The following is a 56,177-nucleotide window of genomic DNA, read 5'->3' on the forward strand; positions in this document are numbered from 1 at the left end:
TTGTCGAAATCGCCACGCCAGCGCTTCCCGGTGAAGTAACAGACACCAACAATCGCGCTGTCGCAACCGTGGACGGCGTGCGCGAGAACCTGCGCGTGCTGCTCGTTTCCGGTGAGCCGCACAATGGTGAACGCACATGGCGCAACCTGCTGAAATCCGATGCCGCCGTCGATCTCGTTCACTTCACCATTTTGCGCCCGCCGGAAAAGCAGGACGGCACTCCGATCAACGAATTGTCGCTGATCGCTTTCCCGACCCGCGAACTCTTCGTGGACAAGGTCAACGAGTTCGACCTCATTATTCTCGACCGCTATCAGCACCGCGATGTGCTGCCGCTCCTCTATTACGATTACATTGCGCAATATGTGGAGAATGGCGGTGCCTTGCTGGTCGCAGCCGGCCCGGAATATGCAGGCGAAATGTCGATTGCCCGCACGCCGCTTTATAGCGCCCTGCCCGCCATGCCGACTGGTGCCGTGACGGAAAAGGCGTTCTATCCACGCCTCACGACGATCGGCAAACGCCACCCCGTCACGCGCGGGCTTGATGGCAGCGAACAGGAGCCGCCGCACTGGAGCCGCTGGTTCCGCACCATCGACATCACCGCGCCGCAGGGCGAAACAGTGATGAGTGGCGCGGACAACAAGCCGTTGCTGGTTCTCAACCGCGTCGGAAAAGGCCGCGTCGGCATGTTCCTCTCCGATCAGGGCTGGCTTTGGGCGCGCGGCTTCGAAGGCGGCGGCCCTTATGCTTCGCTCTATCGCCGTATCGCCCATTGGCTGATGCAGGAGCCGGAACTGGAGGAAGAGGCGCTGACCGCCTCAGGCAATGGCCGCACCCTTTCCATCCGCCGCCAGACCATGGGCGACAATCCGGGTGTTGCAACCGTCTCGACCCCATCCGGCAAGGAATTGCAGGTCAATCTTGCGCCCAGCAAGCCAGGCCTGTTTGAAGGTTCGCAGCAAACGGACGAGATCGGCATCTTCCGGGTGAAAAACGGCGATCTGGAAGCACTGGCCCATGTCGGGCCGATCGATGCGCCGGAATTTGCGGACAGTATCTCCACAACGGATCGTTTGAAGCCGCTCGCTGAAGCGGCCGGTGGCTCGGTCCATCGCGTGCATGCAAGTGCCGATAGTTCGGTCCGGGTTCCCACGATTACCGCAATCAGCGGCAACCGTAGCGCCAGCGGCAACGACTGGATTGGCCTGCGTGAAACCTCGGATACGCAGCTGAAAAGCGTCAATCGCCTGCCGTTGTTCTCCGGCTTCCTGGCGCTCGGCCTGCTGCTCTTCGTCTTCGGCAGCATGTGGTATCGCGAAGGGCGGTAAACCGCCCCTCGCTTTCCCCTCATTTAACTATTTTGCCCGGTTGGCGTGGCGCACGATGCCGCTGACACCGTTCAGCGCACCGGTTGCGAGTTCGCAGGCAAGCATCCGGCGCGGATCGACCGATGCTGGCATGACCATGGAGCCAGCAGGCACCATCTTGAAACCGAACGGACCGTAGTAGGGCTCGTCGCCGACGAGAATAACCAGCTTGTGACCGGCCTTCTTCGCCGCTTCCAGCGACATGCGCATCAGCTTGCCGCCAATGCCCCGCTTCTTCCACTCAGGCCGCACAGCAAGTGGTCCAAGCAGGAGTGCGGGCGTCTTGCCGACGATAACCGGCGTCTGCCGTACTGAGCCAACGACGATGCCGCCCATCAGCGCAACGAAGGAAAGGTCGAGGGCGTGCGGACCACCTTCACGGATAAAATGCGCGGCCCGGGTAAACCGGCCGGGTCCGAAGGCTTCGGCATTGATGGCTTCGATTTCAATGTCGTGCGCCGGGCATTCCTGCGCGTAGGTCAGTTCAAGCTGCTGCATGGGCTTAGATCGCAATAGGAGAAGTCGGGGACCATCAGGTCAATGGAATGCATTCCGCGCTTGGGCGCGGTTCAAGTTTCATCGTCGGATGAAAAGCATTTCCATTAATCGTTCTCCTTGGCGGTCGGCGTTTGAATGACCGCAATTTGGAAGTTGCATTACACCAAAATGGACAGAGGTAAAACTATTTTTTTCAAAATGGCGGCTTAGACTGATCTTTTTGGAACCGTTACGCACTGTTCACGGCTTGCAATGCTGCAAAATGGCGGTTCTCGCCCTATTCTCTTTGCAAAAGGAGAAATCACATGGGACTTCTGGTCGATGGCAAGTGGCACGATGTCTGGTACGACACCGAGAGCACGAAAGGCCGCTTTGAACGTTCGAAATCACAATTCCGCAACTGGGTAACGGCAGACGGCAGCGCCGGTCCGACGGGCGAAGGCGGCTTCAAGGCTGAGCCTGGGCGCTACCATCTCTACGTTTCATATGCCTGTCCGTGGGCGCATCGCACGCTGATCTTCCGTGCCCTGAAGGGACTTGAAGATGTCATCTCGGTATCGGTCGTGGACTACCTGATGGCGGAAGAAGGCTGGACCTTCTACGGCACGACCGGCAGCACCGGCGATGCACTTTACGGTGCAAAGCGTTTGCATGAAATCTACACTCGCGCCGATCCAAACTATTCCGGCCGCGTCACGGTGCCGGTGCTCTGGGACAAAGAGCAACAGACAATCGTGTCCAACGAGTCAGCGGAAATCATCCGCATGCTCAACACCGCTTTCAACGATTTCGGTGACGCTTCGCTCGACTTTTATCCGGAAGCGTTGCGCGGTGAAATCGATGCCCTCAACGATTTCATCTACCCCAATATCAACAACGGGGTTTATCGCGCCGGTTTCGCCACCACGCAGGAGGCCTATGAGGAAGCGTTCGGGCAATTGTTCGCGGCACTCGATTCGCTTGAGGATCGGCTTTCGCGCCAGCGTTATCTGACCGGCGACCGCCTGACAGAAGCGGACTGGCGGCTGTTCACGACGCTCTTGCGTTTCGATCCGGTCTATGTTGGCCATTTCAAGTGCAATCTGCGCCGTATTGCCGATTACCCGAACCTTTGGAATTACACGCGTGAACTCTATCAGGTGCCGGGCGTGGCCTCGACCGTGAACATGGAGCACATCAAGGGCCACTATTATCGCAGCCACAAGAACATCAATCCGACGGGCATTGTGCCGCTCGGACCGGAGATCAACTTCTCTGCGCCGCATGACCGGGGTCGGTTTCCGAAAGCCTGACCAAACGGGACTGCGTTTTTCCTGCAACACTATTGTTAGAACATCAGCACTCTCTCAAATCTCTTGCGCCCCTTTGATTTCGATCAATGGGGCGTTTCGTTGCGCGGTCCAGATTGCACACATCACTACCCCCCAAGGCTAACAAGACTGACAAGACCGAACACGACTTAAGGAGAGAGAAGATGAACCGCTTCACGAGGGGATTGCTGGCCGCAACCGCGCTGACCTTTGCCGCGCCGGCAGCATTTGCTGCGGACGCCGTGGTAGCACAGCCTGCATCTGAAATTCAGGCCATTCCGGAAGCCCTGTCGCCATGGCAGATCCGTGTGCGCGCACTCGGCGTCATCCCCCAGAATTCCGGCTATGTGAACGGCATTTCGGGTTCTGATCTCGACTATTCGAAGTCGATCACACCTGAACTCGACATCACCTATTACTTCACCGATAATTTCGCTGCCGAACTCATTCTCGGCACGACCTATGCCAATATCAATGGCGCCGGTTCAATCGACGGATTGGGCAAGATCGGCAAGGCATGGATTCTGCCTCCGACCCTCACCATGCAATATCACTTCACCAATTTCGGCGCCTTCAAGCCTTATGTCGGCGCGGGCGTGAACTACACCATGTTCTACAATCAGGATGCGACTGGCGTTGAATATCTCAAGGTCAAGAATGCATTCGGCGGCGCGCTGCAGATTGGCTTCGACTACATGCTCAACGAGCATTGGGGCGTGAACTTCGACGTCAAGAAGCTGTTCCTGGAGCCCAAGTTCGATGCCACCCTGATCGGCGGCACGGAAGTCAGCGGCAAGGCCAAGCTCAATCCATGGCTGATCGGTACGGGTGTTACCTACCGCTTCTAAAATTACGCATGTCACGGTGAAGGCGCAGCCAATGTGCCTTCACCAAAGCGGAAGCGGTTCCAGATCGTGAAGCGCTTCCTGCAGACGCCGCTTGGTTGACGGCGTCGTCCCTTCCGGCAAATCGTCCAGAGGAAAGAAACCGCATTCTGCGATTTCCCGGTCCGGCAAACGCGGGGCCGTCTGTTCGAATTTCCTGCATACATAAAGCGCCACGTGGTCGCGCGGCGACGCATGCGCATTCTTGTAAAGCGCAAAAAGCTGCGGTGGGCCTTTCAGAACGATGTTGGCCTCCTCGCGCAGTTCCTTTTCCAGCGCCTGCCCGAAGGTCTCGCCGCGTTCGACGCCTCCGCCCGGCAATTGCCATCCGGGGACATAGGTATGCTTCACAAGAAAAACGGAATTCTTCTTTTCATCGAAGACAATAGCCCTGACGCCCAGCGTCATCGGACGTCGCATTAGAAAATAAGTATGAAATATGAAATGACGAAAGCGCATACCGTCTCTCCGCGAGGCAATATACCTCTATCCAAAACAGCAATGACATCAACAAAAAGTCGCTAAACAGGTTTCGGTTTCACGCATTATCCAGTAAATGGGCCTTATGTTTCGTCTCGCCCATATCTCCGATATACACCTTTCGCCTCTGCCGCGCGTGCGATATCGCGAATTGGCATCGAAGCGTATCACCGGCTATATCAACTGGCTGCGCAATCGCAAAAATGCGATGCACGGAACCGTGCTGGACACTCTCATTGATGATATGCAGGCGCAAACGCCGGATCATATCGCGGTGACGGGCGATCTCGTCAATCTGGCGCTCAATCTCGAAATCGATATTGCCCACGACTGGTTGTCCAAACTGGGTAGTCCGGACGATGTATCGGTCGTTCCCGGTAATCATGATGCCTATGTTCCGGGCGCGCTCGACAAGTCGTGCCGGAAATGGGAACCGTGGATGCGCGGCGACGGCATCGACAACAAAGACAATCGCCCGCAATTTCCCTATATGCGCGTGCGCGGACCCATTGCGCTGATCGGCGTTTCGTCAGCGCGTGCGACGGCCCCCTTCATGGCGAGCGGCGACTTCCGGTCTGAACAAGGAAAACGTCTGGCCGCAATGCTGGATGAAGCTGGCGCTCGTGGGCTCTTCCGTATTGTGATGATCCATCATCCGCCGATCTATGGTGCAACGCCTGCCCATAAACGCCTCTATGGTATTCGCCGTTTCCAGAAGATCATACGCAAACACGGTGCAGAGCTGGTTCTTCACGGCCATACGCATCTTATCACGCATTACGAGATCGACGGGCCGAACGGCAAGATTCCCGTTATCAGCGTGCCGTCTGCAAGCCAGAATTTCGGCGGCCATAAACCGGCTGCCCGCTATAATATATTCAATATCGATAAGCGGTCTGACGGCAGCTGGTCATGCCTCATGGAAGAGCACGGCGTTTCCGATGCCAGCGAGAAAATAACCAAGCTCAACGAGCGCGTGCTTTATTAACTCCAAAACAAAAACGGCGCCGAAGCGCCGTTTCTTGTCCGATTTTGGCTGATTCCCTAAAGTTGACGCAGTTTTCGCCGGGAACGGCAGCTCCAACTGATTTCTAAGAATTGCGGAACGTGATGTTGCACCCCTTCTGTCCTGCAGCTCGTTCCAGAGCCTGCATCTCGCCCTTTAGACGAGCAACTTCCGCAGCCTTGACACCATTTCCCTCATTGAACAGCAATACTGGCCAGAACAACACCAGACCGACGCCTGTTTTGATTGCATCATTTTTTGCTGCCGAGTTTTGACGCCCAACCGCCGTCGCCGCGCTGGCAGAAAGACGAACACCTTCTTCTTTGAGAGCACGACAGGAAAGAGAACCATAAGCCGCTGATGATGCGTAACTTGGTTCAATTTTATTTGCCTGCGACGCACATCCGGAAATAACGGTTAAAGAAACAACACATAGTAAAAAACGATTCATTGAACACCAATTAGTTTTAAATAATACACTAATCGATCTAAATGAAACGTTATCACATTTCAAAGGCTAATAATTGGAGGCTATTTTCGTGAACCGCCTCAACAATTGATAATTACCACAAGATAGGAAAAAGGCGGCACGATGTGCCGCCTTTCACTAGCGTTATGCTATTGAAACTACTTACCAATCACCCGGTTGACAGCTGAGACAATAGCTTCCAGCGACGCGCTGACGATATTGTCGTTGATACCGGCGCCGAACAGCTTGCCGCCCGGATGAGCCATTTCGACATAGGAGATGGCCGAAGCATCCGAACCCTGCTGTAGCGAATGTTCGGAATAGTCAACGACCGACATCTTCACGCCGAGATATTTCGACAGCGCGTCGACAAAGCCGTCAATCGGTCCCGTTCCCTTGCCCTCGATATTCTTGGTCACGCCGTTATCGGTGATTTCGGCGGTCAGGATACGACGGCCCTTCTGTTCCGGATCGGGCATGGTGTGATGATCGACGAACTTGATGCGGGCATTGGGCTGCGTCACATAGAGCTGCTGGAACGCCTCGTGAATGCGCTTCGACGGCAGTTCCTTGCCTTCTTCATCGGTAATGTTCTGGATGATCTCGCGGAACTCGACCTGCAGGTTGCGCGGCAGGTTCAAGCCATAATCCGCCTGCAGGATATAGGCGATACCGCCCTTGCCCGACTGCGAATTGATGCGAATGATCGCTTCATAGGAACGGCCCACATCCTGCGGGTCGATCGGCAGATAGGGCACTTCCCAGATCGGCGAATTGGCCGAACGGCGCGCCTTCATGCCCTTGTTGATCGCATCCTGATGCGAGCCGGAGAAAGCCGTATAGACCAGCTCGCCGACATAAGGATGACGCTCGGCAATCTTCAACTGGTTCGAATATTCATAGACTTCCTTCATCCGGTTGATGTCGGTGCAGTCCAGCTCAGGGTTCACACCCTGCGTATACATGTTGAGCGCCAGCGTCACCACATCGACATTGCCGGTGCGTTCGCCATTGCCGAACAACGTGCCTTCAACGCGGTCGGCACCAGCCATCAAGCCCAGTTCGGTTGCAGCAATGCCCGTGCCACGGTCATTATGCGGGTGCAGCGAGACAATCAGGTTCTCACGATTGTCGAGGTTGCGGCACATCCATTCGATCTGGTCGGCATAGATGTTCGGCGTGTTCATCTCGACGGTCGAAGGCAGGTTGACGATCAGCTTGTTGTCTGCGGTCGGCTTCACGATCTCGATGACCGCATTGCAGATTTCCAGCGCCACATCCAGCTCAGTGCCGGTAAAGCTTTCGGGCGAATACTGGAAGCGATAACCGCCCCCCGCTTTCGCAGCCATATCCATGATCATCTTTGCAGCGTCGGTCGCGATCTGCTTGATACCGCCAACATCCTTGGCGAAGACCACGCGGCGCTGCAATTCACTGGTGGAATTGTAGAAATGGATGATCGGCGACTTGGCGCCTTCAAGCGCTTCGAAAGTGCGCGTGATCAGTTCTGGGCGGCACTGGACCAGAACCTGCAAATCCACTTCGTCGGGAACATTGCCCTGTTCGATGGCCCAGCGGCAGAAATCGAAATCCGTCTGCGAAGCGGACGGAAAACCGATTTCGATTTCCGGGAAACCCATATCGACCAGCAGGCGGAACATGCGCTCCTTGCGGTCATGGCCCATGGGGTCGATCAAGGCCTGATTGCCATCACGCAGATCGACCGAACACCAGATCGGTGCCTTTTCGATACGCTTGGACGGCCAGGTGCGGTCATCGAGCTGCGGAACCGGGAAAGGCGAATATTTGCTGCCTGCAGTAGGCATGCCTTTGCGCTCGGAAATGGATTTCGATTGCGGCGTGGCGACGGACTGATTCATTTTCGTTTCCTCCCGGCTTTCGACGGCATTCAAGCCCGTCAAGCGCGGATACTACTGATCGATTATAAGGGTTTTCTGGAAAGGAGCACAGGCCTGCGACCGGAGATCGACCGCCGGACGCTCCTTTCAGCGAGCCCGGCGATCGCCGCTAAGGCCGAGGGTAAGAAGCGAGTTTAGAACGCAAACATCAACGCGCGCGCCGAAGGCGGCTGCGGAATGTTCCAAGGATGTTGCGTTTCTGATCGTCATGGAAAAGCTTTTACACGCGCGATTTGTACTGTGCAAGACAGTATTTCATTCAGGCGAAGGGCACCGCGCTGGTTCCCGGCGGCAGCTTTGCCTCATCCTCCGGCTCGACGTGGATCACCACGCGCGCGCTGTCGATCTGCTTCTTCAGGGCATCTTCGATACGGTCGCAAATCACATGGGCATCGCCGACGCTCATTTCCGCCGCAACGACCAGATGAAACTCGATGAAGGTTACACGGCCAGCGATACGGGTCTTCAGGTCATGAACTTCGATAGCGCCGCCCGCATTGGCCGAAATCACATCGCGAATGCGCATTTCCTCGGTCGGCTCGACGCCGATATCCATCAATCCCTGCACCGAGGAATTGATGACATGCCAGCCCTGCCAGAGAATGTTGATTGCCACCAGAATAGCAAGCAGCGGGTCGAGTATGGCCCAACCGGTCACGACCGCACCGACAAGACCGACCAGAACGCCCACGGAGGTGAACACATCGGTCATGATGTGCTTGCCGTCGGCTTCCAGCGCAGGTGAGCGGAACTTGCGACCAGTGCGAATCAACAATGATGCCCACAAGCCGTTTATGACTGCGGCTACCGTGTTGATGCCAAGGCCAAGCCAGGGTTCATCGAGCGTTCGCGGTGATTGAAGCGCAAACCAGGCTTCGCGGAAGATCAAAAGTGCGGCGACCGTAATCAGAACGCCTTCCACGACAGCCGAAATATACTCGGCCTTGTGATGACCGAAGGGATGATTGTCATCGGCGGGCAGATAGCTGACGCGAATGGCCCACCAAGCGCCGATTGCCGCGATCACATTGACGATGGATTCCAGCGCGTCCGAATAAAGGGCCACGGAACCGGTCAATGCATAGGCCAGATATTTCAGACCCATCACACCAAAAGCAACGGGAATAGACCAAGCGGCAAGCCGCCGAACCTTTGCACTCGCGTCCATGATGAACCTTTGAATATCGTTATCTTGTCCCGAAATCGAGACGGGCCTACGCACAGCCCTTCACTCATTTGCTAGAGCGCGATTCGATCTGATTGAATCAGATCGGCGCTCTACGTGTTTGTTTTGAACCGCGCATCTGATCCGAAAACCGTTTCACACTTTTCGGGATACGCTCCAGCGCGCGGGACACATCCACAACGCATCTGGCATATGCAGCAGCAATTCACCGCCGTTCTATACCCCAGAAAAGCGAAACTTCGTACCCCTGTTTTTTCAGTTACGGCATTTAATTTTCTCCTGCAAATGCAAGGCATTACAGTTGCAAATGAGTTGCCAAAGCAGGCAATGGGCAAGCATAGCAAGCGCACAAAAAAGCCAACCGCAGCGATGGCTGCGGCTGGCTCGAAATCGGAACGAAAAGCGTTCGATCAGTAGTTGGTACGGCGCGCCTTGTTCTTGCCCGCCAGATGCGTCACCACATTCTCGATCATGCGCATTCCGGCATTATGACCAAGGGTCATGATGGATTCCGGATGGAACTGAACGGCGGCAACCGGTTCCTTCTTGTGCTCGAAAGCCATGATGACACCGTCTTCCGTTTCCGCTGTGACCAGGAAATCGTCCGGCAGACGTTCCGGATCGGCGAAGATCGAATGATAGCGCCCGACCGTCACTTCTTTTGGCAGGCCCGAGAATATCCGCTCCGGCTTCGACACGCGAATGCGCGACGGCTTGCCGTGCATCGGAATACGCAACTGGCGCAGCGTACCGCCATAGGCTTCTGCCAGTGCCTGCAATCCAAGACAGACACCGAAGATCGGCAGTTCCCGCTTGCGCGCCTTGTCGATGGTCGCCTTACAATCGAAATCCTGCGGCGTGCCCGGTCCGGGTGACAGAACCACGAGGTCAGGCTTGACCCTGTCGAACACATCTTCGGCAACAGGCGAACGCACCGTCGAGACCGTAGCGCCGGTCTGGCGGAAATAATTGGCGAGCGTGTGCACGAAGGAATCTTCATGATCAACAAGCAGGATCGATATCCCCTCACCCACCTTTGCCGCCACGCGTTCTTCGGCAATTTGATTGCTCTTCTGCGCTTCACGCACAGCCGAGATCATCGCCGATGCCTTCAATTCAGTTTCGGCTTCTTCCTCTTCCGGATTGGAATCGAACAGAAGCGTTGCACCAGCCCGAATTTCGGCCACGCCATCCTTCACGCGGATGGTGCGCAGCGTCAGGCCGGTGTTCATGTCTCCATTGAAGTGCATCATGCCAATGGCGCCGCCATACCATGCGCGCGGGCTACGTTCGTTTTCCTCGAGGAAACGCATCGCCCACAGCTTCGGTGCGCCGGTCACGGTCACAGCCCATGCATGGCTGAGGAACCCGTCGAAAGCATCCATGCCGTCGCGAAGCCGCCCTTCAATATGATCGACCGTATGGATCAGGCGCGAATACATCTCGATCTGGCGACGACCGATGACGCGCACCGAACCCGGCTCGCAGACACGGCTCTTGTCGTTGCGGTCCACGTCCGAGCACATCGTCAGCTCGGATTCATCCTTCTTGGAATTCAGCAGTTTCAGAATCTGTTCCGAATCCGAAATCGCATCTTCGCCGCGCTTGATCGTGCCGGAGATGGGGCAGGTTTCGATACGCCGTCCGTTGACCCGCACAAACATTTCCGGCGATGCGCCGACCAGATATTCGTTGTCACCCAGATTGATGAAGAACGAATAGGGCGACGGATTAATCGTCTTCAACCGGCGGAAGATTTCCGATGGCGCGGTATGGCAGCGCTCATAGAAGGTCTGGCCCGGGACCACTTCAAAGAGGTCGCCGCGCTTGAAGCTTTCCTTGGCGCGCTCTACGAGTTTCGCATATTCGCCCGGATTGTGATCGCCGCGCGCAAGTTTGGCTTCCGATGGTTTGAAGGCCTGTGCAGGCGTTGCCCGTGCGAGACCATGCGTGGATGAGCCACCGCAGGCGAATTCATAACGATCCACCCAGGCACGCGCCGCATAGTGATCGGCCACGAAGATTTCATCCGGAATGAACAGCACCAGATCGCGCTGATCGTCGGGACGCTTCAGCTTGTACTGAACGGGATCGAACTGGAACGCCAGATCGTAACCGAAGGCACCGTAGAGGCCGAGATTGGCGTCTTCCTCAGAGAAGAACAGACCGACAATGGCGCGCAGAACGGTGAAGACCGAAGGCATACGCGAGCGCTCTTCCTCGGTGAAGGTTCCGCTCGGCTCGGCAATGGTCAGCTCAATGCGGTTTTCTTCGGCCTTGTCGACCGCCACCTCGGCAAGCGCCTTCACTGTGTCCAGGATAGGCCGCAGAAGAATGACGCCGCGGGCATTCAGCGCTTCGATGCGCATGGTACGGGCGCGCGAGGTGATGACCACCGGAGGATCGACGATAGCTGTGTCCCATCGCGTATAGCGGCCCGGATATTCGTAGTTCGACGAAAACACCGCACCACGCCGTTCGTTCAGCGCATCGATATAGGTCTCGATCGCGCCCTTATAGGCCGTGAGGTGACGCACGCGCTCGACGACGATGCCGCCTGCCGTCTCGTGCTGGAATATCTCGCTATCCGCAATCTTCGCATTCATGATCGGCTATCCCAAATCTCAACTGTTTCCGAATATTTCCAGAACCCGGTTTCCCCGCCAGTCTTATTCAAACAGCCAAACAAAAAGGCCGCCCGGATAATCCCAGCGGCCTGTTTTCTAAACGCAAATGCACAAACGCCTGCGTGGCCGCTTTTAGCGGGCCCACCACCAACCGTTGATGACGATATTGCGCGAAATGTTCATGGACGTACTGTTAGCGTTCAATGTGTTCGCTTGCAACCGGAAAATTCAGCCACCCAAATGTGCCACGCAGGCCATCTTCGGGACAGAGTTCCACAGGTCTCGCAAAAGAAAATCCGGACAGTTTGGGGCTGTCCGGACTTCCTCAGAACCGGGATAAACGAAACGGAAGGAATGGGACGATTCCTCCAGTTTCAAACACCCCCTTACCCCATGCCAAAATTTACAGGTGCAATATAACTTTCAGTATGCGCACTATCCTTATCACAGGTTGCGCATAATTTACAACCTGTGATTGTTATTTGCATATATGCTTACGTTTAAGCCGAATTCATCCGAGTAGTTCAAAAATTTGTAGGACCACCCAACAAGTTTCATCTTGCGTCGGGGACCGATTTCGGATTGATTTCCGTGGCAACTCAAACACATATGCAAAAATCAAGAACAGAGCCGTCACACATAAGCGGCCATTGGGGACAACTGATGAAGAATCTCGATGCGATGGACAGGAGTATTTTGCGCGCCCTTCAGGAGAACGGGCGTCTGACCAATACCGAACTGGCCGATCGCATAAATCTCTCGCAGACGGCAACTGCCGAACGCGTCAAACGACTGACCCGCGAAGGGTATATTCTCGGCTATTCGGCACGGCTTTCACCCAAGATGCTCGACCGGGCCATGCTGGTCTTTATCGAGATCAAGCTTGATCGCACCACGCCGGAAGTCTTTGAAACCTTCTCGACCTTCACCCGCAACAATCCCGACATTCTGGAATGCCACATGGTTGCGGGCGGCTTCGATTATCTCGTCAAAGCCCGTGTATCCGACATGGATCACTATCGGCGTTTCCTTTCGGAGGCGCTTCTTTCTCTGCCCGGCGTGCGGGAATCGCACACTTACGCCGTGATGGAGGAAGTGAAGGAAACCGCCTATATCGCCGTCTGAACCGGCGACAAGCCCTTCCTGAAGACATCGTTGCTGTCAGCAGAATGGCAGCAACGAACTCCCTACTTTTCACTTCCAACTTGCTATCGCTTATTTACGGGTATATACCCGCAATATGTCACATCCGTGTTTTTGTATCCTTCTGCGCCAGGCAGCCCGCAAGACATCGAGCGTCTATGACAACGCTCTGGCGCCGCTTGGCATCAATGTCGCGCAGTTCAGTACGTTGCGAAAAATCCGTCGTGCGGGTTCCATCTCGCTGACCGAGCTTGCACATCTGTCCGAGCTGGATCGGTCGACCATGGGCCGCAATGCGAAGGTTCTGCAGCGCATGGGGCTGATCGAGCCTGCGGCCAGCGACGACCATCGCGAGACCAGCGTGACGCTGACGGCAGACGGTCGCGATCTTGTGGAACGCGGCGGTCCGCTCTGGGATCAGGCGCAGGAAGAAATCGAAGCCAAGCTGGGAGAGGACGGCGTGGAACAGCTGGAAAGCCTGTTACGCAGCCTCGATTGACCGGAGACCGGTTGTCCCTTGACTGAAAACAATGACCTGAAGCCACGCGCCCGTTATGGAGCGAACGGTTTCGCCATCAAACGTATGGCTGGCCAAAAGCCAGCTTGAAACCAGCTTAAACCCGAAAGCGCCAAAGATGATTTCTGCCCGCCTTGCCAGCTTTCTCGCCCAGAGGAACATCCATTACGGATGGGTCGTCGCCGCCATCACCTTCCTGACCATGCTGGCGACAGCAGCTGCCATGGGGTCTGCGGGTATCCTGATCGAACCGCTCCAGCGTGAATTCGGCTGGACGAATGCGAATATCTCCTTCGCAATGGCGCTTCGCCTCGTTCTTTTCGGCCTGATGGGGCCGTTTGCGGCAGCCTTCATGAACCAGTTCGGCCTGCGCCGCGTGGTTGCAGCCGCTCTCATCATGATTTCACTGGGGCTTGTCGGTTCCATTTTCATGACCGAGGAATGGCAGATGGTTGCGCTCTGGGGCGTGGTGATCGGCCTTGGCACCGGCATGACGGCGCTCGTGCTCGGTGCAACCGTTGCAGCACGCTGGTTCGAAAAGCGGCGCGGTCTGGTCGTCGGCCTGATGACAGCCAGTAATGCCACCGGCCAGCTCGTCTTCATGCCGATCCTTGCCAGTGTCAGCCAGACCATCGGCTGGCGAACGTCGCTCACCATCGTCGTTTGCTTCCTTGTTGCCGCGCTTGTACTGGTTCTCGCTTTGATGCGTGACCATCCGGCGGATATCGGCTTGAAGCCTTACGGTCGCACGGCACCGCTCCCGGCACCCGGACCCAGAATGAGCTTCGGCACCATGCTGGCCTCACCCCTCGTCACGTTGCGCGAAGCGTCTTCAACGGCAACTTTCTGGGTCCTGTTCCTGACCTTCTTCGTCTGCGGCTTTTCCACGAACGGCCTGATCCAGACGCACTGGATCACGCTTTGCGGTGATTTCGGAATTGCGCCGGTCGGTGCGGCTGGCATCCTTGCCGTGATCGGCGCGTTCGACCTGATCGGCACGATCATGTCCGGCTGGCTTTCCGACCGGTTCGACAATCGCTGGCTTCTGTTCTGGTTCTATGCGCTGCGCGGTCTCTCGCTGATCTATCTGACCTTCACCGACTTCACCGTCTACGAACTGGCATTGTTCGCCGTCTTTTACGGGCTGGACTGGGTGGCGACCGTGCCGCCAACCGTCAAGCTCGCCGCCGAGCGCTTCGGCCCGGAAAAGGCCGGGCTGGTTTTCGGCTGGGTGTTCACCGGCCATCAGATCGGGGCCGCAGCCGCAGCCGCTTTCGCCGGGCTCGTGCGCACCGACTATGACAGCTACACCCCTGCCCTGATCCTCGCCGGTGCCATGTGTTTTGCCGCTGCGGCCATGGTGTTCATCATCAACCGTCCTGCTGCAAGGCCAGTCCTGCAGGCTTCATGATGCTATACGCTTCCTGCCCTTCCTGTTCAGTGCCAGCACGCCGAGACTGATCAGGAAGGCGGCGAGCGTGTCGGTCCAACCGGGCACCTCGCCCAGAAGAACAAGCGCCAGAACCAGAGTGATGACAGGGATCAGTGCTGATAGCGCTGCCCCTGCCGCCGTTCCCAGCAGCACAACGGCACGGTTGAAGGCAAAGACGCCAAAGGCCGAAGTAAGTACGCCCTGATAGAAACCCTGCAGGGCAATATCACCCCAGGATGTCGCGCCAAGCCCCTTGGGCAGGAAGAGCATATAGATCGGCAGATAGACAATTGCCGAGGTGACGGCCGCGATAGCGGTCGCATGCAGCCCGTCCATTCCCTTTCTGCGAAACACCATGACATAAATCGCCCACACGAGTGCCGCGACGAGAAAGAAAAAGTGCCCGAGCATTTCCGGTCCGCCCAGTTGCGACAGACCGGCGATCAGCATGGCGCCGATCAGGATCAGCACGACCCCGGACCAGCGCGACGGCGCAAGACGTTCCTTGAGAAGCGCCATACCCAGAACGGCAACCATTGCTGTCATCAGCCCCGGAATGAGCGCTGCTGCATGGGATACCGGAGCATATTGCAGACCACAGGTGGTCAGCAGCGCATAGGGAACACCTGCTCCGGAAACCAGAAGCACAAAGCCGAGCGGACCGAGCTTGCGAAAGCCGAACCCTTTCATCAGAACCACCGGCAACAGCACCAGCCCCGCCACGCCGAAACGCAACGCAATGATGTCGAAAGGCGTCAGTGCGGTCTTGAACCCGAAACGGGTCAGGACGAACGAACCGGACCACACGAGAACCCCGGACAGCCCCCAGGCCAGACCGCGTATGGTATCGGAAGTCGAGCTTGTCGGGGTGGTTTCGGTAATTGCCGTCATGGTCACTCGCTGCAGGATGAGGGAAGAGCGCAGACTATTGCATCCCTGATATGCGCAAGCGTCACGGATAAGCGAGATATGAGATATTAGAGTTTCTTATGCCGCTCTACTTCTGGCGTCCTGCGCCACGTCGCAGAACCGTTCGACCAGATGCCGGACCGGACTGTCGGCCCGAAAAACAATATAGACGGTGCGAAACGTCGGCGGATTGAGGCGGCGCGCCCGCAATCCGTGCAGATCGGCCCCCGGCAGACTGATTTCTGACAGAAGCGTCGTGCCGATGCCATGGCGCACCATTTCCAGCACCGTGGCAACGTCGCGGGTGCGCACCTGCTCGCTGCGCATTTCGCCGTCGCCATGAATGATCCTGTCGATAATCATTTCGCAGCCTGCTGCGGCGATCAACTGGCGATCCCGCAGGTCCCCGGCAGTGATTGTGTCGTTGCGCATGAAGGGGTCATCACGCCGTCCCACCACGACAAGTTCTTCACGGCCAACTTCCCGTGCTTCAAGCTCGGGCGTCGGCAGCGATGTAATGCCGAGATCGGCAATACCATCGCGCACCCATAGACTCACATCGTCGTGCCCGCCCTCGAAAGCGCTGAATTCAATGCCGGGATAAAGCCGCTGAAACGTCTTTCGCAGACCGGGCAGAACATATTCAAGCTGACTTGGAATTGCCGCGACGCGCAGCCGTTCGGGCGCGCTGGAAGCACTGCACCGTGCCTGCAGTTCTATCCGGTCGACTGCCGCGAGGGCGGCCTTGGTATCGGCAAGGATCGAATGCCCGAACGCCGTCAGGGCGGCTCCATCGCGCTTTCGCGCCAGCACATCGACCCCGAGGATTTTTTCCAATGTCGCAATCGCCTGACTGGCTCCCGATTGCGTGAGCCGCAAGCGCCGCGCAGCAGCACCGACACTGCCGGTTTCCGCGACAGCTTCAAGCAAACGTAACTGGACCAGACTGATCTTCATCGCTTTGGTTCCGGGCTTCGGTTCCGACTCAATCTTTCAATAATGCGTCGCCCCAGTCGGCGCGACGTGCCCAACGGAACAGATCGCCGTCGCGCTTGGTCAGAAGGCGTTCTTCCGCCCTGCCGTCATCCTTGCAGAGTTTAACCGAAACTTTGCCGCCGCCAACCCGTGTCGGCGCGATAACCCGCGCTTTCACTTCATCGACCGTCTCGCGCACCGCAGCAAGATAGATGAACTTCTCATCCTCCCACGGCACTTCGGCTTCCTTGGTCAGACGATGAATACGCGAGCGCGCAACGCGGCGCGAAAAATGGCACCAGTCAGGGGTGACCAGCGGGCAATCGAGCTGGTGCGGACAAGGCGCTGCAATGTTTGCGCCTTCCGCAATAAGCGCCCGGCGTGCATCGAGAATGCGCTGCCAGCCTGCCGGTGTGCCGGGTTCCACGATCACCAGCATTTGCCGTGCCGACGCCCACAAGCGCTCAATCAGTGCCTGCCGCTTTTCAGGAGCAAGCTCGTCAAGCACATAGGCAATGGTCACGAGATCGGCTTGCGGAAAATCAAGTTTCTCCCGAACCACATCCCCTGCCCGCCAGTCGAGGTCGGAAAATCCGCAATTTTGCGAAAGATCGCTGCCCACAGCTCTGATCGCAGGGCTTGCCTCGATCATCGTTGCCGAATGAAGCATGGGCCAGCATTGCTTTGCCGCCCAAAGGGCGGTTCCCGGTCCTGCACCCACATCGAGCATGGATTGCGGCGCGAAATCGGGACAAACCTCTGCTGCACTGTCCATACTGGCGCGAACCGCCGCATAGGTCGCAGGCAAACGTGCTGCCAGATAGGCCTTCGCGGCAAGATCATCGGAAATATGCATGCGTCCGTCCCGCGTCTCGGCGCGGTAACGGCGTGAAAGCATTTCAGATGCGCGCTTCAGATCGGCCAATGCCACGCCCTCAAGCGCAGCATCCACCGCCTGTCGCAATGAAGCTGGCAGTTCCATTGCCGGTCAGCGCTCCAGAACCTGTTTCACATCGACCAGATTCGAACGGACACGCAGAATGTAGAAACCCATCGTGGTCAGATGCGACGGCGTGAACCATGCATCCGGGCTACCGTTGGAAACGATGAAAGGCTGCATGTCGAGCGCGGCACGCATCTGCTTTTCCATCTCGTCCCACACACCGTCGAGGTGCTTCTCGGCTAGAACGCCGCGGAAATCCGAATGCGCCGCACGCAGCAGGCCGTAATAGGCATAGAGCTGACCATAGGCGAACCAGAAACGGTCATCTGCACGCGTATCGAACCAGCCGGCGTGGTAATTCTCGGCACGGTCCTTGAGGATGGCCGAAGTCGAACCGAGGTCGCTTGCGATACGGTCGACAAACTGGATCAGATTGTCGGCGCGGGCATCGAAGGTAGCCTGACAGTTTTCAAGCCGTCCGTTGAAGGAGCGCAGATCCTTGATCGCCGAACGGTAATAGCTCGGCGTCGGCGTCTTCGGACCGAACGGGCTCAGGCCGAAATACCAGGAATCTTCGGCAAATTGCAGATTGCCACGCGCCTTTTGCAGATCGCCGTCGATCTGCGACGTGCCGCGCAGACGGCCGATATTGTCGACGAGCTCAATCGCGGTACGGCGTACCGCTGCATTGATGCCGCGCTGGAACGACGCCTTATTGTCAAGGAACGGGGTGCGATCCCAGTCCATACCGAAAAGACCGAGCTTGTAGAGCAGCATGGATGAAATCCACGCGTTCTGGTTCACGTTGAAATCGGTGAGATCAGCGGCAACTTCCGCTATCGCCGAGCGTGAGCATTTGCGGGCCGAAGACGGGATTTGTGCCGCCTGAACCGGCTGATTCGCGGGAGCGGCATCGCCAGTCTGATTGGTTTCAGGCGTGGCAGCAGGCTGTTCCACGGGTGTTGCGGTGGACGGCGCTTCAGCCGGTGCGCCCTGCGCCTTTACCTCTTCGCCGGGCGTGGTCGCATCCTGATAGCTGTACTTGGCCGGATAGTCGGGATCGAAATTCGTCCATACCTGAGTCTGCCAGATGAAATAGACGTAAAGACCGCCAAGACCGATCACGACGACCGCAACCGCAACTTTCCACAAAATTCCGAGCCGCAGGAAAAGCCGCCACAAACCGCCGAGCGGAATGGCAATCAGGCGAGCAAGCGCGGCGATGAAACGGCCCAGGAAGGAAAAAACGCCCTTTACTGCATTCCACACTGTAAAAAATCCTTCCTTTTGCCCGAAAATCCGGGCTTTCCATCGCTTCTGCATCGCCCATGGACCTATGCATCACAAGTCCCGTTCGCAAGCAGCCAAACCTGAAAAGGCTTCACGCTCTCAAATAGAGTGTGCTCATCTTTTCGACAACCTGGAACGGTCATCCAACTGATTTTATCCGTCATTTTCCGCTGACAGGGTTGAATCCCGAGGGCCGATCCGTAACATGGCGCCAACTCGCTTCGGCCAAATGCGTGGCAATCCAGCCCGTTTCCCCTTGGCCGACGGTTCCGGAAAATGATGAGTGACAGCAGTTTCAAGTCAGGTGCGAAACGGTTTTCCGCCGGAAACTGCGACCAACGTCGCAATCGAGAACATTTTCGCCGCTGTGGTACTTGAATGGCGCAATCTTTGGTGTTTGCTAAAGCTGGAACCGGAAAAACAATCAATCCGTCAAAACGGCCCGGTAAATGGAGAGAACAATGAAGTCCGTATCGACCTATATGCTTACGCTTGCCTTGGGTGGGCTTGCCACGGGAACGGCAATGCTAAGCGCGCCTGCAACCGGTTTCGCCGCCGAACCTGAAAGCTGCTCGACCGTCCGTTTCTCGGATGTCGGCTGGACTGACATCACTTCGACGACGGCGGTGGCGACAGAAATCCTGAAAGGTCTCGGCTACAAAACCGACATCAAGGTTCTCTCCGTGCCGGTGACCTATGCGTCACTGAGCAAAAAGGATATCGACGTCTTCCTCGGCTATTGGAACCCGTCCATGACCGCCGACCTCCAGCCCTATCTGGACAACAAGACCGTCGAGACGCTGCGCACCAATCTGACCGGCGCGAAATACACGCTTGCCGTGCCAAAATATGCTTATGACGAAGGCCTCAAGGACTTCAAGGATATCGCCACGTTCAAGGACAAGCTCGGCGGCAAGATCTACGGGATCGAGCCGGGAAATGACGGCAACCGCCTGATCCTCGACATGATCAACAAGGATGCCTTCGGCCTCAAGTCATTCGAGCTGGCGGAATCGTCCGAGCAGGGCATGCTGGCGCAGGTCGCTCGCAGCATCAAGAGCAAGGAACCGGTCGTCTTTCTGGCATGGGAGCCACATCCCATGAACAAGCGTTTCGAAATCGCGTATCTCACCGGTGGTGACGATTTCTTCGGCCCCAATCTCGGCGGCGCCAAGGTCGAAACCAACGTTCGCACCGGCTACACGCAGGAATGCCCGAATGTTGGCAAGTTCCTCACCAATCTGGAATTCAAGCTCGATATCGAAAACGACATCATGGGCAAGATTCTCGATGATGGCGAAGAGCCTTCGAAGGCTGCGACCAACTGGCTGAAAGCCAATCCGGGCGCTCTCGACCAGTGGCTCGCCGGTGTAACTACCGTCGACGGCAAGGAAGGCCTGCCCGCCGTAAAGGCGGCACTCGGTCTTTAATCCCGACATGCTGCCGGGCGGTGACAAACGCGGCCCGGCAGTTTCAAGGATGCCCGCACCCTTTCTCTTTGTTTTACGCATTATCCTACGCAAATCGCATCGCACCTTTGCCGGAAATGCTCTAACACGCAGCAGGAGACTTGATCGTTGAACTGGCTGACGGACTACAAGATCCCTGTCGGACCGACCGCCAAATCCGTGGTGGACTGGCTGACGGACAATATGGGCGGCTTTTTCGATACCCTCGCCGCCGTCATGCAGAGCCTCATTGACGGGCTGCTTTTTCTTCTCAAGCTCCCGCACCCTCTGCTTCTCATCGCAATCTTCGCTGTCATCGCGTGGCTGATCCAGCGTCGTATCTCGGTGGTCGTGCTGACCGTGATCGGCTTCCTGTTCATCATCAATCAGGGTTACTGGGATCGAACGCTCGAAACCCTGACCCTCGTTTTGTCAGCTTGCTTTCTCTGCATGGCCATCGGCGTGCCGCTCGGCATCGCCGCAGCCCATCGCCCCGCGCTTTACGCCGCAATGCGTCCTGTGCTCGATCTGATGCAGACCCTGCCGACATTCGTCTACCTGATCCCGGCCATTGTCTTCTTCGGCATCGGTATGGTGCCGGGCCTGCTTGCAACGGCAATCTTCGTTCTGCCTGCGCCGGTGCGATTGACCCACCTCGGCATATCGTCCACACCCTCATCGCTGATCGAAGCGGGTGAAGCGTTCGGTGCGTCGCGTTCTCAGCTCTTGTGGAAGATTGAGCTGCCTTATGCCATGCCGCAAATTCTTGCCGGTCTGACTCAGACAATCATGCTGTCGCTTTCGATGGTGGTCATTGCAGCCCTTGTCGGCGCAGATGGCCTCGGCGTACCGGTTGTCCGGGCGTTGAACTCAGTCAATACCGCACTCGGTTTCGAGGCTGGACTTGTCATCGTCGTGGTCGCCATCGTGCTCGACCGTATCTTCCGCGCCGGACGCGAGAAATAGCATGATCCCGAAAAGTGGAAACCGGTTTTCGGAACAGATCATGCTCCAACAAAGATCAGGAGCACGCGGATGACCATCATCGCACTCGAAGACGTCTGCATCATTTTCGGCAGCAATGTCGATGACGCACTTGCTCTTGCGGATCGCGGCGCCACCCGTTCCCAGATTCAGGCTGAAACCAATCTCGTGCTGGGCGTGCACAACTGCACACTCAACATTGAGGAAGGTGAAATCCTCGTTCTGATGGGGCTGTCAGGCTCGGGCAAATCCACCCTTCTTCGCGCAATCAACCGGCTCAATCCGATTTCGCGCGGGCGCGTTCTCGTACGGGAAGGCGAGCGCGCCATAGATGTCGGCAAGGCCGACCGCGGAACCCTGCGCCATCTGCGCACCGAACTCGTCTCCATGGTGTTCCAGCAGTTCGGCCTGCTGCCTTGGCGTACGGTTGAAGAAAACGTCGCTTTCGGCCTGGAAATTTCCGGTATGGGCAAGGAAGACCGCCTTGCCAAAGCGCGCGACCAGCTTGAACTTGTCGGTCTGCAGGACTGGGCCAAGCGCAAGGTTGGAGAACTTTCCGGCGGCATGCAGCAACGCGTCGGGCTTGCCCGCGCTTTTGCAACCGGCGCACCGATTCTGCTGATGGATGAGCCATTCTCGGCCCTCGATCCGCTGATCCGCACGCGCCTGCAAGACGAGTTGCTGGCCTTCCAGTCACGATTGAAAAAGACCATCGTTTTCGTCAGCCACGATCTCGATGAAGCCATGAAAATCGGCAATCGTATCGCCATCATGGAAGGCGGGCGTATCGTTCAGTGCGGCACGCCGCAGGAGATTCTCCTGCAGCCTGCCGACGACTATGTCGCTGACTTCGTTGCCCATATGAACCCGCTCGGCGTGCTTCGGGCAGGCGACATCATGGTGCCCTTCGATCGCCAAGCGGCGCCACGTCCTTTTGCGGCCACTGCCCGGCGCGAAACGCTGGTACGCGAGTTGATGAATGCGGTGGCAGACAGCAGCGGCGATGTTGGCATCATCGAAAACGGCGCCATCGTCGGCAAGATTGCAGCAGATGACATCGTGCGCGCCCTCGCCTGGCATCAGCAACGCGGAACGTCCAGCTAGAGCGGAATGCGCTTATATTCGTTCGCGCTTTTGCTGGAGATGCTCAAAACAAAAAACCGCACATTTTCATGTGCGGTTTTTTCATTTCAGACTGCATATAGATGTAGATCAGCTATGCGCTGCCTGTCTGGCAGCAGCGCGTGCTTCCACGCGAGCCTTGATGGCATCGACATCCGCACGCGGCGTCGCAGCAAAGAGCTTCTTCGTATAGTCATGCTGCGGATTGTTGAAAACGTCGTCACGCGAGCCGTATTCAACCACCTCACCGAAATACATCACCATCACCTCATCGGCGATGTAGCGCACGACCGAAAGGTCATGGCTGATGAAAACATAGGTGAGACCAAATTCTTCCTGCAGATCAGACAGCAGGTTCAGAACCTGCGCCTGCACGGACAGATCGAGCGCGGAAACCGGCTCATCGAGAATGAGCAGCTTCGGGTTGAGCATCAGCGCACGCGCAATGGCGATACGCTGGCGCTGGCCGCCGGAGAACATATGCGGATAGCGGTTGAAGTGTTCGCGACCGAGGCCGACCTTCAACAACATCTGCATAGCCTTCGCGCGGCGCTCCTCGGCTGACATGTTCGTATTCAGCAGCAGAGGCTCAGCCAGAACGTCACCGATCTTCTGGCGCGGATTGAGCGAGCCATACGGGTTCTGGAAAACGATCTGCACCTTCTGGCGCATTTCGGGCGTCAGGCCATCGCGAGCGATATCCACATCCTTGCCGCCGATCTTCAGTTCGCCGGATGTCTGCGGGTCGATCATGGTGAGAATGCGTGCCAGCGTGGACTTGCCGCAACCCGATTCACCAACGATCGCCAGCGTCTTGCCTTTTTCGACCTTGAAGCTCACGCCCTTGACGGCATGAACCACTTTTGCCTTGCCGAACAGACCACCGCCAACATGATAATCGCGCTTGATGTCGCGCGCCTCGAGAACAATCTCGCTCATCGCGCTTCTCCCGCACCATTATTTTCAAAGACGAAATCGGAAACCGTCGGAAGACGATCACCGGTCGCATTTTCCGGCAGGGCCGAGAGCAGCGCACGGGTGTAAGGGTGCTTGGGCGCAGAGAATAGCGACAGCACGTCGGCATCCTCCATCTTGTGGCCCTTGTACTGCACGATCACACGGTCCGCCGTTTCAGCCACGACACCCATATCGTGGGTAATCATGATGAGACCCATGCCGTGTTCCACCTGAAGCCGCATCAGAAGATCGAGAATCTGCTTCTGAATCGTAACGTCGAGAGCCGTTGTCGGTTCGTCGGCGATAAGGAGCTTCGGGTTGCAGGCAATCGCGATAGCGATCATGACGCGCTGGCACTGGCCGCCCGACATCTGATGCGGGAAGCTTTTCAGGCGTTCCGCAGCATCGCGAATGCCGACGAGTTCCAGAAGCTCGATAGCACGCGCACGGCTCGCCGAGCCGTTCATGCCCATATGCTGCTTCAGCACTTCCTCAAGCTGATACCCGACCGTGAAGCACGGGTTTAGGCTGGCAACAGGTTCCTGGAAAATCATCGAAATATCACGACCGATGATCTTGCGGCGCTCCTTGTCGGACATTGCCTGCAAGTCCTTGCCATCGAAGGTCATGGTGTCTGCGGTAACAGTTGCCGTCTTGGGCAGAAGCCCCATGACGGCAAGCATGCCGACCGACTTGCCTGAACCGGACTCGCCGACAATCGCAAGCACTTCGCCCTTGTCGACCCTTATGTCGATCCCGTCGACCGCCCGGAACGGGCCGGTCGAGGTGTCAAAAGAAACCGTGAGGTTCTTGATTTCAAGCAGAGCCATCGATCAGCTCCTCTTCAGTTTCGGGTCAAGCGCATCGCGCAGACCGTCGCCAATCAGGTTGATGGCGAGAACAGTAATCAGGATAGCAAGGCCGGGGAAAGTAACGATCCACCAGGCACTCAGGATGAACTCACGCGCTTCGGCAAGCATCGTGCCCCATTCTGGCGTTGGCGGTTGCGCGCCCATGCCAAGAAAGCCCAGAGCCGCAACGTCGAGGATGGCGTTGGAGAACGACATCGTTGCCTGCACCACAAGCGGAGCAAGGCAGTTCGGCAGAATCGTCTTGAACATCAGGCGCAGCTTGCTTGCACCGGCAAGCTTGGCCGCGGTCACATATTCGCGTTCCTTTTCCGCCATGACGGCAGCGCGGGTGAGACGCGAGAAGTGCGGCAGCAGAACCAGCGTGATCGCCAGAACGGCATTGATCAGGCCGGGTCCGAGGATTGCCACCAGAACCAGAGCCAGCAGGAGCGACGGGAATGCCAGGATAACGTCCATGATGCGCATAAACACCGTATCGACGCCGCCACCGAAATAGCCGGTGATGAGGCCGATGGTGATGCCGAGGCACATCGAAATAATGACGATGACAAAGCCCACGAGCAGCGAATACTGCGCGCCATAGATCAGGCGGGACAGAATATCACGCCCGACAGCATCCGTTCCCAGAAGGAACTGGGTCGAACCGCCATCTTCCCAGAAGGGTGGAACCTTCACGAATTGACGGAACTGTTCCGTAGGATCGTGCGGCGCAATCAATGGAGCGAAGATCGCCACCAGAATAATCGCGAGGAATACGAAAAGACCGATCACAGCGCCACGGTTGACGCTGAAATAAAACCAGAAGTCCTTCAGCGCACGCATCTTGCCAATGTCGTTCGCGGCTTCCGGCTGAATAGCTGAGTGTGTCATGATACCCTCACTTGTGCCGGATACGCGGATTGATAAGGCCGTACAGCAGATCCACGACCAGATTCACCAGCATGATGATGAATGCAATCAGCAGCAGTCCGCTTTGCACGACCGGATAATCGCGACGGAAAATGGAATCGAGCATCCATTTGCCGATACCGGGCCAGGAGAAGATCGTCTCGGTCAGGATCGCACCAGCCATCAGAACGCCAACCTGCAGGCCGATAGTCGTGATAACAGGGATCATCGCGTTGCGAAGTGCGTGCAGTCCGACAACGCGACGAACCGGCAGGCCCTTGGCGCGAGCGGTGCGCACATAGTCCTCGCCTAAAACTTCCAGCATAGCGGAGCGGGTCTGACGCGCGATAACGGCGAGCGGAATGGTCGCAAGCACGATGGTCGGCAGGATGAGATGCGAGACCGCCGAGGCGAAAGCGCCCTTCTGATCCGACAGCAGACTGTCGATCAGCATGAAACCGGTCACAGGCGGGAAGAAATAGAGCAGCGATATACGACCGGAAACCGGTGTCCACTGCAGCACGCCCGAGAAGAAAATGATGAGCAGCAGCGCCCACCAGAAAATCGGCATCGAATAACCGACCAGCGAAATGCCCATCAGGCCCTGATCGAACCACGAACCGCGCTTGACAGCAGCGATGACGCCGGCAGGAATGCCAAGGAGAATAGCCACGATGATCGCGCAGATGGACAACTCGACAGTTGCAGGAAACAGCGCGAAAAATTCGACGAGAACAGGCTTCTTGGTCACCAGAGACTGACCGAAATCGCCATGCAGCAGGTTCCAGACATAGTCCAGATATTGCTGCCAGATCGGGCGATCGAACCCAAGTTGCGCCATCAGCTCGGCATGGCGCTCAGGGCTTACGCCGCGTTCGCCGGCCATCAGTAGCACAGGATCGCCGGGAAGAACCCGGACGAAGGCGAAGGCTACGATTGTAATGCCTATGAAGGTCGGAACCAGATAGACGAGTTTGTTGAATATGAAACGGAACATACAAAAACTCCGACCGGGTGCAGGGGATCACCCTACACCCGGCCGCTTGTGTTGTCAGATTTTACTCGGAAATATCAACGTCTTCGAAGCGATAATCGCCGAGCGGGCTCTGTTTGAAGCCCGTAACCTTGGCCGACATCGGCACAAAGACCGTCGAGTGAGCAAGCGTATTCCAAGGAGCCTGCTCCTTAAAGATTACCTGTGCTTCTTCGTAAAGCTTCGTGCGCTCTTCCTGGCTGGTCGAAACCTTGGCCTTCTGGATCAGGTCTTCGAACGGCTTGTAGCACCACTGGGCGCGGTTGTTATTGCCAACACCGGCGCAGCCGAGAAGCGTACCCAGGAAGTTGTCCGGATCGCCGTTGTCACCGGTCCAGCCGAGGATGACGGAGCCGTCGCGGTCCTTGTCGGACGACTTCTTGAGATATTCACCCCATTCCATCGAAACGATTTCAGCGCTGACGCCAACCTTGGCCAGATCGGACTGCATGAGTTCAGCAGTACGACGTGCGTTCGGCATGTACGGACGGCTGACAGGCATGGCCCACAGCTTCATCTTCAGATCCTTGACGCCAGCGGCTTCGAGAGCCTTCTTGGCAGCTTCCGGATCGTACTTGTCGTCCTCGACCTTGTCGTTGTAGCCCCACATTGTCGGCGGGATCGGGTTCTTGGCAACCTGGCCCTGACCCTGGAACACGGCATCGACGATGGCCTGCTTGTTGATAGCCTGGTTCAGCGCCTTGCGCACTTCCGGCTTGTCATAAGGTGCCTTCAGCGTGTTGTACGCGAAGTAAGCCACATTGAGGCCAGCCTGTTCGTCAACCTTGAGGTTGGAATCGGCCTGCAGGCCCTTGATGTCTGCCGGAGCAGGATAGGACATCAGGTGGCATTCGCCAGCCTTGAGCTTCTGCGCGCGAACAGCAGGATCGGTCGTGATTGCGAAGACGAGATCGTCGATCTTCGGCTTGCCACCCCAATAGTTTTCGTTGGCCTTGAAGCGGACGACGGCGTCCTTCTGGTAGGCGACGAACTGGAAAGGACCAGTACCGACCGGAACCTGATTGAGATCGTCCTTCTTGCCGTCGGCGGCAAGCTTGTCCGTGTATTCCTTCGAAATGATCGAAGCGAAAGGCATCGAGATATTTGCGAGGAACGGTGCTTCTGGACGGTTCAGCACAAACTTGACGGTATAATCGTCAACCTTGGTGATTTCCTTGATCAGCGCACCCATTTCCATGCTGTCGAAATATTCGTAGGTGATGCCAGCGGTGTACTGGTGCCAAGGATTGTCCTTGTTGCGCATGCGATCAAACGAGAAAATCACGTCGTCGGCGTTGAAATCACGGGTCGGCGTGAAATAGTCGTTCGAATGGAACTTGACGCCCTTGCGCAGATGGAAGGTGTATTCCAGACCATCGGCGGAAACATCCCAGCTTTCTGCGAGACCCGGCACGACTTTCGTCGTTCCGTTTTCGAATTCGGCAAGGCGGTTGTAGACCGGATGCGCCGAGGCATCGAACGTATCGCCGCCGGTATAGGCAGCCGGATCGAAGCCTTCAGGCGAAGCCGGCGAGCAATATACAAAGGTCTTTGCCGATGCAGCACCGCTCATCAGAGCCACCAGCGCGGTTGCTGCCAGGAGTTTTTGGTAGAATTTCATTATTGTCCGCCTCCACGGAAAAGCATGCCGCGCGCACCCCATTGCCCGCAGCTTGCGCTTATCGAAACGCGTGGACTGTCACTTTGCAAGCGCAATCTGTAGAACCAGTTCACATTCTCAACGGGTTTTGGCCCCAATGGTTAGATTTTTATTCCATCAATCGACACAATTTCGAAATATTGCGCTAAAGCCCCTTGATTTATAATATTATTCGCACGCATTTTGCATGGGATAATGCAACTTATGCATCACCGACTCAGGCGCGACATCAAGGCGGCCGATCAATCGGAAATTGCTTGCAGTTTTGAACGTCCGGCATAAGGACTCCACCGAATTCGCTGGCTCTATCGAATAAGGCACAGTATTAAGTGGACAATATGAGTCATATTTGAGTCTGACAGCCATGCCTGAAACCAATCCAATTCGCCCGACCACGCCTGAAGCCATTCAGCTTGCCAAAACCCTGTTGCGGACATCGCGCTACGGTGCCATCGCCGTTTTCGACGCTGCGACCGGCAGGCCACTGGCAAGTCGTGTCTCCGTAGCGACGGATATGGACGGAACGCCTCTCATTCTGGTTTCCGGATTGGCGACACACACACCGGGGCTGCTGGCAAACCCGGCCTGCTCGCTTCTGCTCGGCGAGGTTGGCAAGGGAGACCCCCTCGCCCATGCGCGCGTCACGCTTCATTGTCAGGCCCGGAAAGTTGAGAGAACAGCGGCTGACTACCCCCGCATTCGGCGACGCTATCTCAATCACAATCCGAAGGGTTCGCTTTATGTGGATCTCGGAGACTTTGTCTTTTTCCGGCTTGAACTGGAAAGCGCCAGCTTGAATGGTGGCTTTGGCAAGGCATTCAACCTGACACAGGACGACTTGCTCTGCGCAGCGTCGATCAGCGCGGACTTTGCCGAAAGCGAGCAAAATGCGCTCGACAGCATGAACGAGTATCACGCACCAAAAATTGCGCAAATTGCTCAACAGCTTTTAAAAGCAGGAACCGTCAAAGATCAGCAGAAGGTGATAGGATTGGATCCGGATGGCGTCGACATCGCCAATGGCGACCTTGTTCTGCGTTACGTTTTTCCTTCGAATCCACCTTCCGTAAGGGAAGCTGTTACAGCACTGACCAAACAGTAAATAAAGCCCCCTGAAACAAAACCGCATTTTTTTTGGGACGAAATTGCACGTCTTTATACTGGATTGAATATAAGCAAGGGCTTTTCAAATTCTGCATATGGCATTATTTTCAATATGCATGCTTATGAAAATTCGCATGTATATTTTTAACTTTGTCGAGTCTTACGGGGGTATGACGGCAAATGAGCAACGAGAATACTTTCTTTGATTTAATTGAAAATGTAGATCAGGCTGCCGACTTCCTGTCGGCACTTGCTAACAATAAGCGATTACTAATTTTATGTAAGTTGCTTCATAATGAAATGTCGGTAGGTGCGCTTGCCAAGGCGATTGACCTTAGCCAATCCGCCTTGTCTCAGCACCTGGCAAAATTGCGAGCCCTTGACCTCGTTTCTACCCGTCGCGACGCGCAGACCATCTATTATATGGTCTCTTCGCCGCATATCGAGTTGATGTTGTCGACACTTTCAAGTCTGTATATGAGTCCAACACCGCGCAGACATAATCTGGCGGCAGTCGCTCACGCATAATCACATGAGGTCACAGCCGTGCGATGAACCAAGACACTCATTCGCACGGCTGCGTCCAGCAGATCGACGATCCGAACGACATCCGCTTGTCCCCTTATCGCGATATTCGCGAAAAGGATCTTGTAGGACGCCAGCAGCGGTTTATCGCTGAAGGTAAAGTGGTTCTGAACGTTCTGTTCTCATCTTCGGCACGTTTTGAGACAGAATCACTGCTCGTTCTGGAGAACCGGCTTGCGGGCCTCGGCGAACAACTCAGCCAATTGCCCTCAGAGGTTCCTGTCTATTCCGTTCCACAAACTGTTATGGACGCGGTCGCGGGATTTCATGTCCATCGCGGCATTCTTGCAGTAGGCCGTCGCAAGACGCCGCCAAGCCTTCAGGCAATGCTGGATACCCTGCCCGCAAAATCACTCGTCGTCGTTTTGTGCGGCATTTCCAATCACGACAATGTCGGTTCGATCTTCCGCAATGCCGCCGCTTTCGAAGCCGACTGCGTCCTGATGGACGATACGTGCTGCGACCCGCTTTACCGCAAGGCTATTCGGGTATCGGTCGGCGCCACGCTGAAAGTTCCCTATTTCCACGGTGGAAGCATTGATGAGATCATCGCTGCGCTGGGCGATGCCGACTTCAACCTGCTTGCGCTCAGCCCGTCATCGTCGCTCAGTGTCTACGATGCGACCAAGTACGGCCGACAGGCGCTCCTGCTCGGCACGGAAGGCGAAGGATTACCGCCACGCCTGCTTGAGAAGCTGCAAACAGCGCGAATTCCCATGTCCACTGCGTTCGACAGCCTGAATGTTGCAACCGCATCCGGCATCGCCTTGTCGCGCTTCAGCAAGTTTCAGTAGATTTCTCGTTGGCCTGACGATGGCAATACCGCTGCTATCAACCGGCCGTCGATGGCTGCCAATCCTGCGGCGATCATTGCCATGCCGATCAAATGCTTGGCTTGCAAAGTCTCGCCAAGAAAGAGCACTCCGAGCAGGATTGCACTAACGGGAATGAGAAACGTCACCAGCATGAGATTGACCGCGCCCGCCGTCGAAAGAATACGGAAAAAGAGAACATAAGCGAGTGCTGTTGAAAGAAGCGCAATACCGGCCAGCGCTCCCCAGACTGCCGCGCTCGGAGCGGCCAGCGTCCAGGGATGATCGACCAACAAAGCCACCGGAATGAGCATGACGGTCGTGGCCGTCACCTGGCCGGTAGCGGTTATCAACGGCGCGACCCCCATCGCTTTGAAGCGACGACCGAAAATTCCCGCCAGCGAATAAGAAAAAGCAGCACACAGAACCGCAAGCTGCGGCCACAGATTGCCTCCAAGCCCGCTGATGGCATCGGGTCCGATCATGATTGCTACACCGCAAAAGCCGATCAAAACGCCAGCAATCTTGTTCCTGGTGATCTTTTCATCCACCGTCAGAAAATGCGCAACAATGACGCCGAAGAGCGGTGTCGTGGCATTGAGGATGGAAGCCAGCCCGCTGGCAATCTGGGTCTGCCCCCAGACGATGAGACAGAAAGGCAGCAGATTATTGAGAAAGCCCATTCCGAAAAACGCCAGCCATACACGGCGGTCTTTTGGCAGCGACAGGCCCATCATGCGAATCAATACGACCAAAGCGAGCGCAGCCAGCCCCACCCGTAGCGTGACGATACTGAAAGGCGGCAATTCTCGAACAGCAATGCCGTTGAAGAAGAATGAACCGCCCCAGAGAACGGAAAGAACAAGAAGCATCGCCCATTCCTTCCACCCCATCATTTTCTGCGCCGTCATCTTCAAGACCTCTGAAGCCAAAGCTTGGAGTGCATCCCGAAAAGCGTGAAACGGTTTTCGGATAAGATGCGCATCAAAACAAAAAGTTGGAGCGCCGATCTGATTCGGCCGGATCAAAACGCGCTCAAAATACCGCTCACTATGAGCTTAGACGCAGCCAGTGCAATTGACTTCCCGTTTGTCGCTTTCAAACTCTGGAGCATGTATCTCGAAAGTGGAAACCGGATTCGGAATAAAGACATGCATAACAACGAATGCTCTAACTGAGATAGCATCTTGCTGACACACATAAAAAAAGCGGATGCTCTCGCACCCGCTTTTCATTCATCGATCAGAAAAAGCTTCAAGCTGCCGAGGCACTTGCCGTGTTGGCGACAAGGCGGCGCAACATCTCTTCTGCCTGCGGCTCGCGTTCCGAACGGCCAATAAAGCCGCCGCCAAAGACGCGCGCAGTGTTGCTTTCATCGGAATAAAGCACACAGGCCTGTCCCGGAGCGATACCGCTTTCACCATCGACCAGCTCAACCCAGGTCTGGCCATCGGCATGGCGCAGCACGGCAGGGCGTGGCGGTCGGGTCGAGCGAACCTTCGCGAATACTTCCATTCCGCCTTCAGGCAAATCGCTGATCGGCGCATCGCCCAGCCAGTTGATGTCGCGCAGGAAGACTTTGTGTGTTTCCAGCGCTTCACGCGGACCGACGATAACCCGCGCATTGGCGGCATCGAGATGCACGACATAAAGCGGTTCACCCGTGGCAACGCCAATGCCACGGCGTTGGCCGACGGTGTAGTGCACAATGCCATCGTGGCGGCCGAGCGTACGGCCATCGATATGGACAATATCGCCGGGATTGGCCGCTTCCGGCTTCAGTTTGGAGATAATGTCGGAATATTTTCCCTGCGGCACGAAGCAAATGTCCTGGCTGTCCTGTTTCTTGGCGACAGTCAGGCCCATTTCCTCTGCAATTTCACGCACCTGTGCCTTCGGCAGATGACCGAGCGGGAAGCGCAGATAATCGATCTGCTCCTGCGTGGTTGCAAACAGGAAATAGCTCTGGTCGCGATCCGTATCGACCGGACGATAAAGCGCACGGTGCTCACCATTGGCGCGGCTGCGAATGTAATGCCCTGTCGCCAGCGCGTCGGCGCCAAGATCGCGTGCGGTCTGGAGAAGATCGGCGAACTTGACCGTCTGGTTACAGGAGACGCATGGAATCGGTGTTTCGCCGCTGACATAGGAATTCGCAAATGGATCGATCACAGCTTCGCGGAAACGCGCTTCGTAATCGAGCACATAATGCGGAATGCCGAGACTTTCCGAAACGCGGCGGGCATCTTCGATGTCCTGTCCCGCACAGCAGGAACCAGCGCGATGAACGGCTGCGCCATGATCATAAAGCTGCAGCGTCACGCCAACGACATCGTAACCTTCACGTTTGAGAATCCCGGCCACAACAGATGAATCGACGCCGCCCGACATGGCGACGACAACGCGCGTGTCTTCCGGCTTTCCCGGCAGATCGAGGCTGTTCAGGCTCATGATTGATTCCAGCTTCCGGGCATACGCCCTGCTTCTCAAAATTTAGATTTCTGCGCCCTATATAGGCTAAAGTGCGGCAATTTGCCAAGGGTCCGGGAACAATCATTGTCCAGATTGCGACAGGCAAGGCACACTTCCCCGTGAGGTTTTCCAGACATATGTCGCAAAAACGCCGGCAATAGGGCGAAAACGAAAATTTTTCCAAGTCTTACCAGAGAGTTACCAGCTGCTTAGGTAATTTTTAAAGCTGTCGCGTTAGTCTCACACTCGATTAGGTCCTTGAGTGTTGTGTAGAGAGTACAATGACCGATCTGGTAAGACCACGTATAAAATATGTTATCGGTCCTGATGGCAGCCCGCTGACCATCGCGGACCTTCCCCCCGCCAATACAAGGCGCTGGGTCATCCGCCGCAAGGCCGAAGTTGTCGCTGCTGTTCGCGGCGGACTTCTGAGCCTTGAGGAGGCATGCCAGCGTTATACATTGACGGTGGAGGAGTTCCTTGGCTGGCAATCCTCGATCGACGAGCATGGTCTCGCCGGTCTCAGGACCACCAGAATACAACAATATCGTCACTAAGACCTGTCTCGCCAAAACCGGGACAGGTTTTGGAAGGACGGGGATCATGGCCTCGGTGGAACAATATCTTCCGCGCTTGTCATGGATCGACAAATCGAAAACCGGCCCACGTGGCCGGTTTTTATTTGCACATTCCGTTCCTATGTTGTGAACTTGATGCGTTGATCAGGACACGTATTTGTTCAGGAGGATGGCATGAGCGGGACTATCGAGATTCGCAAGGAAGACAGCTCCGACGGCGGACGCTATGCGGCTGTTCTTGACGGCAGCGAAGCCGAAATGACCTATACGAAGCTTGGTCCCTCATTGATTTCCATCGACCACACTTTCGTGCCGGATACGATGCGTGGCAAAGGCGTCGCGCAGGCGCTTGCCAAGAATGCCGTTCTGGACGCGCGGCGCAGCGGATGGAAAATCATCCCGCGCTGCAGCTTCATGCACGCGCAGGCGATGCGTCATCCCGACTGGTCGGATGTTTTCGGCAAGGAATAATCGCTGAACTAAAGCATGTCTCCCAAAAGTGGGAACCGCCTTCGCGGGGAAATCAGTCCACCGGACTGATTTCTGATTTCGCAACAATGGGATAAAGATGCACGTAAAAACAAAGAGATAGAGCATTTCCAACGATTCGATTTAAACTGGAAATGCTCTATTGCAGGTCGCGAATGCGGCGCGCCAGACTTTTGGGGCCGGATTTCTTGTCTTTTCCTGTGTCAGATTTTTCTGCCGCTTCAAGAATTGAATGGATCGGAGATTCCGGTCCTTCTTTTTCAGCGGTCGCAGCCACCATGCGGGCGGCGAGCACGGCCATTTCTTCACGAAGCGCTGCATTCTCGCGTTCGATTTCGGCCAACTCGGGGCTGTCACTCGCGCCAGCATTCTTACGGCTATAGCGCTCGATTTTTTCCTGCGCGTCGGAAAGCTCGGATATCAGCTTTTCAAGCTTCTGCTGCAGTTCACCATTGCGCCGCTTTTCGCTTTTCAGTTCCGTTTGTGCAGAGGTCAACTGGGTCGAAACTTCGTTGTAACGTGCTGCGGCTTCCTTGCGATCTCGACGCATTTCAGTCATCTCGTTTGTCAGACGGCTGTACTCCGTCTCGCTTCCACTTATTTCGATACGCAAGGTATCGGCCAGTCCCTCGAGCGCGCTGTAGTGGCTTTGCATCCGTTCCAGTTCCGCCTGGAGGATTTCTGCCTTTTCCAGCGCCGTGTCACGCGCCGTCTCGGCTTCTTTCGTCACCCGCTCGTGCTCTTCCAGTTGCTTGTCTATCTCAGCCTGGCTTTCTTCGAGCAGCGGAATGCGTTTCAGCTCTTCATATTGCCGGGCGAGCGTCACCTTCTGTTCCGCGTTCTTGTGGCGTTCGAGCTTCAGCAATTGTTCCTGACGGCTGACCGCAACGGCGTGTTCGGCGCGCAACCCGTCGCGGTCGGCACGTATCTCGGCCAGCGTTATCGGCAGTTCCGCCTGAACCTGCCGGCGCGCCAGAAAAAAGGCGCGGCGCCAGACCGAAGGGCCGAGCAGAACCACGACGAAAACTGTCACAAGAACGCCGAATATGAAAAAGAGAGCGGACTGGATCACGATTTCAAATAAGCCCGAACGGTTTCAGACAAGTATTTCCTATTCATAGTGCGCAATCGACCGTCTTTCCAGCCAGCTAAAACAATCTCCGGCTGAAAAGACACCTATGAGCAACTAATCCTTAAAACGGATTCCACGTCGGCGCAGCGGACAGCTTCAGATAACCGATATTCACGCCCAGCCTCGCGCCCACACCGGTGCGGATCGGCACCAGCATGATGTTCTCGCGTTTCAGGACGTTGAAGCCGACACCCGCAATGACATAGGCAGAGCCTGCAACACCGGCATAACGACCGTAAAGGTTCTGGATGTCGTCGAGATTGTAGACGAGCATCATCACACGAGAACCCTGCCCGCCGAAATCCCAGCCAAGCGAGGGGCCTTGCCAGTAGGTCTTATGGTCGCCTGCGTTCTTGGTATAGAGCGTGCCTTCGCCGTAGGTCAGGCCACCGATGAAAGCGCCGGAGCCTTCTTCACCAAGAATATAGCCGTTGGGCAGACCAAAACTCTGGAACGCCTTTTCGACCGCGCTTGCGATGCCACCCGAAGTCGACCCGAAGAACCTGTGACCAGATTCGACGATTTCCTCGGCAGTGTATGTATTCTGTGCTCTGGCCTGATTTGGCAGAGCGATGAAAGAAACAAACAGCGCCGCAAAAAACGCAACGAAGCACGCCGCATTGCGGAATCTGATTTGCGACAGGGATTGTATGGCCATGTAAAATTCCTTTTGGCTCTCCGCTCCTCTGTCTGACGGCCCTGTTAAAAGCCAGACCACGTCTCTTACGGACATTTCGGTCGAATCGCGCCTATTTTAGACCCGAATTTATTGTCCAAACCTTTAAGCATCGAAATTGGCTTTACGAAGGCATACGATTTCCAGCTTTTCACACTGATGTGAGGGAATGCCGGAGCCCGAAAGAACCGAAAAGAGAGCTTTGTTGCGGCGGTCCGATGGCGCGTGTATCCAGTTAAATCGACATTCCGGGCGATTCGCCCACCTTCATGCAGCGCGCAAACTCTGGCTTTGCGAACTGTCTCGTTAACCGATAACGGTCTGCTCACCCAACACGCTGGGACGAGCGGGATCGATCCGCGTTCCGGAGAAAACGCCATGCCAATGCCCGTTACCCTTTCTGCGCTCGACCTCGGTGCGCTTCTGTGCAGCAGGATCTGTCATGACATCATTTCGCCGGTTGGCGCGATCAATAACGGTCTGGAACTGCTGGAAGAAGGCGGAGCCGACGAAGACGCCATGGCGCTCATCAAGTCGAGCGCCCGCAATGCCTCCGCCCGCCTTCAGTTTGCCCGCATCGCCTTTGGCGCTGCAGGTTCGGCTGGCGTGCAGATAGACACAGGCGATGCACAGAACGTCGCCACTGAATATTTCAAGAACGAAAAGCCGGAATTCACTTGGGAAGGCACGCGTGTCCTTCTGCCCAAGAACAAGGTCAAGCTGCTTCTGAACATGCTTCTGATCGGCAATGCAGCCATACCACGTGGCGGCTCACTGGCTGTGCGCCTCGAAGGCGGAGATACCGAACCGCGCTTCGTCATCACCGTGAAGGGTCGTATGCTGCGCGTTCCACCGAAGTTCCTTGAGCTTCATTCAGGCGCCACCCCGGAAGAGCCGATCGACGCCCATTCCGTCCAGCCTTACTACACTCTGCTTCTGGCCGAAGAAGCCGGTATGAAGATTTCCATCCACGCCACTGCGGAAGACATCGTATTTTCTGCTGAATAAGCGCCCCTGAGCGCGGGGCCGACCCGCGCTCACACTGGCAAACAGTCATAAAACCCTCTATCAGTCAGGCAACGCATTTCCAGTGAGATGTGCGTCAGAATATATTCAGCGAAGGCGTGACAGCCAACACGCATTTGTGGAGGGGGACTGCATGGCGAATGAACCAATGACAGGTTATTGCCTGCTGGTCGACGATTCCTCCGTCATTCGCAAAGTCGCGCGCCGCGTCCTTTCCGAAACCATTGCAGAATTTGCTGAGGCCTCAACCGGCCGGGAAGCGCTCGAAACCTGTTTTGCGCGCATGCCAGACGTCGTTCTGCTCGACTATGACCTTCCGGACATGACAGCGCTGGAGGTCGTAACCGAGCTCCGCGCCATGCCGGGCGGCGACCGCCCCCGCATCATCCTGTGTCTTTATGAACTCGATGTGACCCGCATTATGCGGGCGAAGCGCGCAGGCGCCAATGGCTACATCCTGAAGCCGTTTGACCGCGCCTATCTCACCGAACAATTTTCAGGCATCCTGTCCGCCTAAATCCAAAAGCAGTCCCCAAAAAGCAAAAGCTCCGCCGAAGCGGAGCTTTTTACATTTCGAAGCCTGTTGCCGATCAGGCGCTTTCGCGCATTTCCGCATCCGGCTCACGCAGCACATAGCCGCGACCCCAGACAGTCTCGATGTAGCTCTGGCTACCGGAAACAGCGTCAAGCTTCTTGCGCAGCTTGCAGATGAAGACGTCGATGATCTTCAGTTCCGGCTCATCCATGCCACCATAGAGATGGTTGAGGAACATTTCCTTGGTGAGCGTCGTACCCTTGCGGAGCGAAAGAAGCTCCAGCATCTGGTATTCCTTGCCGGTCAGATGAACGCGCTGGCCGGAAACTTCGACCGTCTTCGCATCCAGATTGACCACCAGGTCGCCCGTCGTGATGACCGACTGAGCATGCCCCTTGGAACGGCGCACAATCGCATGAATACGTGCGATCAGCTCGTCCTTGTGGAACGGCTTGGTCATGTAGTCATCGGCGCCGAAGCCCAGACCGCGAACCTTGTCCTCGATACCGGCCATGCCGGAAAGGATAAGGATCGGCGTCTTCACCTTGGACAGACGCAAGGTGCGAAGAACTTCGTAACCAGACATATCCGGCAGGTTCAAGTCCAGCAGGATGATGTCGTAATCATATAACTTGCCGAGGTCGATGCCTTCTTCGCCCAGATCGGTCGTGTAGACATTAAAACTCTCGGACTTAAGCATCAACTCGATGCTCTGTGCGATAGCACTGTCGTCTTCAATCAAAAGGACGCGCATCTCTTATCCCCTTTCCGCAGCCGACCCGATGTCCCTCACGGCAGCACACGGAACTATCGTTGCCTGTGCATGAAGGTGCCAGCAAATGGTTAACAAAATATGATTCTGCTTGGCAAGCATATTTCTTCCCTGTTTAGAAAATTCTCTTACGCGCCTGAATCATAAAGACATTCTCATTCTGATGACTCTAAAGCATCGCATTAAGAATCTTTGCTAAGCGATTCATCTGACTCTAGCTTTCGCCTGTTGCCGAAAAACCACACGAGGTTTACCGAGCCTTAAGTCCTAACGCGTATGATTAACTTCGCCGGTAAAGGAATGGTTACCAAACGAGCGAATTCTTAACTTTTTGTTTCGCTTGTTGAGCCCTTTCGGAAGAACGGCTGCGATGATTTTCCCTTTAGGGGCTTGGATTCGCAAGGAGATTCGGCGGTGGATCGGGTGCGTTTTGCTCGTTTACACCTGTTAATAAAGTCGGGGGGAACGCCCCAACACATGAAGCTGGTTGGTGTTCAAGGAGTATTGCGTATGAAGCCACGTGAAAGCCTAGTCAGGCTGAAACTGTTCCAGGTGAAGGAAAAACGCCGTCAACTGGGCCAGCTCGACCTGATGATCGGCGAGTTCGAACGGATGGCCGGAGAACTCGACGCCCAGATTCTATCGGAAGAGAAAAAAGCTGGCATCACTGACATCAATCATTTCGCTTATCCGACCTTCGCCAAGGCGGCACGCCAGCGGCGCGACAATCTCTTCGTCTCGATTCGCGACCTGATGTCCCAGAAGGAAGCGGCCGAAGCCGAATTGTCGGCTGCGGAAACCGAACTGACGAAAGCCGAAGCGCTCGAAGAACGCGACGGTGGCAAGGCTCCGCGGGAAGTGATCGAGCGCCCTGTCAACCAGCGCCGCGCCATGATCGGCTGATCGAAGCGGCCATACGGAAATTCAAGACGCTGCTTTTGTGGAAAAGCGGCGTCTTGCCATTTGCTGCAAGCACCTCATTTTCCTCAGTATATTGATATTTAGAAATCAATATTTCTCGAGTAAAATCGGATTTGCATAGCTTCCTCCCCAGATGTAGTGAGGAAGGGCAATGCAGAAAACCTCCCCCTCAGGGCCGAATTCGACCCCAAGCAAATTCAGTTTCAGGAACAGAGCCAAGCCAATCCAATGGGTCTTGCTGGCTGTGTTTTCCGTTATTCTGATTTTTGCAGGGGAAGTGCTGCAGCTACCTGCCGCCATGCTCCTTGGCGCGATGCTCGGCGCAATCCTGATGGCTGCAGGCGAAAGCACCTTGCGGGTTCATCGCTGGCTGTCGCTGTTAGCCCAAGGCGTTGTCGGCTGCCTTATCGCCCGTTCGATCACGGCGGAGTTTTTCACCAGCATGGGGCAACACCTGCCCGTTATCCTGCTCTCCGTCGGCTATGTGCTGTTTACCAGCACTTTTATCGGCTATCTGCTCGCGCGGTTTCGCATCCTGCCCGGAACAACTGCTGTATGGGGATCTTCTCCGGGCGCTGCCACCGCAATGACACTGATGGCCGAAGCCCATGGAGCCGATGCTCGTCTCGTCGCCTTCATGCAATATCTGCGTGTAGTGCTGGTCGCCACAGCCGCTTCGCTCGTCCTGCGCCTCAGCACTGGCGTGGAAACCATTGCGCCTGTCGAAATCGTCTGGTTTCCGCCCATCGACTGGTCCACCCTCGGCCCGACAGTGCTTCTGATTGTCGGCGGCTCGTTCCTTGGAGAAATTCTCCGCATCCCCACCGGCGCCATGCTCGTGCCGCTTATACTGGGCGCATTGCTTCAGGACACCGGTTTCATCACCATCGACCTGCCACCATGGCTGCTCGCGGTCAGCTACCTGCTTATCGGATGGCGCATCGGCCTTGGCTTCTCACGCGCCATCATCGCTCATGCCGCGCGGGCTTTTCCAGCGGTGCTGACATCCACGCTGCTCCTCATTGCCGTTTGCGGACTGTTCGGCATGGCGCTCGGTCACGTGCTGGGACTCGATCCGCTGACCGCCTATCTCGCTACCAGTCCCGGCGGCGCCGATACGGTTGCAATCATCGCAGCATCAAGCAATGTCGACCTGCCCTTCATCATCGCAATGCAGACGAGCCGTTTCTTCATCGTGCTTCTGGCAGGCCCTGCCATCGCCCGCTTTGTCGCCGCGCGCATCGATAAGCGGATCATGAAAAAGAACCTTTAATACCAAGTCTCGTTGCGTTTGACTCATCGAGACTTGGTTAAGCCCGTGTGGCAATTGAGCATTCTCAGGGCGTGATGCGTTAGCATCTTAGCGCCCTGCTATAACAGCCCGATTGCCGAAACTGGCGGGGCCGTGTTACGCTTTCTGAATGACACAGGTTTGCACCCATCTCATGTTTCAGGGCAGTGCAGGCGCAGCTCTGGAAACATATCGTTCGATCTTTCCCGACTTCCTGATCGAGTCGATCAAAATCTATGACGACGCGAGCGGCAGTCCCGGGAAGGTGCAGATTGCGCGTGTGACCTTTGCCGAACACCGGCTGATCGTCATCGACAGCCCCATTCCGCATCAGTTCGATTTCAATCCATCCATATCGCTGTTCGTCGATTTCCATGATGAGGAAAGCCTGACCAGCGTTTTTGAAAAGCTTTCAGAAGGTGGTGAGACGCTGATGCCGCTCGACAATTACGGGTTCAGCAAGCTTTTCGCCTGGATCAAGGACAAATACGGCGTTTCCTGGCAATTGAACTTACAGGCATGACAAATAAAAAAACCCGGCTTTCGCCGGGTTTTTCGTCAATCAGGTTGAGATAGATCAGGCCTTCTTTCCGTGGAAACCACGGATGGCGCCGATGATCTTGTCATGATCGGCTTCCGACAGATAGGGGTGCATCGGCAGGCTCAGAATGCGGTTCGGCAGGCTTTCCGAAACCGGAAGTCCACCCGGCGCAACCGGGTAATGCTTGTATGCCGTCTGCTGGTGCAGCGGCTTCACATAATAGATGACCGAAGGAATGCCTTCCGCCTGAAGATGCGCCTTCAGGCCGTCACGGTTTTCGCTCTCGATGGAATACTGAGCCCATGCCGAACGGTTGCCAGCCGGAAGGGCGGGAACCTTGACGACATCCTTCAGCGCTTCGTTGTAGCGCTTGGCGATGCGGTCACGTGCTTCCATTTCGTCTTCCAGGATCGCAAGCTTTTCCAGAAGGACGGCAGCCTGAATCGTATCGAGACGCGAGTTGATGCCGATACGGACATTGTCGTACTGGGTTTCGCCCTTGCCGTGGAACAGGACCGAGCGCAGCGTATCGGCCAGTTCGGCGTCGTTGGTGAACATGGCACCGCCGTCGCCATAGCAGCCGAGAGGCTTGGCCGGATAGAAGCTCGTCGCGCCGACATGGCCGAAAGCACCACACATGACATTGTCACGCTTGCCGCCGATCGACTGCGCAGCATCTTCGATGACGAACAGGCCTTCGCGGTCAGCGATGGCGCTGATGCGGTTATAGTCAGCAGCCAGACCGAACAGATCGACCGGGATAATCGCTTTCGGCTGCAGACGGCCTTCCTTACGGATAGCGGCGATGGCAGCTTCAAGCTGTTCGATATTCAGATTGTATGTATCCGCGTCTACGTCGATGAACACCGGCTCTGCGCCAACCAGCGCAACAACTTCCGCCGTAGCAGCGAAGGTGAAAGACGGAACGAAGACGGCATCACCCGGACCGATGCCGCGTGCCATCAGGGGCATCTGCAAGGCGTCGGTGCCGTTGGCGCAGGCGATGACGTGTTCCACGCCCAGATATTCACCGAGCTTCTTTTCGAATTCGGCCACTTCCGGTCCAAGAATATAACGGCCTTCCGCAACAACCTTGGAAATGGCGGCATTGAGACGGTCTTCGATACGCGCGCGCTGCGCTCCAAGATCAATAAACTGCATGTTGGCTCCAATATATCTGGCCCGCACAAATGGATATGCGAATCCTCGGCAACCTATTTATTCGCTTGCGCCCTGCCCGGCTATGGCCAGAGCGTTCAAAGTTTTGCGATTCCTGTAACACCGCTTGACGCAGTTGACGCGGATCGCACGGCTCCCCTTTAGTGCGGGTGCCGGACAGTGCCTTCCGTGAGGATACGCAGCACACTGATTGCTTCCTTGCCATCGGTACGCGGCTTTTCGCGCGTCTCGATGCAATGCAGGAAATGCTGCAATTCGCGTGTCAGCGGCATGCCTTCCTCAACCGGGATATAGACAGGCTCGACGGATTTGAAAGACCACTGGTCGTTTTCCCGCCAGACTTCATGGCTGTAGAGCGCAAGCTTGCGATCCCATGGTTCGCCGTCATCGAAGACAGCCATGCCCTTTGTGCCGGTAACGGTCAGGCGGCGCTCACGATAGGCATTCAGGCGCGACGCAAACAGGTGGCCGCGGATGCCATTCGGAAAATCGAGATGAAGATGGGCGATGTCGGTGAGATGATCGAGTGTCGCAACACCCTCTCCGCGAACCGCGCCCGGTTCTTCCCCGGTGATAGCCAGGATCATCGAAAGATCGTGCGGCGCAAGATCCCACAGGGCATCGAACTCGTTGTGGAACTTGCCGAACCCGACACGATGCGAATGCACATAGCGAATGTCGCCGAGCTCACCGCTTTTCACCATGTCGAGAAGCTTCTCGAAGGCCGGGTGGAAACGCAGCACATGGCCAACCATGAACACGCGACCGTTTTCGCGGGCAGCTTCCACTTCGGCTTCTGCAGCCGGAATGTCGAGCGCGATCGGCTTTTCGACCAGAACGTCCTTGCCGTTTTTCACTGCCTGAATGGCATATTGTGAATGAAACTGCGCTGGCAGCGCCAGAACGATGCCATCAATGTCTGGATGCGTGAACAATTCATCGACGGGAATGCTCGGAACATTGAACTCGGTCGCGAAGCGTTCCGCCTGTTCTGCCCTTGAGTCCGAGACTGCCTGAAGGGCACCGAGGCTCTTCAGGGTACGAATGTGATTGCCGCCCCAATAGCCGCAACCCAAAACCGCAATACGAGGTGCCATAAAACTATGCCTTTGCTGATGCCAAGTTCCTTATCGGTGCAAATGATAGAAAACAAGACGAAAGCTATGCGAAGAGTGCTTGACAGCATTTCATTCCGCACATATACCGCCGCCATTCCTTGCAGGAACAACGATTTGTCCCACCGGAAACGGCGATCATGAAGTTGTCTCTGTAAAGCGACGCGTGGCGGAGTAGCTCAGTAGGTTAGAGCAGAGGAATCATAATCCTTGTGTCGGGGGTTCGAATCCCTCCTCCGCTACCATCGTTCTCCCTCTCCAGACATCTGTGTCAAATGCCTATAGCTTGACCGGCTATCGATGCGCTTTATGTTGTGCGCGTCATTATTTAACGTCGGCACATTCATGCAAATCATCGCTCTCGATCATGTTCAACTGGCAATGCCTGAAGGTCAGGAGCAGAAAGCGCGCGATTTTTATGGTTCGACCCTCGGCTTTGCGGAAGTTCCAAAGCCTGAGAATCTGGCGGCTCGCGGCGGTTGCTGGTTTGAGAATGGAGCAATCAGGCTTCATCTGGGCGTCGAACGCCCTTTCGCACCTGCGCGCAAGGCACACCCTGCATTTCTGGTCGATAACCTCCATGACACGATCGCGCATCTGACGCGAGCGGGCATCGAAACCATCGGGGATGAGCCGCTGCACGGTTATGAGCGTTGCTACATCCACGATCCGTTCGGCAATCGTATCGAATTGATGCAAAAGATAGCCTGACGGCGATGGCCATCAGGCTATAAGTTTTAATTCGCTGCAGCTGCGATGATGCGACAAAGCCCTTCGCGTACCACCGACTTGCTGGTCGCCTGCCCCGCCTGAATACTGAAGATCGCATCGACACGAGTGCCTTTACCCTGCGCCCGTGCAGTGACGCGCAAGGTCTGGATGCGACCCGATCCGGTTGTTTCCTGAAACGCGTCAATCGAAGCGAGCTGCTTGTTGATCTTGATGCCAGAAAAGCCTTCGGCTGCGACGGCTTGCGCCAGACGCTGCAAGGCGGTCGACGATTTCACACCGGCAAAGCTTTGTGTCGAGCGATAGCTAATCGCTGTTACGAGTGGAACACCCTCGGACTTGAAATTCTGTTCGCACGAAGCAGCAAAGCCTGCCCCGGTTGTCGCCAGGGTCAACAGACCCGTAAGCAGAAACACCCGCATTCATCTCTCCCTCAACTATATTAGACAGTTAGACTATTAAATCGTGGCAGCGGCTTCGCCAACGGGAAGTTGATGGCCATGCGGCAACACTTCACTGGATTGTGGCCGACGCAGCGACTATATCCGGCCCAAAGCCCGCTACCCGGCGAAAGGCAATCGACAAGCGATCATGACTGTTCTCATCAACCAGCCTCACCCGTCCATCGATCCGGTTTCAATCGAGAAACTGGTGGCCACTTTCTATGGACGCGCACGCGAGGATGAAGTCATCGGGCCGATCTTTGCCGATGCGGTTCATGATTGGGATCATCACATCGCACAGATCGCCGCGTTCTGGTCGTCGGTTATTCTCAAGACCGGCAATTATGAAGGCCGCCCCATGGCGCCACATCTGAAACTGGGACTCAAGAACGAACATTTCGACCGTTGGCTCGACCTTTTCGAGACAACCGCACGCGAAATCTTCCCGCCGGAAGCCGCGATCATTTTCATAGACCGGGCACGGCGCATTGCCGACAGTTTTGAAATGGCGATTGCTACCAATACGGGTCAGATTTCCGCACCACGGCATTCGCGCCGCCCTCTTTAACCAAAAGAGGACGCAACCCTTACGGGCAATGCCACCCATCTTGTCATCGAATATTTAACTATATAAGCACGTCCGCAGAATAGCCGGGCCGCAATTCAGTTGCGTCAATAGAAAATAAAGGCTTGCGGGAGCAGATAAAGCCTGACGCACGATGGTGTGCTTGCGGATTAACTAATATTCGCAACATATCACTTGCATAAAGGGGCAGAATTTCGAACAGTTACCGCAGCTTTTTTGAAAGCTCGATAGATCGTGTATCGCGTCAACCCAGACGTGAAGTTTCGACTTGAGCGGATATGCAGGGAGTTAAACTATGAATGAATCCATTCGCGAACTTTTGGCCAAGGTCGGCGGCCTGCCGGGCCCGGTGACGGACATCGCCGACGATGCCGACCTTTACAGCGCGGGCCTGTCCTCCTTTGCATCGGTCCAGCTCATGCTTGGCCTGGAAGACAAGTTCGACATCGAATTTCCAGACCAGTATCTCAATCGCAAATCTTTTGCGAGCATCAAGGCCATCGAACAGACGATCACCCAAATTCTCAAGGACAAAGAGGCCGCATAATGAATGCCGGGGCGGGAAACAGTCTTTCAGAGCGCGTGGGCCGCGTTGCGGCCATAGCGGGTAAATTTTCCGATAGCGTCGATAAGGAAGGCCGCTTCCCGTGTGAAGCAATCGATGCGATGAAGGCCGAAGGTCTGCTGGGCATTCAGGTGCCGAGCGAATTCGGCGGCGAGAGTGCAGAGATCGACCAGATTGCAGAACTGTGCTGTGTTCTTGGTCAGTCTTGCGCATCGAGCGCAATGATTTTCGCCATGCATCACATCAAGCTTTCAAGTCTGGTGGAGCACGGCCAGACGGTTGAATGGCACCGGGACTTCATGCGCAAGGTCGCAAAGGACCAGCTGCTGCTTGCTTCGGCTACGACCGAAGGCGGCATTGGCGGCGATCTGCGCAACTCGATCTGCGCCATCGAGGTCGAAGGTGATATCTGCCGTCTGGAAAAGAACGCCACCGTCATTTCCTATGGTACCTATGCGGATGCCATTCTGATCACATCGCGCTCCCACAAGGATGCCGCATCGTCGGATCAGGTGATGACCGTGTTCCTGAAGGACCAGTACACGCTCGAAAAGACCCATGACTGGGACACGCTCGGCATGCGTGGCACCTGCTCGGAAGGTTTTGTATTCCGTGGCGAGGCGGACAAGGTGCAGATCCTGCCGCATCCCTTTGCCGAAATCGCAGCCCAATCCATGCTGGCGCAGTCGCATACGCTGTGGAGTTCGCTCTGGTATGGCATCGCCGTCGATGCGGTCAACCGCGCGCAGGCATTCGTGCGCGCCGCAGCAAAGCGCAATCCGGGTGCGCCGCAGCCGGGCGCTCTGCGCGTAGCCGAAGCGTCCAACATGCTTCAGATGCTGAAATCCGAAATCGTCGCTTGCCTTAAGACCTATCGCGAAGCAAAGCACGATCCGGACAAGCTGGCCTCGATGGGCTTTGCGATTGCGATGAACAATCTCAAGATTGCCGCATCGCAGACGATCCTTCAGATCATCAATCATGCCATGCTGGTCTGCGGCATCATGGGCTACAAGAACGGTACGCCTTTCAGCCTCGGCCGCCATCTGCGTGACGCGCATTCGGCGCAGTTGATGATTTCCAACGAGCGCATCCTCGGCAATACAGCCACCATGCTGCTCATTCACAAACAGAACACCAGCCTTTTGGGGTAATTGCCATGGATGCTCAGAGATCATTTCTAGACCGGCTTTTCGATTCCGGTCTCCTGATCGACACCGGCGTGGAAGGCCTATACGGACGTTCCGGCCAGTTCGAAGATGTCATCCAGGCGTTTGAACGCCTGATCGACCGTACCGGAGGCAATGACGGCGCCGAAGCGATCCGCTTTCCACCCGGCATGAACCGCGCTTTTTTCGAAAAAAGCGGCTACATGAAAAGCTTCCCGCAGCTGGCCGGCACCGTGCACAGCTTCTGTGGCTGCGAGCTTGACCACGTCAATCTCATCAAATGCATGGATGAAGGCACGGACTGGACGCTGGAGCAAAAAGCAACAGACATCGTGCTGACGCCTGCGGCCTGTTATCCGCTCTATCCGACTGTGGCCAAACGCGGACCGCTGCCGCAGGGCGGCGGGCTTTACGACCTGCAATCCTATTGCTTCCGTCATGAACCGTCGGTCGACCCTGCCCGCCAGCAGCTTTTCCGCATGCGGGAATATGTGCGCATGGGCACCGAAGCCGATGTGATGTCGTTCCGCCAGCTCTGGATCGACCGTGGCACTGAAATGATGAAGAAGGTCGGACTGCCGGTCGAAATCGACGTCGCCAACGACCCGTTCTTCGGACGCGCAGGCAAGTTGCTGGTCAACAACCAGCGCGACCAGAACCTGAAATTCGAGCTGCTGATCCCGATCACCAGCGTCGAAAAGCCGACCGCTTGCATGAGCTTTAACTATCATCAGGACCAGTTCGGCGTGAAATGGGGCCTCTCCCTCGATGACGGTGCGGTGGCGCACACGGCCTGCGTCGGGTTCGGACTGGAGCGCATCGCGCTGGCGCTCTTCCATCATCACGGTCTGGATGTTGAAATCTGGCCGGAAAACGTACGCAAGGAATTGTGGGGCTGATCACCACCATGCAGGCAGTTTTTCCGAACATCGCGCCCGACCGTTACACGCCGCACGCTTTGCATGCCCAGACGCGTATCTGGCCGGAAACCAACTGCTATGTCGATCTTTGGATCGAAGTGCTGGCAACATTGGGTGTCGCTCCGGAAGCCATGCTCGGTTTCACGCTGACACAGGATTTCGAGGGCGACCAGTTCACCTTCTTCAAGGTGCCGCTGGAAGACCTCGAAGCCCTTTATGGCGTGCGGGCGACGGAGCTTGCGATTTTCGACCGCGTGGAAAGCCATGTCGCCGAGCAGATCGCGCGCGGACGCCTCTGCATGATCGAAATGGACAGCTACTTCATGCCGGATACGCATGGCGTCAGCTATCGCACGGAACATGGCAAGACGACCATCGCCATCAACCGTATGGACGTCGAAAACCGCTTGCTGGACTATTTCCACAATGGCGGTTTCTATCATCTCGAAGGTGAGGATTTCGACGGTGTCTTCCAGCGTCATCTGACGGAAGCCGACCTGCCCTTCCTGCCCTATACGGAATTCGCCAAGTTTCCGAAGCATGTGCCGGATGAAGCGCATCAGCGACGCGTTGCCGAAATCCTTCTGCCCCGCCACTTTGCCCGCAGGCCGAAGGAAAACCCTATTCGTGCCTTTGCCAGCGTGTTTCCGGGACAGGTTGAAGCAATCGCGGAACGCCCGTTCGGCTTCTTCCATAAGTATGCATTCAACACGCTGCGCCAGCTCGGCGCGAATTTCGAACTCGCGGCAAGTCATTTCGACTGGCTCGGGCAAGGCAGGCGCTTTGCAACGGCCTCGGCAGATGCCTTGCAGATTGCGGAAACGGCAAAGGCTGTTCAGTTCCAGCTCGCCCGCGCCGTCATGCGCAAGAAATTCGACGCATTGGCCGGAACGCTACAACCGGCGGCAGATGCCTGGGATCGGTTGACGGCAGCGCTTGCAGCGGAACTTGGTCGCGATGCGGCTTGAACTAAACCCGACCAAACGACCGCTCTCGACCGGCTGGCGGCTTGCTGTCACCGGCCCGGATGCGGCGCAAACGCCGCATGATGCCAAGTCCAGTACGGCGATCAATGGTGCGCCGGTGCCCGGCACAGTGGCGGAAGCTCTGGAAAAATCGGGGCATTTCGACCGAAACAATCCCGTAGCGCTCGATAGCAGGCAAGCCTGGTATTTCCTTGATATCGAGGAGACACCCGGCCCCGCCACACTCCATTTTGGCGGGCTTGCCACGATTTGCGACATCTTTTTCAATGGCGAATTGCTGCTGCAAACCGACAGCATGTTTCTCGGCCATGATCTGCCCGTTACACTGACCGGCAAGGACGAGCTTGCCCTCTGTTTCCGCGCGCTCGCGCCTCGCCTCAGCCAAAAAGGCCCGCGTGCCCGCTGGCGCACGCAACTGATGAACACGCAAGGTCTGCGCCTCATTCGCACGACCGCGCTTGGCTATATGCCAGGCTGGTGCCCGGAAGTGCATGCCGTGGGTCCATGGCGTCCGATTTCCATCAGCCGTTCTGATACGGAGACCATATCCGACATCGCCATTCAGGCAAGACTGACAGAAACCGGCGATGGCGAACTTCAGGTCAGTTTTACCTATAGCGGCAAGGCCGAGGCACCCACTCTCCATTGCGCGGGGCAGCAGATCGCCTGCGAGCGCCAGACTGACAATCATTGGACGGCAAGGCTGACGCTTCCTAATATTGAACCATGGTGGCCACACACGCATGGCAATCCAACGCTTCACAACGTCGAACTTTCGCTCGACGGCGAACTACGCCTGCTGGGGCGCACTGGGTTCCGCCGCATCGAGGTCGATCGCGGACCGGACCGCAAGGGTTTTGCACTCAGGATCAATGGCGAGAAGGTTTTCTGTCGCGGCGCAGTATGGAGTTCTGCCGATATCGTCCGCCTTCCCGGCGCGCGCGACGATTACGAACCATGGCTGAAGCTCGCGCAGGAAGCGGGCATGAACATGCTGCGGCTGAGCGGCATCACTGCCTATGAGACACCAGATTTCTATGCGCTTTGTGACGAGCTGGGCATCATGGTGTGGCAGGACTTCATGTTTGCCAATTTCGACTATCCGGTAAAGGACGAAGCGTTTGTCGCAAAAGTGCAGGCCGAAGCTTCACAGCTTCTCACCGCTGTCAGGCATGCGCCTTCGCTGAGCATCCTCTGCGGCGGTAGCGAAATCTATCAGCAGGGCGCAATGATGGGCCTGCCGGAAGCGACTTGGAAAGGCCCGCTTACCGAGGAAATCCTGCCCGGTATCGCCGGTAAACTTTGCCCGAATATTCCCTATGTGCCGAACTCGCCCTGCGGTGGCGCCCTTCCCTTCATCAGCAATGAAGGCGTCAGCCATTACTATGGAGTCAGCGCTTATTGCCGTCCGCTTGACGATGCGCGGCGCGCGGAAGTACGCTTTGCGACCGAATGTCTGGCCTTCTCCAACGTGCCCGAAGCGCGCACGCTGAAAACCCATCTCGATGTACCCCCGGTTCACGATCCGCGCTGGAAAGCACGCGTGCCCCGCGACCGTGGTGTGTCCTGGGATTTCGAGGATGTGCGGGACGCCTATCTGGAGATGCTGTACGGCTATGATCCGGCACGGCTGCGGCGCGAGGATGTGGAACAGTATCTCCACCTTTCCCGCGCTGTTACGGCGGAAGTGATGGAAGCGACCTTCGCCGAGTGGAGACGACCGGGAAGCACCTGTTTCGGTGCACTTCTCTGGATGTTCCAAGACCTGCTGCCCGGTGCCGGTTGGGGCATGATTGATGCGACCGGCGAACCCAAAGCGTCATGGCATGGTTTGAAACGCGCCTTCCGTCCACAGCAGGTCGCCTTGACCGATGAAGGCGTCAATGGCCTCGCGATTCATGTTCTGAATGAGCAGGCAGAATCCGCTGATCTTTCGCTTGAATTGACCTGTTTGCGCGCCGGTTCGCAGCCGGTGGTTTCCGGCCGCCGTGTTCTTTCGATTGCCGGACGTTCAGCGATCACCATTGCCGCAACGGACTTGTTCGGCGCGTTCTTCGATGTCACTTACGCTTATCGTTTCGGCCCTCCGGCCCATGACGTGACCGTCGCGCGACTGAAGCGCAATGACATTACGATTGCCGAGGCATTCCACTTTCCGCTCGGACGAACAAAGGCATTTCACGACGCCACTATCGAAGTAGCTCCCATCGAAGAAAACGGAAACTGGTTCCTCGATCTGAAAACGCCGGTTCTGGCCCAATCTGTCAGCATCGATGCAGGTGACTGGCGGGCTGCCGAGAACTGGTTTCACCTTGCTCCCAACGAGACGAAACGCATCGCCCTTATTCCACGTAAGGCAACACTCGAAAAACCGTCTGGAGAAATCCGCATCGCCGGTTCGTCACGGATCGTCTGGTTCTAACCTCGCAAGGCCATTGCGCGGATCGCGCCGATATAAATCTCGCGCGAATGTTCCGGCGTCAGATTGTGATCGGCATCCGGAATGATGGCGACTGACGCATTGTCGAAGCCCTGCAGCTTGGCGCCCGCCTGATCAAAATAGAAATTGAAATGTTCGCGCCCGATATCCTTTTCGGCATAGACCAGCGCCAGCGGCACCTCACGCTGCTTCAATTCGTCAAAAGCCGAATAGACTGCCCGTCCTTCCACTGTGCGGCTGCGCAGAAGCTTGCGTGCAAGCCCGCGAATACGCCCGACAACCCCGCGCGAGATGTTACGCAGGATGGCACGGATATCCAGTTCACCGCGAAACAAGCGCTGGAATGTTTCGGCGCGGAGCGCGCGGCTGCCATAATCCTCCAGCGTGCGCTTGCCGTCGCGAACGGCATCTTCTACCGAGCGTCCCGGCGCCCAATAGAACGTCTCCGGATTGACGAGGACCGCACCGGAAATGCGCTCGTCTTTCAAGGCACTGTGGAATCCCAGAAAAGCACCGCTGCATCGTCCTGCGATAATGGGACGGCCCCAACCAATAGTGTCGAGATAGTCGAGTGCTTCGGCAACATCGGCCTCTGCCTCATTGGTATAAAGCACCTGTTCCGGCATCCCCGGATTGGGCGGGCTGTCGCCTGCATTCGCAATATCGAAGCGCAGTGATGCTATCCCTTCCCGCGCAAGCTTGCGCGCCATATCGACGGTCGTACGCCCCCACCCGACACGTCGATCATAGGCTGCGGAGAGAAACAGGACCGTCCTGCCGCGCCGCTCACCCACGGGTGCGCAGAGAACGCCTGAAAGGCGATTGCCGGAACCGAACGAGATAGGCGTTTCCACAAAACCGTCACCCGTCAAAGTGCCGCCGAGTGCCCTTTCATCCGGCTTGTTCTGCGCAGGCTGCGAACCTGCCAGACCTGCCGCCCAGTCGACAAGCCGGTCCGCGACTTCCAGCGGCAGGCGCGAGATGACCGGGTTCGAAATCAGCTTGTCGTAGTCGGTAAAAGCTTCAACCGTCACATCCGCGCCAAGCTTTTCCAGATGCGTTGCCAATTCGGCATCATTCGGACGGTCCATCCGCGCCAGCAAAAGGCATTGAGGCGCAGGCTTCGTCTCCAGCGACAGAAGATTGATCTTCTTTACATCGGCGGCCACTTCCGGCTGCATTGTCAGCGATGCGATGGAAACGCTGTTCTTGATCCTTTGCTCGTCCGTCAGGCCCAGATCGGCATCGACCATACTCGACCAGACGGCCAGTTCACGCGTGTAGAACCGCCCGGAAATGACCGGCGACAGAAGCGCCAACGCTGCGATGCCTTCGATCCGGACCGCAGTTTCGGCAGCAATCGCTGCACCAAGGCTCTGTCCAATGATGATAACGCGGCTTGCCCCGGACAGGTCACGCGCCTTCCGGGCAGCTTCAGCAAGCGTATTGCGCCAGAGCTCCAGCCCTTTGGAAAATTCGATGTCGTCGCGTCCATCGCCCGTACCGGGCCAATCGAAGCGGAAGGAGCCTATCCCCTGCACCGAAAGTCCGTCGGCGATAATGCGCCAGAATTTGCGTGTCGTGCAGAGCTCTTCCAGCCCCCAGGGGCTTGCGAACAAGACAACCGTATCAAGAGATGGGCCAACAGGGGCCTGATAAAGGCCCAGCGTGTCGCAGAAGACGACCGGACTGGCGGCAGACCGCACAACATTCGCCGGTTGCCTGTAGGATGTTTCGTTTTCCACCCTGTCGCCCATGCCTGATGCACCCCATCACAGAAATCACATCCTGCAATAATGGAAATCGCGCAAGGCACCAAGGATTTATCGCAGCGACTGCGAAAACGTGCCCCTGCCGTGCATCAAGCGCGGCAGGGTTGCAACAGGTAGAGCCCGTCTTCCAAAAGTGGAAGCTGCTCAAAAGGCCGGATCAGGCCGCTGGCTTGGTCTTTTCGCCTTTCAGCAGCTTTTCGTGACGCAGCAGCATGCCGTAGAGATCGCGAGGCTCATCTGGATCGGCAAGAAGATCCAGCTTTTCGTAGAAGCCGGTGTCCTTCAGCTTGTCACGCACATAGCGCAGGGCCGAAAAATCCTCGGTCGCAAAGCCGACGGAATCGAACAGCGTAATCTGGCGGGCATCGTTGCGTCCGGCGATCTTCCCGGTGATGACTTCCCAAAGCTCCTTGACCGGATAATCTTCCGGCAGCTGCTGGATTTCGCCTTCGATACGGGTCTGCGGTGGGTACTCGACGAAGATGTCCGAACGACGCAGAATATCGCCGTGCAGTTCCGTCTTGCCGGGGCAATCGCCGCCAACAGCATTGATGTGCACGCCAGCGCCAACCATGTTGTCGGTCAGGATCGTCGCATTGGCCTTGTCGGCGGTGACGGTGGTGATGATGTCCGCACCCTCGACAGCCTCTTCGACCGTCTTGCAGGCAACGATGTCGAAACCGGCGCCCTGCAGGTTGCGCATGCACTTGGCAGTCGCTTCCGGATCAAGATCGTAGAGACGCAGCTTGTCGACGCCAAGCAGTGCCTTGAAAGCCAGAGCCTGGAATTCGCTTTGCGCGCCATTGCCGATGATGGCCATCGTGCTGGAATTCTTCGGGGCCAGATGCTTGGCGGCTACTGCCGAAGTCGCGGCAGTGCGCAGCGCAGTCAGGATGGTCATTTCGGTCAGCAGCATCGGATAGCCGCTGCCCACATCGGCAAGAACGCCGAATGCCGTAACGGTCTGGAGACCTTCACGCGTGTTCTTCGGATGGCCGTTCACATATTTGAAGCCATAGAGCGTTCCGTCGCTCGTCGGCATCAGCTCAATCACGCCTTCCTTCGAGTGCGACGCCACACGCGGCGTCTTGTCGAAGTTTTCCCAGCGGCGGAAATCTTCTTCGACATAGTCGGCGAGTTCCTTGAGGAAGGTTTCCACGCCGACGGACAGCACCAGCTTCATCATATGATCGACGCTGACGAAGGGGACGATATTGAGGTTCGGTTGGGTCATTATTGCTCCTTGAGCGCATCCCGAAAAGTGCGAAGCGGTTTTCGGAACAAGATGCGCGTAATACAATTAGCTTGAGCATTCTGCCGCCGGATGGAACCACCCGGCGCTTCACGAATGCGGCCTCCTGAATTCAGTAATTGATGGTTGGACGGTCCATGACGCTGCGGCCCAAAAGGCTCGCCATCAGGTCGACCATCACCGTTGCGGTACGTCCGCGTTCATCGAGAAACGGGTTCAGCTCGACGAGATCGAGGCTCGTCACCAGATCGCTGTCATGCAGCATTTCCATGATGAGATGCGCTTCACGGAAGGTCGCTCCGCCCGGAACCGTGGTGCCGACAGCCGGCGCAATCGAAGGTTCAAGGAAGTCGACATCGAGGCTGACGTGCAGAAGGCCGTTTTCGTCCTTCACGCGCTTAAGGAAGCGACGCAGCAAGGCAGCAACACCATGTTCGTCGATAAGGCGCATGTCATAGACGGCAACATCGGTCTGCTTGATTGCAGCGCGTTCTGCCGGATCAACACTGCGAATACCCATCATGCAAACATTGGCGGGATCAATCGGAGCTGCCAGGGCTGGGAAATAGCCCTCAAAGCCCTTCTGGCCCGTGTAATAGGCAACAGGCGTGCCGTGCAGATTGCCGCTGCCAGTCGTTTCCAGCGTGTGGAAATCCGTATGCGCATCAAGCCACAGCACAAATTGCTTGCGGCCCTTTTCCGCCGCGCGGCGCGCGATGCCGGGAACAGTGCCTGCTGCAAGCAGATGATCGCCACCGAGGAAGATCGGAAAACCGTCTTCACTCTCACGATAAGCAGCTTCGCTGATTGCTTCGATCCAGGCAACAGCCTGCGGCAGCGCCTTGATCACAGGATTGGGATGGGCCAGCGGGCGTAGTTCGGCCGGGGCCAGATTACCGAGATCGGTAAACTCGTGACCGAGTTCGCGAATCGCATCCGCAATGCCAGCGGCGCGATAACCGTCAGGGCCCATATTGCAGCCCAGACGGCCCGTGCCTTCCTGAACAGGCAATCCCAAAATCTTGCAATGCATAAACTGCTACTCCAGAGAAATTATTGCCCTAGATTGACCATTTACGCTTGGCGATGTGAAGCAACCGGATTGGCAATTTTAACGGTTTGGTTTATCAGAATGTCGGATTGGCTTTTCAAAATGGAGAAAACATGGACGATCTGGATGAAAAGCTCATCACGCTTTTACGTCACAACGGACGGCGCAGTATTTCGGATGTGGCAATCGATCTCGGCGTTTCCCGCGCAACGGTCCGCGCCCGTATGGAACGATTGGAACAGTCCGGCGACATCATCGGCTACACGGTGATCCTGCGGTCCGATGCGGTTGATCTGCCGGTACGCGGTATCATGATGATCGAAATCGAAGGCAATGTCGCCGACCGTGTGGTCAAGGCGCTCGGCGGTTTCTCGGAAGTTTCCGCCGTTCACACCACCAATGGCCGCTTCGATCTGGTAGTGGAACTGGGTGCTGCGACGCTCACCGATTTTGATGCCGTGCTGCGCCGCATCAGGCTGGTGCCGGGCATCAAGGCCAGCGAAACCAACCTGCTGCTTGCCACACCGCGCTCGACGCGGGCGCGTCTGTAACAAAAAGCCCGGCAATTCGCCGGGCTTTTTTCGCTGTTAGGCAAGAATCGGATAATCTGTATATCCCTTGGCGCCGCCGCCATACATATGCTGCTGGTCCAGCTCATTGAGCGGAGCATTATCCTTCAAGCGACGCACAAGATCAGGGTTCGAGATGAACGGCTTGCCAAAGGCCACGACGTCAGCGCGACCGCTTTCGATCTCTTCTTCCGCCAGTTCACGATCATAGCCATTATTGACCATCCAGGCAGCTTCACCGCCAGCATCGCGATAGACCTGCTTCAGGCGCGCATAGTCAAAAGGTAGCGGGCCCTGCTGGAAGTCGCGCGGACCACCGGTCGCACCTTCAATGATATGAACATATGCAAGACCGTAAGCGGCGAGCTTGTCGAGCACATAGTCGAACAGCGGCTGCGGATCGGAATCCGAGGCGTCATTGGCGGGCGTCACTGGCGAAAGACGAATGCCGACCTTGCCCGGCGCAACCGACTTGGTGATCGCATCCACCACTTCAAACAGGAAGCGGGCGCGGTTTTCGATAGAGCCGCCATATTCATCGGTAC

General features: G+C 56.4%; 56 protein-coding genes and 1 tRNA gene (2 of these 57 running past the window's edge). 30 read left to right on the plus strand and 27 right to left on the minus strand.

From position 1 onward, the window contains the following. Window positions 1-1,331: the 3' portion of a glutamine amidotransferase gene (locus AC1RHM_RS04200; RefSeq protein ID WP_010659591.1), read on the plus strand. Its footprint begins 745 nt before the window's first position; the window shows 1,331 of its 2,076 coding nt (coding positions 746-2,076); the start codon falls outside the window, past its left edge; its stop codon occupies window positions 1,329-1,331. Between the two features lie 27 nt (window positions 1,332-1,358). On the opposite strand, the gene AC1RHM_RS04205 is transcribed toward AC1RHM_RS04200, so the two are convergent. Beyond that, window positions 1,359-1,868, minus strand: coding sequence for a GNAT family N-acetyltransferase (locus AC1RHM_RS04205; protein ID WP_010659590.1), 510 nt, complete (start codon window positions 1,866-1,868; stop codon window positions 1,359-1,361). A gap of 305 nt (window positions 1,869-2,173) precedes the next feature. Between AC1RHM_RS04205 and AC1RHM_RS04210 the strand changes: the two genes are divergently transcribed. Both AC1RHM_RS04210 and AC1RHM_RS04215 read left to right on the plus strand, forming a co-directional pair. Further along, window positions 2,174-3,160 (plus strand): glutathione S-transferase family protein, encoded by a 987-nt coding sequence (locus AC1RHM_RS04210; protein ID WP_010659589.1) that lies wholly within the window; start codon window positions 2,174-2,176, stop codon window positions 3,158-3,160. 182 nt (window positions 3,161-3,342) lie between these two features. Continuing rightward, complete coding sequence (locus AC1RHM_RS04215) at window positions 3,343-4,026, plus strand: OmpW/AlkL family protein (RefSeq protein ID WP_010659588.1); 684 nt, start codon at window positions 3,343-3,345, stop codon at window positions 4,024-4,026. A gap of 39 nt (window positions 4,027-4,065) precedes the next feature. Here the strand turns inward: AC1RHM_RS04215 and AC1RHM_RS04220 are convergent, their stop codons facing one another. Beyond that, window positions 4,066-4,521: an NUDIX domain-containing protein gene (locus AC1RHM_RS04220; RefSeq protein ID WP_010659587.1), complete on the minus strand. Its 456-nt coding sequence runs from the start codon at window positions 4,519-4,521 to the stop codon at window positions 4,066-4,068. 106 nt (window positions 4,522-4,627) lie between these two features. Here AC1RHM_RS04220 and AC1RHM_RS04225 point away from each other — a divergent pair, with 106 nt between their 5' ends. Continuing rightward, entirely contained in the window at window positions 4,628-5,530 is a 903-nt protein-coding gene (locus AC1RHM_RS04225; RefSeq protein ID WP_010659586.1) for a metallophosphoesterase family protein, read from the plus strand. A 103-nt stretch (window positions 5,531-5,633) separates the two neighbouring features. Here AC1RHM_RS04225 and AC1RHM_RS04230 read toward each other — a convergent pair whose 3' ends face one another. The 3 genes from AC1RHM_RS04230 to AC1RHM_RS04240 all read right to left on the minus strand — a co-directional run bounded on the left by AC1RHM_RS04230 (window position 5,634) and on the right by AC1RHM_RS04240 (window position 9,104). Then, window positions 5,634-5,999, minus strand: coding sequence for a hypothetical protein (locus AC1RHM_RS04230; RefSeq protein ID WP_010659585.1), 366 nt, complete (start codon window positions 5,997-5,999; stop codon window positions 5,634-5,636). Between the two features lie 176 nt (window positions 6,000-6,175). Further along, window positions 6,176-7,897, minus strand: coding sequence for a 2-isopropylmalate synthase (gene leuA / locus AC1RHM_RS04235; RefSeq protein ID WP_010659584.1), 1,722 nt, complete (start codon window positions 7,895-7,897; stop codon window positions 6,176-6,178). Between the two features lie 298 nt (window positions 7,898-8,195). Beyond that, window positions 8,196-9,104: a cation diffusion facilitator family transporter gene (locus AC1RHM_RS04240; protein ID WP_010659582.1), complete on the minus strand. Its 909-nt coding sequence runs from the start codon at window positions 9,102-9,104 to the stop codon at window positions 8,196-8,198. Window positions 9,105-9,218: 114 nt separating this feature from the next. Between AC1RHM_RS04240 and AC1RHM_RS04245 the strand changes: the two genes are divergently transcribed. Beyond that, entirely contained in the window at window positions 9,219-9,539 is a 321-nt protein-coding gene (locus AC1RHM_RS04245; RefSeq protein ID WP_125300050.1) for a hypothetical protein, read from the plus strand. On the opposite strand, the gene AC1RHM_RS04250 is transcribed toward AC1RHM_RS04245, so the two are convergent. Beyond that, a complete protein-coding gene (locus AC1RHM_RS04250) occupies window positions 9,533-11,728 on the minus strand; it encodes an anthranilate synthase component I (RefSeq protein ID WP_010659580.1) in 2,196 nt (731 codons plus the stop codon). The genes AC1RHM_RS04245 and AC1RHM_RS04250 overlap by 7 nt on opposite strands. Before the next feature lie 684 nt (window positions 11,729-12,412). Here AC1RHM_RS04250 and AC1RHM_RS04255 point away from each other — a divergent pair. The 3 genes from AC1RHM_RS04255 to AC1RHM_RS04265 all read left to right on the plus strand — a co-directional run bounded on the left by AC1RHM_RS04255 (window position 12,413) and on the right by AC1RHM_RS04265 (window position 14,820). Then, window positions 12,413-12,874 (plus strand): Lrp/AsnC ligand binding domain-containing protein, encoded by a 462-nt coding sequence (locus tag AC1RHM_RS04255; RefSeq protein WP_006472719.1) that lies wholly within the window; start codon window positions 12,413-12,415, stop codon window positions 12,872-12,874. A 115-nt stretch (window positions 12,875-12,989) separates the two neighbouring features. Next, a complete protein-coding gene (locus AC1RHM_RS04260) occupies window positions 12,990-13,391 on the plus strand; it encodes a MarR family winged helix-turn-helix transcriptional regulator (RefSeq protein ID WP_010659579.1) in 402 nt (133 codons plus the stop codon). A 136-nt stretch (window positions 13,392-13,527) separates the two neighbouring features. Then, window positions 13,528-14,820 (plus strand): MFS transporter, encoded by a 1,293-nt coding sequence (locus AC1RHM_RS04265; RefSeq protein WP_010659578.1) that lies wholly within the window; start codon window positions 13,528-13,530, stop codon window positions 14,818-14,820. Here AC1RHM_RS04265 and AC1RHM_RS04270 read toward each other — a convergent pair. From AC1RHM_RS04270 to AC1RHM_RS04285, 4 genes are all read right to left on the minus strand, one after another. Next, window positions 14,815-15,732 (minus strand): DMT family transporter, encoded by a 918-nt coding sequence (locus AC1RHM_RS04270; protein WP_010659577.1) that lies wholly within the window; start codon window positions 15,730-15,732, stop codon window positions 14,815-14,817. The two genes, AC1RHM_RS04265 and AC1RHM_RS04270, sit on opposite strands and share 6 nt — an antisense overlap. A 96-nt stretch (window positions 15,733-15,828) precedes the next feature. Then, window positions 15,829-16,707: a LysR family transcriptional regulator gene (locus AC1RHM_RS04275; RefSeq protein ID WP_010659576.1), complete on the minus strand. Its 879-nt coding sequence runs from the start codon at window positions 16,705-16,707 to the stop codon at window positions 15,829-15,831. Between the two features lie 28 nt (window positions 16,708-16,735). Then, window positions 16,736-17,707, minus strand: a complete 972-nt coding sequence (locus tag AC1RHM_RS04280) for a small ribosomal subunit Rsm22 family protein (protein ID WP_010659575.1) — start codon at window positions 17,705-17,707, stop codon at window positions 16,736-16,738. A 6-nt stretch (window positions 17,708-17,713) separates the two neighbouring features. Beyond that, window positions 17,714-18,991, minus strand: coding sequence for a DUF2333 family protein (locus tag AC1RHM_RS04285; RefSeq protein WP_010659574.1), 1,278 nt, complete (start codon window positions 18,989-18,991; stop codon window positions 17,714-17,716). Between the two features lie 428 nt (window positions 18,992-19,419). Here AC1RHM_RS04285 and AC1RHM_RS04290 point away from each other — a divergent pair, with 428 nt between their 5' ends. The 3 genes from AC1RHM_RS04290 to choV all read left to right on the plus strand — a co-directional run bounded on the left by AC1RHM_RS04290 (window position 19,420) and on the right by choV (window position 22,494). Then, window positions 19,420-20,388, plus strand: a complete 969-nt coding sequence (locus AC1RHM_RS04290; RefSeq protein WP_010659573.1) for a choline ABC transporter substrate-binding protein — start codon at window positions 19,420-19,422, stop codon at window positions 20,386-20,388. 147 nt (window positions 20,389-20,535) lie between these two features. Continuing rightward, on the plus strand, window positions 20,536-21,372 hold the full coding sequence (gene choW, locus AC1RHM_RS04295) for a choline ABC transporter permease subunit (RefSeq protein WP_012091632.1): 837 nt from the start codon (window positions 20,536-20,538) through the stop codon (window positions 21,370-21,372). Between the two features lie 69 nt (window positions 21,373-21,441). Further along, a complete protein-coding gene (gene choV, locus AC1RHM_RS04300; RefSeq protein ID WP_010659571.1) occupies window positions 21,442-22,494 on the plus strand; it encodes a choline ABC transporter ATP-binding protein in 1,053 nt (350 codons plus the stop codon). A 108-nt stretch (window positions 22,495-22,602) separates the two neighbouring features. Here the strand turns inward: choV and AC1RHM_RS04305 are convergent, their stop codons facing one another. The 5 genes from AC1RHM_RS04305 to AC1RHM_RS04325 form a co-directional block, all read right to left on the minus strand. After that, a complete protein-coding gene (locus AC1RHM_RS04305) occupies window positions 22,603-23,451 on the minus strand; it encodes a dipeptide ABC transporter ATP-binding protein (protein ID WP_010659570.1) in 849 nt (282 codons plus the stop codon). Next, a complete protein-coding gene (locus AC1RHM_RS04310; protein WP_010659569.1) occupies window positions 23,448-24,299 on the minus strand; it encodes an ABC transporter ATP-binding protein in 852 nt (283 codons plus the stop codon). Before AC1RHM_RS04310 ends, AC1RHM_RS04305 begins: the two co-directional genes overlap by 4 nt. A gap of 3 nt (window positions 24,300-24,302) precedes the next feature. Next, window positions 24,303-25,211, minus strand: coding sequence for an ABC transporter permease subunit (locus AC1RHM_RS04315; RefSeq protein ID WP_010659568.1), 909 nt, complete (start codon window positions 25,209-25,211; stop codon window positions 24,303-24,305). A gap of 7 nt (window positions 25,212-25,218) precedes the next feature. Then, complete coding sequence (locus AC1RHM_RS04320) at window positions 25,219-26,226, minus strand: ABC transporter permease subunit (protein WP_010659567.1); 1,008 nt, start codon at window positions 26,224-26,226, stop codon at window positions 25,219-25,221. A gap of 61 nt (window positions 26,227-26,287) precedes the next feature. Further along, window positions 26,288-27,883 carry an ABC transporter substrate-binding protein gene (locus tag AC1RHM_RS04325; RefSeq protein WP_010659566.1) on the minus strand — a complete coding sequence of 532 codons (1,596 nt, stop codon included), beginning with the start codon at window positions 27,881-27,883 and terminating at the stop codon, window positions 26,288-26,290. Between the two features lie 403 nt (window positions 27,884-28,286). Between AC1RHM_RS04325 and AC1RHM_RS04330 the strand changes: the two genes are divergently transcribed. The 3 genes from AC1RHM_RS04330 (at window position 28,287) to AC1RHM_RS04340 (ending at window position 30,405) form a co-directional block, all read left to right on the plus strand. Beyond that, window positions 28,287-29,024: a HugZ family pyridoxamine 5'-phosphate oxidase gene (locus AC1RHM_RS04330; RefSeq protein ID WP_029376053.1), complete on the plus strand. Its 738-nt coding sequence runs from the start codon at window positions 28,287-28,289 to the stop codon at window positions 29,022-29,024. A gap of 182 nt (window positions 29,025-29,206) precedes the next feature. Beyond that, window positions 29,207-29,554, plus strand: a complete 348-nt coding sequence (locus AC1RHM_RS04335; protein ID WP_010659564.1) for an ArsR/SmtB family transcription factor — start codon at window positions 29,207-29,209, stop codon at window positions 29,552-29,554. A gap of 23 nt (window positions 29,555-29,577) precedes the next feature. Next, window positions 29,578-30,405 (plus strand): TrmH family RNA methyltransferase, encoded by an 828-nt coding sequence (locus AC1RHM_RS04340; protein ID WP_010659563.1) that lies wholly within the window; start codon window positions 29,578-29,580, stop codon window positions 30,403-30,405. Here AC1RHM_RS04340 and AC1RHM_RS04345 read toward each other — a convergent pair. Next, complete coding sequence (locus tag AC1RHM_RS04345; RefSeq protein WP_010659562.1) at window positions 30,399-31,334, minus strand: DMT family transporter; 936 nt, start codon at window positions 31,332-31,334, stop codon at window positions 30,399-30,401. The two genes, AC1RHM_RS04340 and AC1RHM_RS04345, sit on opposite strands and share 7 nt — an antisense overlap. 343 nt (window positions 31,335-31,677) lie before the next feature. Further along, window positions 31,678-32,874, minus strand: a complete 1,197-nt coding sequence (mnmA, locus tag AC1RHM_RS04350; RefSeq protein ID WP_010659560.1) for a tRNA 2-thiouridine(34) synthase MnmA — start codon at window positions 32,872-32,874, stop codon at window positions 31,678-31,680. Window positions 32,875-33,176: 302 nt separating this feature from the next. On the opposite strand from mnmA, the gene sciP reads away from it, so the two are divergent. After that, entirely contained in the window at window positions 33,177-33,452 is a 276-nt protein-coding gene (gene sciP / locus AC1RHM_RS04355) for a CtrA inhibitor SciP (protein ID WP_010659559.1), read from the plus strand. Between the two features lie 195 nt (window positions 33,453-33,647). Then, window positions 33,648-33,944, plus strand: coding sequence for a GNAT family N-acetyltransferase (locus AC1RHM_RS04360; protein ID WP_010659558.1), 297 nt, complete (start codon window positions 33,648-33,650; stop codon window positions 33,942-33,944). Between the two features lie 157 nt (window positions 33,945-34,101). Here the strand turns inward: AC1RHM_RS04360 and AC1RHM_RS04365 are convergent, their stop codons facing one another. Both AC1RHM_RS04365 and AC1RHM_RS04370 read right to left on the minus strand, forming a co-directional pair. Continuing rightward, complete coding sequence (locus AC1RHM_RS04365; protein ID WP_029376051.1) at window positions 34,102-35,010, minus strand: coiled-coil domain-containing protein; 909 nt, start codon at window positions 35,008-35,010, stop codon at window positions 34,102-34,104. Between the two features lie 145 nt (window positions 35,011-35,155). Beyond that, entirely contained in the window at window positions 35,156-35,752 is a 597-nt protein-coding gene (locus AC1RHM_RS04370) for a DUF1134 domain-containing protein (RefSeq protein ID WP_010659556.1), read from the minus strand. Between the two features lie 396 nt (window positions 35,753-36,148). On the opposite strand from AC1RHM_RS04370, the gene chpT reads away from it, so the two are divergent. Together chpT and AC1RHM_RS04380 are read left to right on the plus strand one after the other, a co-directional pair. Next, entirely contained in the window at window positions 36,149-36,778 is a 630-nt protein-coding gene (chpT, locus tag AC1RHM_RS04375; protein ID WP_010659555.1) for a histidine phosphotransferase ChpT, read from the plus strand. Between the two features lie 151 nt (window positions 36,779-36,929). Further along, on the plus strand, window positions 36,930-37,313 hold the full coding sequence (locus tag AC1RHM_RS04380) for a response regulator (RefSeq protein ID WP_010659554.1): 384 nt from the start codon (window positions 36,930-36,932) through the stop codon (window positions 37,311-37,313). A gap of 73 nt (window positions 37,314-37,386) precedes the next feature. Here AC1RHM_RS04380 and ctrA read toward each other — a convergent pair whose 3' ends face one another. Continuing rightward, window positions 37,387-38,085, minus strand: a complete 699-nt coding sequence (gene ctrA, locus AC1RHM_RS04385; RefSeq protein ID WP_010659553.1) for a response regulator transcription factor CtrA — start codon at window positions 38,083-38,085, stop codon at window positions 37,387-37,389. 528 nt (window positions 38,086-38,613) lie between these two features. On the opposite strand from ctrA, the gene AC1RHM_RS04390 reads away from it, so the two are divergent. The 3 genes from AC1RHM_RS04390 to AC1RHM_RS04400 all read left to right on the plus strand — a co-directional run bounded on the left by AC1RHM_RS04390 (window position 38,614) and on the right by AC1RHM_RS04400 (window position 40,838). Next, complete coding sequence (locus tag AC1RHM_RS04390) at window positions 38,614-39,006, plus strand: hypothetical protein (RefSeq protein ID WP_006472627.1); 393 nt, start codon at window positions 38,614-38,616, stop codon at window positions 39,004-39,006. 169 nt (window positions 39,007-39,175) lie between these two features. After that, window positions 39,176-40,297: an AbrB family transcriptional regulator gene (locus AC1RHM_RS04395; protein ID WP_010659552.1), complete on the plus strand. Its 1,122-nt coding sequence runs from the start codon at window positions 39,176-39,178 to the stop codon at window positions 40,295-40,297. A 148-nt stretch (window positions 40,298-40,445) separates the two neighbouring features. Further along, window positions 40,446-40,838, plus strand: a complete 393-nt coding sequence (locus AC1RHM_RS04400) for a VOC family protein (protein ID WP_029376050.1) — start codon at window positions 40,446-40,448, stop codon at window positions 40,836-40,838. Window positions 40,839-40,892: 54 nt separating this feature from the next. Here the strand turns inward: AC1RHM_RS04400 and AC1RHM_RS04405 are convergent, their stop codons facing one another. After that, window positions 40,893-42,017 carry a DegT/DnrJ/EryC1/StrS family aminotransferase gene (locus tag AC1RHM_RS04405; RefSeq protein ID WP_010659550.1) on the minus strand — a complete coding sequence of 375 codons (1,125 nt, stop codon included), beginning with the start codon at window positions 42,015-42,017 and terminating at the stop codon, window positions 40,893-40,895. Between the two features lie 158 nt (window positions 42,018-42,175). Next, window positions 42,176-43,132, minus strand: a complete 957-nt coding sequence (locus AC1RHM_RS04410) for a Gfo/Idh/MocA family protein (RefSeq protein ID WP_010659549.1) — start codon at window positions 43,130-43,132, stop codon at window positions 42,176-42,178. A 186-nt stretch (window positions 43,133-43,318) separates the two neighbouring features. On the opposite strand from AC1RHM_RS04410, the gene AC1RHM_RS04415 reads away from it, so the two are divergent. Both AC1RHM_RS04415 and AC1RHM_RS04420 read left to right on the plus strand, forming a co-directional pair. Next, window positions 43,319-43,395, plus strand: a tRNA-Met gene (locus AC1RHM_RS04415). A 100-nt stretch (window positions 43,396-43,495) separates the two neighbouring features. Beyond that, window positions 43,496-43,861: a VOC family protein gene (locus AC1RHM_RS04420; protein WP_010659548.1), complete on the plus strand. Its 366-nt coding sequence runs from the start codon at window positions 43,496-43,498 to the stop codon at window positions 43,859-43,861. Window positions 43,862-43,887: 26 nt separating this feature from the next. On the opposite strand, the gene AC1RHM_RS04425 is transcribed toward AC1RHM_RS04420, so the two are convergent. Beyond that, complete coding sequence (locus tag AC1RHM_RS04425; RefSeq protein ID WP_010659547.1) at window positions 43,888-44,301, minus strand: hypothetical protein; 414 nt, start codon at window positions 44,299-44,301, stop codon at window positions 43,888-43,890. Between the two features lie 169 nt (window positions 44,302-44,470). On the opposite strand from AC1RHM_RS04425, the gene AC1RHM_RS04430 reads away from it, so the two are divergent. The 6 genes from AC1RHM_RS04430 (at window position 44,471) to AC1RHM_RS04455 (ending at window position 50,970) form a co-directional block, all read left to right on the plus strand. Continuing rightward, on the plus strand, window positions 44,471-44,890 hold the full coding sequence (locus tag AC1RHM_RS04430; protein WP_010659546.1) for a group III truncated hemoglobin: 420 nt from the start codon (window positions 44,471-44,473) through the stop codon (window positions 44,888-44,890). 313 nt (window positions 44,891-45,203) lie between these two features. Further along, window positions 45,204-45,455: an acyl carrier protein gene (locus AC1RHM_RS04435; RefSeq protein WP_006467457.1), complete on the plus strand. Its 252-nt coding sequence runs from the start codon at window positions 45,204-45,206 to the stop codon at window positions 45,453-45,455. Further along, entirely contained in the window at window positions 45,455-46,627 is a 1,173-nt protein-coding gene (locus tag AC1RHM_RS04440; RefSeq protein ID WP_010659545.1) for an acyl-CoA dehydrogenase family protein, read from the plus strand. Before AC1RHM_RS04435 ends, AC1RHM_RS04440 begins: the two co-directional genes overlap by 1 nt. 5 nt (window positions 46,628-46,632) lie before the next feature. Further along, the gene (locus tag AC1RHM_RS04445; protein WP_010659544.1) at window positions 46,633-47,541 is read left to right on the plus strand and encodes an amino acid--[acyl-carrier-protein] ligase; all 909 of its coding nucleotides are present in this window, start codon (window positions 46,633-46,635) and stop codon (window positions 47,539-47,541) included. An 8-nt stretch (window positions 47,542-47,549) separates the two neighbouring features. Continuing rightward, window positions 47,550-48,530, plus strand: coding sequence for a DUF1839 family protein (locus AC1RHM_RS04450; RefSeq protein ID WP_029376049.1), 981 nt, complete (start codon window positions 47,550-47,552; stop codon window positions 48,528-48,530). Beyond that, window positions 48,520-50,970 (plus strand): glycoside hydrolase family 2 protein, encoded by a 2,451-nt coding sequence (locus AC1RHM_RS04455; RefSeq protein ID WP_010659542.1) that lies wholly within the window; start codon window positions 48,520-48,522, stop codon window positions 50,968-50,970. The genes AC1RHM_RS04450 and AC1RHM_RS04455 overlap by 11 nt, the downstream gene beginning before the upstream one ends. Here the strand turns inward: AC1RHM_RS04455 and AC1RHM_RS04460 are convergent. From AC1RHM_RS04460 to rocF, 3 genes are all read right to left on the minus strand, one after another. Continuing rightward, the gene (locus tag AC1RHM_RS04460) at window positions 50,967-52,745 is read right to left on the minus strand and encodes an alpha/beta fold hydrolase (protein WP_492332482.1); all 1,779 of its coding nucleotides are present in this window, start codon (window positions 52,743-52,745) and stop codon (window positions 50,967-50,969) included. The genes AC1RHM_RS04455 and AC1RHM_RS04460 overlap by 4 nt on opposite strands. 172 nt (window positions 52,746-52,917) lie before the next feature. Next, window positions 52,918-53,994, minus strand: coding sequence for an ornithine cyclodeaminase (gene ocd / locus AC1RHM_RS04465; RefSeq protein WP_010659540.1), 1,077 nt, complete (start codon window positions 53,992-53,994; stop codon window positions 52,918-52,920). Between the two features lie 130 nt (window positions 53,995-54,124). Beyond that, on the minus strand, window positions 54,125-55,045 hold the full coding sequence (rocF, locus tag AC1RHM_RS04470; RefSeq protein ID WP_010659539.1) for an arginase: 921 nt from the start codon (window positions 55,043-55,045) through the stop codon (window positions 54,125-54,127). A gap of 131 nt (window positions 55,046-55,176) precedes the next feature. Here rocF and AC1RHM_RS04475 point away from each other — a divergent pair, with 131 nt between their 5' ends. Beyond that, on the plus strand, window positions 55,177-55,614 hold the full coding sequence (locus AC1RHM_RS04475) for an Lrp/AsnC family transcriptional regulator (RefSeq protein ID WP_010659538.1): 438 nt from the start codon (window positions 55,177-55,179) through the stop codon (window positions 55,612-55,614). A 36-nt stretch (window positions 55,615-55,650) separates the two neighbouring features. Here the strand turns inward: AC1RHM_RS04475 and AC1RHM_RS04480 are convergent, their stop codons facing one another. Beyond that, window positions 55,651-56,177, minus strand: partial view of an alkene reductase gene (locus AC1RHM_RS04480; RefSeq protein WP_010659537.1) — the 3' portion only. It continues 589 nt past the right edge of the window; 527 of the gene's 1,116 nt are visible here — the last part of the coding sequence; its start codon lies beyond the right edge, outside the window; the stop codon is at window positions 55,651-55,653.

This window comes from Brucella sp. GW823-FHT04E01 (assembly GCF_058796175.1).

Bases quoted from the DNA above. Each gene is read 5' to 3' on its own strand.
- AC1RHM_RS04205 (WP_010659590.1), bottom strand. From the start codon at position 1,868: ATGCAGCAGCTTGAACTGACCTACGCGCAGGAATGCCCGGCGCACGAC.
- AC1RHM_RS04210 (WP_010659589.1), top strand. From the start codon at position 2,174: ATGGGACTTCTGGTCGATGGCAAGTGGCACGATGTCTGGTACGACACC.
- AC1RHM_RS04215 (WP_010659588.1), top strand. From the start codon at position 3,343: ATGAACCGCTTCACGAGGGGATTGCTGGCCGCAACCGCGCTGACCTTT.
- AC1RHM_RS04220 (WP_010659587.1), bottom strand. From the start codon at position 4,521: ATGCGCTTTCGTCATTTCATATTTCATACTTATTTTCTAATGCGACGT.
- AC1RHM_RS04225 (WP_010659586.1), top strand. From the start codon at position 4,628: ATGTTTCGTCTCGCCCATATCTCCGATATACACCTTTCGCCTCTGCCG.
- AC1RHM_RS04230 (WP_010659585.1), bottom strand. From the start codon at position 5,999: ATGAATCGTTTTTTACTATGTGTTGTTTCTTTAACCGTTATTTCCGGA.
- leuA (WP_010659584.1), bottom strand. From the start codon at position 7,897: ATGAATCAGTCCGTCGCCACGCCGCAATCGAAATCCATTTCCGAGCGC.
- AC1RHM_RS04240 (WP_010659582.1), bottom strand. From the start codon at position 9,104: ATGGACGCGAGTGCAAAGGTTCGGCGGCTTGCCGCTTGGTCTATTCCC.
- AC1RHM_RS04250 (WP_010659580.1), bottom strand. From the start codon at position 11,728: ATGAATGCGAAGATTGCGGATAGCGAGATATTCCAGCACGAGACGGCA.
- AC1RHM_RS04255 (WP_006472719.1), top strand. From the start codon at position 12,413: ATGAAGAATCTCGATGCGATGGACAGGAGTATTTTGCGCGCCCTTCAG.
- AC1RHM_RS04260 (WP_010659579.1), top strand. From the start codon at position 12,990: ATGTCACATCCGTGTTTTTGTATCCTTCTGCGCCAGGCAGCCCGCAAG.
- AC1RHM_RS04265 (WP_010659578.1), top strand. From the start codon at position 13,528: ATGATTTCTGCCCGCCTTGCCAGCTTTCTCGCCCAGAGGAACATCCAT.
- AC1RHM_RS04270 (WP_010659577.1), bottom strand. From the start codon at position 15,732: ATGACGGCAATTACCGAAACCACCCCGACAAGCTCGACTTCCGATACC.
- AC1RHM_RS04275 (WP_010659576.1), bottom strand. From the start codon at position 16,707: ATGAAGATCAGTCTGGTCCAGTTACGTTTGCTTGAAGCTGTCGCGGAA.
- AC1RHM_RS04280 (WP_010659575.1), bottom strand. From the start codon at position 17,707: ATGGAACTGCCAGCTTCATTGCGACAGGCGGTGGATGCTGCGCTTGAG.
- AC1RHM_RS04285 (WP_010659574.1), bottom strand. From the start codon at position 18,991: ATGCAGAAGCGATGGAAAGCCCGGATTTTCGGGCAAAAGGAAGGATTT.
- AC1RHM_RS04290 (WP_010659573.1), top strand. From the start codon at position 19,420: ATGAAGTCCGTATCGACCTATATGCTTACGCTTGCCTTGGGTGGGCTT.
- choV (WP_010659571.1), top strand. From the start codon at position 21,442: ATGACCATCATCGCACTCGAAGACGTCTGCATCATTTTCGGCAGCAAT.
- AC1RHM_RS04305 (WP_010659570.1), bottom strand. From the start codon at position 23,451: ATGAGCGAGATTGTTCTCGAGGCGCGCGACATCAAGCGCGATTATCAT.
- AC1RHM_RS04310 (WP_010659569.1), bottom strand. From the start codon at position 24,299: ATGGCTCTGCTTGAAATCAAGAACCTCACGGTTTCTTTTGACACCTCG.
- AC1RHM_RS04315 (WP_010659568.1), bottom strand. From the start codon at position 25,211: ATGACACACTCAGCTATTCAGCCGGAAGCCGCGAACGACATTGGCAAG.
- AC1RHM_RS04320 (WP_010659567.1), bottom strand. From the start codon at position 26,226: ATGTTCCGTTTCATATTCAACAAACTCGTCTATCTGGTTCCGACCTTC.
- AC1RHM_RS04325 (WP_010659566.1), bottom strand. From the start codon at position 27,883: ATGAAATTCTACCAAAAACTCCTGGCAGCAACCGCGCTGGTGGCTCTG.
- AC1RHM_RS04330 (WP_029376053.1), top strand. From the start codon at position 28,287: ATGCCTGAAACCAATCCAATTCGCCCGACCACGCCTGAAGCCATTCAG.
- AC1RHM_RS04335 (WP_010659564.1), top strand. From the start codon at position 29,207: ATGAGCAACGAGAATACTTTCTTTGATTTAATTGAAAATGTAGATCAG.
- AC1RHM_RS04340 (WP_010659563.1), top strand. From the start codon at position 29,578: ATGAACCAAGACACTCATTCGCACGGCTGCGTCCAGCAGATCGACGAT.
- AC1RHM_RS04345 (WP_010659562.1), bottom strand. From the start codon at position 31,334: ATGACGGCGCAGAAAATGATGGGGTGGAAGGAATGGGCGATGCTTCTT.
- mnmA (WP_010659560.1), bottom strand. From the start codon at position 32,874: ATGAGCCTGAACAGCCTCGATCTGCCGGGAAAGCCGGAAGACACGCGC.
- sciP (WP_010659559.1), top strand. From the start codon at position 33,177: ATGACCGATCTGGTAAGACCACGTATAAAATATGTTATCGGTCCTGAT.
- AC1RHM_RS04360 (WP_010659558.1), top strand. From the start codon at position 33,648: ATGAGCGGGACTATCGAGATTCGCAAGGAAGACAGCTCCGACGGCGGA.
- AC1RHM_RS04370 (WP_010659556.1), bottom strand. From the start codon at position 35,752: ATGGCCATACAATCCCTGTCGCAAATCAGATTCCGCAATGCGGCGTGC.
- chpT (WP_010659555.1), top strand. From the start codon at position 36,149: ATGCCAATGCCCGTTACCCTTTCTGCGCTCGACCTCGGTGCGCTTCTG.
- AC1RHM_RS04380 (WP_010659554.1), top strand. From the start codon at position 36,930: ATGGCGAATGAACCAATGACAGGTTATTGCCTGCTGGTCGACGATTCC.
- ctrA (WP_010659553.1), bottom strand. From the start codon at position 38,085: ATGCGCGTCCTTTTGATTGAAGACGACAGTGCTATCGCACAGAGCATC.
- AC1RHM_RS04390 (WP_006472627.1), top strand. From the start codon at position 38,614: ATGAAGCCACGTGAAAGCCTAGTCAGGCTGAAACTGTTCCAGGTGAAG.
- AC1RHM_RS04395 (WP_010659552.1), top strand. From the start codon at position 39,176: ATGCAGAAAACCTCCCCCTCAGGGCCGAATTCGACCCCAAGCAAATTC.
- AC1RHM_RS04400 (WP_029376050.1), top strand. From the start codon at position 40,446: ATGACACAGGTTTGCACCCATCTCATGTTTCAGGGCAGTGCAGGCGCA.
- AC1RHM_RS04405 (WP_010659550.1), bottom strand. From the start codon at position 42,017: ATGCAGTTTATTGATCTTGGAGCGCAGCGCGCGCGTATCGAAGACCGT.
- AC1RHM_RS04410 (WP_010659549.1), bottom strand. From the start codon at position 43,132: ATGGCACCTCGTATTGCGGTTTTGGGTTGCGGCTATTGGGGCGGCAAT.
- AC1RHM_RS04420 (WP_010659548.1), top strand. From the start codon at position 43,496: ATGCAAATCATCGCTCTCGATCATGTTCAACTGGCAATGCCTGAAGGT.
- AC1RHM_RS04425 (WP_010659547.1), bottom strand. From the start codon at position 44,301: ATGCGGGTGTTTCTGCTTACGGGTCTGTTGACCCTGGCGACAACCGGG.
- AC1RHM_RS04430 (WP_010659546.1), top strand. From the start codon at position 44,471: ATGACTGTTCTCATCAACCAGCCTCACCCGTCCATCGATCCGGTTTCA.
- AC1RHM_RS04435 (WP_006467457.1), top strand. From the start codon at position 45,204: ATGAATGAATCCATTCGCGAACTTTTGGCCAAGGTCGGCGGCCTGCCG.
- AC1RHM_RS04440 (WP_010659545.1), top strand. From the start codon at position 45,455: ATGAATGCCGGGGCGGGAAACAGTCTTTCAGAGCGCGTGGGCCGCGTT.
- AC1RHM_RS04445 (WP_010659544.1), top strand. From the start codon at position 46,633: ATGGATGCTCAGAGATCATTTCTAGACCGGCTTTTCGATTCCGGTCTC.
- AC1RHM_RS04450 (WP_029376049.1), top strand. From the start codon at position 47,550: ATGCAGGCAGTTTTTCCGAACATCGCGCCCGACCGTTACACGCCGCAC.
- AC1RHM_RS04455 (WP_010659542.1), top strand. From the start codon at position 48,520: ATGCGGCTTGAACTAAACCCGACCAAACGACCGCTCTCGACCGGCTGG.
- AC1RHM_RS04460 (WP_492332482.1), bottom strand. From the start codon at position 52,745: ATGGGCGACAGGGTGGAAAACGAAACATCCTACAGGCAACCGGCGAAT.
- ocd (WP_010659540.1), bottom strand. From the start codon at position 53,994: ATGACCCAACCGAACCTCAATATCGTCCCCTTCGTCAGCGTCGATCAT.
- rocF (WP_010659539.1), bottom strand. From the start codon at position 55,045: ATGCATTGCAAGATTTTGGGATTGCCTGTTCAGGAAGGCACGGGCCGT.
- AC1RHM_RS04475 (WP_010659538.1), top strand. From the start codon at position 55,177: ATGGACGATCTGGATGAAAAGCTCATCACGCTTTTACGTCACAACGGA.